This is a genomic window from Vibrio sp. 10N.286.52.F8, assembly GCF_041468745.1.
Classification (GTDB): Bacteria; Pseudomonadota; Gammaproteobacteria; order Enterobacterales; family Vibrionaceae; genus Vibrio; species Vibrio crassostreae_C.
Genome location: NZ_JBFRJF010000024.1, coordinates 1 through 57,671, shown reverse-complemented (window position 1 = coordinate 57,671; position 57,671 = coordinate 1). Strand labels below are relative to the sequence as shown.

Annotated in this window: 54 protein-coding genes, 1 tRNA gene and 1 pseudogene (1 of these 56 running past the window's edge); 10 read left to right on the top strand and 46 right to left on the bottom strand. The window is 45.0% G+C overall.

The features are described 5' to 3' along the window. From ureC to trmJ, 30 genes are all read right to left on the bottom strand, one after another. Positions 1-1,230, bottom strand: partial view of an urease subunit alpha gene (gene ureC, locus AB4133_RS12955; protein ID WP_372050938.1) — the 5' portion only. It extends 474 nt beyond the left edge of the window; 1,230 of the gene's 1,704 nt are visible here — the first part of the coding sequence; its start codon is at positions 1,228-1,230; its stop codon lies off the left edge, out of view. Between the two features lie 40 nt (positions 1,231-1,270). Next, on the bottom strand, positions 1,271-1,606 hold the full coding sequence (locus AB4133_RS12950) for an urease subunit beta (protein ID WP_372050939.1): 336 nt from the start codon (positions 1,604-1,606) through the stop codon (positions 1,271-1,273). Between the two features lie 11 nt (positions 1,607-1,617). Continuing rightward, on the bottom strand, positions 1,618-1,920 hold the full coding sequence (gene ureA, locus AB4133_RS12945) for an urease subunit gamma (protein WP_004735119.1): 303 nt from the start codon (positions 1,918-1,920) through the stop codon (positions 1,618-1,620). A gap of 133 nt (positions 1,921-2,053) precedes the next feature. Continuing rightward, a complete protein-coding gene (locus AB4133_RS12940; protein WP_372100234.1) occupies positions 2,054-3,001 on the bottom strand; it encodes an urease accessory protein UreD in 948 nt (315 codons plus the stop codon). Then, a complete protein-coding gene (gene urtE / locus AB4133_RS12935; RefSeq protein ID WP_017062505.1) occupies positions 2,998-3,693 on the bottom strand; it encodes an urea ABC transporter ATP-binding subunit UrtE in 696 nt (231 codons plus the stop codon). The genes AB4133_RS12940 and urtE overlap by 4 nt, the downstream gene beginning before the upstream one ends. Position 3,694: 1 nt before the next feature. After that, positions 3,695-4,537, bottom strand: a complete 843-nt coding sequence (gene urtD / locus AB4133_RS12930; RefSeq protein WP_017062506.1) for an urea ABC transporter ATP-binding protein UrtD — start codon at positions 4,535-4,537, stop codon at positions 3,695-3,697. After that, on the bottom strand, positions 4,534-5,706 hold the full coding sequence (urtC, locus tag AB4133_RS12925) for an urea ABC transporter permease subunit UrtC (protein ID WP_017062507.1): 1,173 nt from the start codon (positions 5,704-5,706) through the stop codon (positions 4,534-4,536). Before urtC ends, urtD begins: the two co-directional genes overlap by 4 nt. A gap of 10 nt (positions 5,707-5,716) precedes the next feature. Further along, positions 5,717-7,345, bottom strand: a complete 1,629-nt coding sequence (urtB, locus tag AB4133_RS12920; RefSeq protein WP_372224688.1) for an urea ABC transporter permease subunit UrtB — start codon at positions 7,343-7,345, stop codon at positions 5,717-5,719. 160 nt (positions 7,346-7,505) lie between these two features. Beyond that, the gene (gene urtA / locus AB4133_RS12915; RefSeq protein ID WP_372224686.1) at positions 7,506-8,792 is read right to left on the bottom strand and encodes an urea ABC transporter substrate-binding protein; all 1,287 of its coding nucleotides are present in this window, start codon (positions 8,790-8,792) and stop codon (positions 7,506-7,508) included. 294 nt (positions 8,793-9,086) lie between these two features. Continuing rightward, positions 9,087-9,314, bottom strand: a complete 228-nt coding sequence (locus AB4133_RS12910; RefSeq protein ID WP_017056199.1) for a zinc ribbon domain-containing protein — start codon at positions 9,312-9,314, stop codon at positions 9,087-9,089. A gap of 36 nt (positions 9,315-9,350) precedes the next feature. After that, a complete protein-coding gene (locus AB4133_RS12905; RefSeq protein WP_372224685.1) occupies positions 9,351-10,340 on the bottom strand; it encodes a sensor domain-containing diguanylate cyclase in 990 nt (329 codons plus the stop codon). Between the two features lie 288 nt (positions 10,341-10,628). Next, positions 10,629-11,531: a metal-dependent hydrolase gene (locus AB4133_RS12900; protein ID WP_017071840.1), complete on the bottom strand. Its 903-nt coding sequence runs from the start codon at positions 11,529-11,531 to the stop codon at positions 10,629-10,631. A 131-nt stretch (positions 11,532-11,662) separates the two neighbouring features. Further along, positions 11,663-13,144, bottom strand: a complete 1,482-nt coding sequence (der, locus tag AB4133_RS12895) for a ribosome biogenesis GTPase Der (protein WP_017062511.1) — start codon at positions 13,142-13,144, stop codon at positions 11,663-11,665. Positions 13,145-13,302: 158 nt separating this feature from the next. After that, the gene (gene bamB, locus AB4133_RS12890; RefSeq protein ID WP_017062512.1) at positions 13,303-14,463 is read right to left on the bottom strand and encodes an outer membrane protein assembly factor BamB; all 1,161 of its coding nucleotides are present in this window, start codon (positions 14,461-14,463) and stop codon (positions 13,303-13,305) included. Between the two features lie 10 nt (positions 14,464-14,473). After that, entirely contained in the window at positions 14,474-15,088 is a 615-nt protein-coding gene (locus tag AB4133_RS12885) for a YfgM family protein (RefSeq protein WP_017062513.1), read from the bottom strand. Positions 15,089-15,167: 79 nt separating this feature from the next. After that, the gene (gene hisS / locus AB4133_RS12880) at positions 15,168-16,436 is read right to left on the bottom strand and encodes a histidine--tRNA ligase (protein ID WP_017062514.1); all 1,269 of its coding nucleotides are present in this window, start codon (positions 16,434-16,436) and stop codon (positions 15,168-15,170) included. A gap of 70 nt (positions 16,437-16,506) precedes the next feature. Next, positions 16,507-17,628 (bottom strand): flavodoxin-dependent (E)-4-hydroxy-3-methylbut-2-enyl-diphosphate synthase, encoded by a 1,122-nt coding sequence (ispG, locus tag AB4133_RS12875; RefSeq protein ID WP_009848294.1) that lies wholly within the window; start codon positions 17,626-17,628, stop codon positions 16,507-16,509. A gap of 7 nt (positions 17,629-17,635) precedes the next feature. Continuing rightward, positions 17,636-18,592 carry a cytoskeleton protein RodZ gene (rodZ, locus tag AB4133_RS12870; RefSeq protein ID WP_372104882.1) on the bottom strand — a complete coding sequence of 319 codons (957 nt, stop codon included), beginning with the start codon at positions 18,590-18,592 and terminating at the stop codon, positions 17,636-17,638. A gap of 440 nt (positions 18,593-19,032) precedes the next feature. Further along, positions 19,033-20,175, bottom strand: coding sequence for a bifunctional tRNA (adenosine(37)-C2)-methyltransferase TrmG/ribosomal RNA large subunit methyltransferase RlmN (locus AB4133_RS12865; RefSeq protein WP_019822113.1), 1,143 nt, complete (start codon positions 20,173-20,175; stop codon positions 19,033-19,035). Between the two features lie 441 nt (positions 20,176-20,616). Then, complete coding sequence (gene ndk, locus AB4133_RS12860; protein WP_016797173.1) at positions 20,617-21,051, bottom strand: nucleoside-diphosphate kinase; 435 nt, start codon at positions 21,049-21,051, stop codon at positions 20,617-20,619. Positions 21,052-21,157: 106 nt separating this feature from the next. After that, positions 21,158-22,453, bottom strand: coding sequence for an aminopeptidase PepB (pepB, locus tag AB4133_RS12855; protein ID WP_017062517.1), 1,296 nt, complete (start codon positions 22,451-22,453; stop codon positions 21,158-21,160). A gap of 206 nt (positions 22,454-22,659) precedes the next feature. Next, positions 22,660-22,860: a Fe-S cluster assembly protein IscX gene (iscX, locus tag AB4133_RS12850; RefSeq protein WP_102333716.1), complete on the bottom strand. Its 201-nt coding sequence runs from the start codon at positions 22,858-22,860 to the stop codon at positions 22,660-22,662. A 134-nt stretch (positions 22,861-22,994) separates the two neighbouring features. Further along, positions 22,995-23,333: an ISC system 2Fe-2S type ferredoxin gene (fdx, locus tag AB4133_RS12845; RefSeq protein ID WP_010440525.1), complete on the bottom strand. Its 339-nt coding sequence runs from the start codon at positions 23,331-23,333 to the stop codon at positions 22,995-22,997. A 20-nt stretch (positions 23,334-23,353) separates the two neighbouring features. After that, on the bottom strand, positions 23,354-25,204 hold the full coding sequence (hscA, locus tag AB4133_RS12840; protein ID WP_017062518.1) for a Fe-S protein assembly chaperone HscA: 1,851 nt from the start codon (positions 25,202-25,204) through the stop codon (positions 23,354-23,356). A gap of 22 nt (positions 25,205-25,226) precedes the next feature. Beyond that, a complete protein-coding gene (gene hscB / locus AB4133_RS12835) occupies positions 25,227-25,742 on the bottom strand; it encodes a co-chaperone HscB (RefSeq protein ID WP_010440522.1) in 516 nt (171 codons plus the stop codon). A gap of 84 nt (positions 25,743-25,826) precedes the next feature. Then, entirely contained in the window at positions 25,827-26,150 is a 324-nt protein-coding gene (gene iscA, locus AB4133_RS12830; RefSeq protein ID WP_010440519.1) for an iron-sulfur cluster assembly protein IscA, read from the bottom strand. Positions 26,151-26,248: 98 nt separating this feature from the next. Beyond that, a complete protein-coding gene (gene iscU, locus AB4133_RS12825) occupies positions 26,249-26,626 on the bottom strand; it encodes a Fe-S cluster assembly scaffold IscU (RefSeq protein WP_004735094.1) in 378 nt (125 codons plus the stop codon). 33 nt (positions 26,627-26,659) lie between these two features. After that, positions 26,660-27,874: an IscS subfamily cysteine desulfurase gene (locus tag AB4133_RS12820; RefSeq protein ID WP_010440514.1), complete on the bottom strand. Its 1,215-nt coding sequence runs from the start codon at positions 27,872-27,874 to the stop codon at positions 26,660-26,662. 27 nt (positions 27,875-27,901) lie between these two features. Beyond that, entirely contained in the window at positions 27,902-28,423 is a 522-nt protein-coding gene (gene iscR / locus AB4133_RS12815; RefSeq protein WP_010440512.1) for a Fe-S cluster assembly transcriptional regulator IscR, read from the bottom strand. 116 nt (positions 28,424-28,539) lie between these two features. After that, the gene (gene trmJ / locus AB4133_RS12810; protein ID WP_372224682.1) at positions 28,540-29,268 is read right to left on the bottom strand and encodes a tRNA (cytosine(32)/uridine(32)-2'-O)-methyltransferase TrmJ; all 729 of its coding nucleotides are present in this window, start codon (positions 29,266-29,268) and stop codon (positions 28,540-28,542) included. Positions 29,269-29,449: 181 nt separating this feature from the next. Between trmJ and suhB the strand changes: the two genes are divergently transcribed. Then, a complete protein-coding gene (suhB, locus tag AB4133_RS12805; protein WP_017062836.1) occupies positions 29,450-30,253 on the top strand; it encodes an inositol-1-monophosphatase in 804 nt (267 codons plus the stop codon). Positions 30,254-30,546: 293 nt separating this feature from the next. Here suhB and secF read toward each other — a convergent pair whose 3' ends face one another. From secF to queA, 5 genes are all read right to left on the bottom strand, one after another. Then, positions 30,547-31,494, bottom strand: a complete 948-nt coding sequence (gene secF / locus AB4133_RS12800) for a protein translocase subunit SecF (RefSeq protein ID WP_017062837.1) — start codon at positions 31,492-31,494, stop codon at positions 30,547-30,549. Between the two features lie 14 nt (positions 31,495-31,508). Continuing rightward, positions 31,509-33,365 carry a protein translocase subunit SecD gene (gene secD / locus AB4133_RS12795; RefSeq protein WP_081325187.1) on the bottom strand — a complete coding sequence of 619 codons (1,857 nt, stop codon included), beginning with the start codon at positions 33,363-33,365 and terminating at the stop codon, positions 31,509-31,511. A gap of 20 nt (positions 33,366-33,385) precedes the next feature. Next, positions 33,386-33,715 (bottom strand): preprotein translocase subunit YajC, encoded by a 330-nt coding sequence (gene yajC / locus AB4133_RS12790; RefSeq protein WP_010440492.1) that lies wholly within the window; start codon positions 33,713-33,715, stop codon positions 33,386-33,388. Between the two features lie 111 nt (positions 33,716-33,826). Further along, positions 33,827-34,963 (bottom strand): tRNA guanosine(34) transglycosylase Tgt, encoded by a 1,137-nt coding sequence (gene tgt, locus AB4133_RS12785; protein WP_017056177.1) that lies wholly within the window; start codon positions 34,961-34,963, stop codon positions 33,827-33,829. Between the two features lie 190 nt (positions 34,964-35,153). Then, complete coding sequence (gene queA / locus AB4133_RS12780) at positions 35,154-36,206, bottom strand: tRNA preQ1(34) S-adenosylmethionine ribosyltransferase-isomerase QueA (RefSeq protein WP_372224680.1); 1,053 nt, start codon at positions 36,204-36,206, stop codon at positions 35,154-35,156. Positions 36,207-36,540: 334 nt separating this feature from the next. Here queA and AB4133_RS12775 point away from each other — a divergent pair, with 334 nt between their 5' ends. Beyond that, positions 36,541-36,987, top strand: a complete 447-nt coding sequence (locus AB4133_RS12775; protein ID WP_017062524.1) for a CBS domain-containing protein — start codon at positions 36,541-36,543, stop codon at positions 36,985-36,987. A gap of 69 nt (positions 36,988-37,056) precedes the next feature. Here AB4133_RS12775 and AB4133_RS12770 read toward each other — a convergent pair whose 3' ends face one another. Further along, positions 37,057-37,962: a hydrogen peroxide-inducible genes activator gene (locus AB4133_RS12770; protein WP_017062525.1), complete on the bottom strand. Its 906-nt coding sequence runs from the start codon at positions 37,960-37,962 to the stop codon at positions 37,057-37,059. Positions 37,963-38,172: 210 nt separating this feature from the next. On the opposite strand from AB4133_RS12770, the gene AB4133_RS12765 reads away from it, so the two are divergent. From AB4133_RS12765 to AB4133_RS12755, 3 genes and pseudogenes are all read left to right on the top strand, one after another. Continuing rightward, positions 38,173-38,781 carry a peroxiredoxin C gene (locus tag AB4133_RS12765; RefSeq protein WP_017062526.1) on the top strand — a complete coding sequence of 203 codons (609 nt, stop codon included), beginning with the start codon at positions 38,173-38,175 and terminating at the stop codon, positions 38,779-38,781. 312 nt (positions 38,782-39,093) lie between these two features. Further along, a complete protein-coding gene (locus AB4133_RS12760) occupies positions 39,094-39,837 on the top strand; it encodes a copper homeostasis protein CutC (RefSeq protein WP_017062527.1) in 744 nt (247 codons plus the stop codon). A 146-nt stretch (positions 39,838-39,983) separates the two neighbouring features. Further along, positions 39,984-40,247 (top strand): annotated as a pseudogene (locus AB4133_RS12755) (hypothetical protein); the annotation flags it as partial. A gap of 9 nt (positions 40,248-40,256) precedes the next feature. On the opposite strand, the gene phoU reads toward AB4133_RS12755, so the two are convergent. The 4 genes from phoU to AB4133_RS12735 form a co-directional block, all read right to left on the bottom strand. After that, positions 40,257-40,955, bottom strand: coding sequence for a phosphate signaling complex protein PhoU (gene phoU, locus AB4133_RS12750; protein ID WP_009848270.1), 699 nt, complete (start codon positions 40,953-40,955; stop codon positions 40,257-40,259). Positions 40,956-41,029: 74 nt separating this feature from the next. After that, positions 41,030-41,848 carry a phosphate ABC transporter ATP-binding protein PstB gene (gene pstB, locus AB4133_RS12745; protein ID WP_009848269.1) on the bottom strand — a complete coding sequence of 273 codons (819 nt, stop codon included), beginning with the start codon at positions 41,846-41,848 and terminating at the stop codon, positions 41,030-41,032. Further along, entirely contained in the window at positions 41,849-43,558 is a 1,710-nt protein-coding gene (pstA, locus tag AB4133_RS12740; protein WP_372224715.1) for a phosphate ABC transporter permease PstA, read from the bottom strand. Between the two features lie 111 nt (positions 43,559-43,669). Then, positions 43,670-45,886 (bottom strand): ABC transporter permease subunit, encoded by a 2,217-nt coding sequence (locus AB4133_RS12735; RefSeq protein ID WP_372224678.1) that lies wholly within the window; start codon positions 45,884-45,886, stop codon positions 43,670-43,672. A gap of 200 nt (positions 45,887-46,086) precedes the next feature. Between AB4133_RS12735 and ppk1 the strand changes: the two genes are divergently transcribed. Both ppk1 and ppx read left to right on the top strand, forming a co-directional pair. Then, complete coding sequence (gene ppk1, locus AB4133_RS12730; protein ID WP_017066137.1) at positions 46,087-48,183, top strand: polyphosphate kinase 1; 2,097 nt, start codon at positions 46,087-46,089, stop codon at positions 48,181-48,183. After that, positions 48,174-49,685 carry an exopolyphosphatase gene (gene ppx / locus AB4133_RS12725; protein WP_372224676.1) on the top strand — a complete coding sequence of 504 codons (1,512 nt, stop codon included), beginning with the start codon at positions 48,174-48,176 and terminating at the stop codon, positions 49,683-49,685. The genes ppk1 and ppx overlap by 10 nt, the downstream gene beginning before the upstream one ends. A 77-nt stretch (positions 49,686-49,762) precedes the next feature. On the opposite strand, the gene AB4133_RS12720 is transcribed toward ppx, so the two are convergent. Genes AB4133_RS12720 through phoB form a run of 3 tightly spaced genes read right to left on the bottom strand, consistent with a single transcriptional unit; the run spans position 49,763 to position 52,758 of the window. Beyond that, positions 49,763-50,740 (bottom strand): PstS family phosphate ABC transporter substrate-binding protein, encoded by a 978-nt coding sequence (locus AB4133_RS12720; protein WP_372224674.1) that lies wholly within the window; start codon positions 50,738-50,740, stop codon positions 49,763-49,765. Further along, positions 50,737-52,035, bottom strand: a complete 1,299-nt coding sequence (gene phoR / locus AB4133_RS12715; protein WP_004740365.1) for a phosphate regulon sensor histidine kinase PhoR — start codon at positions 52,033-52,035, stop codon at positions 50,737-50,739. Before phoR ends, AB4133_RS12720 begins: the two co-directional genes overlap by 4 nt. Positions 52,036-52,068: 33 nt before the next feature. After that, positions 52,069-52,758, bottom strand: coding sequence for a phosphate regulon transcriptional regulator PhoB (gene phoB, locus AB4133_RS12710; RefSeq protein ID WP_004735064.1), 690 nt, complete (start codon positions 52,756-52,758; stop codon positions 52,069-52,071). 194 nt (positions 52,759-52,952) lie between these two features. Between phoB and rdgC the strand changes: the two genes are divergently transcribed. The 3 genes from rdgC to AB4133_RS12695 all read left to right on the top strand — a co-directional run bounded on the left by rdgC (position 52,953) and on the right by AB4133_RS12695 (position 55,781). Next, positions 52,953-53,867, top strand: coding sequence for a recombination-associated protein RdgC (rdgC, locus tag AB4133_RS12705; protein ID WP_017062534.1), 915 nt, complete (start codon positions 52,953-52,955; stop codon positions 53,865-53,867). Positions 53,868-54,073: 206 nt separating this feature from the next. Beyond that, positions 54,074-55,492 carry a tRNA 5-hydroxyuridine modification protein YegQ gene (gene yegQ / locus AB4133_RS12700; protein ID WP_017062848.1) on the top strand — a complete coding sequence of 473 codons (1,419 nt, stop codon included), beginning with the start codon at positions 54,074-54,076 and terminating at the stop codon, positions 55,490-55,492. 34 nt (positions 55,493-55,526) lie between these two features. Then, positions 55,527-55,781 (top strand): YfhL family 4Fe-4S dicluster ferredoxin, encoded by a 255-nt coding sequence (locus tag AB4133_RS12695; protein ID WP_372224672.1) that lies wholly within the window; start codon positions 55,527-55,529, stop codon positions 55,779-55,781. A 42-nt stretch (positions 55,782-55,823) separates the two neighbouring features. On the opposite strand, the gene AB4133_RS12690 is transcribed toward AB4133_RS12695, so the two are convergent. The 3 genes from AB4133_RS12690 to AB4133_RS12680 form a co-directional block, all read right to left on the bottom strand. After that, complete coding sequence (locus AB4133_RS12690) at positions 55,824-56,132, bottom strand: hypothetical protein (RefSeq protein ID WP_017062536.1); 309 nt, start codon at positions 56,130-56,132, stop codon at positions 55,824-55,826. A gap of 273 nt (positions 56,133-56,405) precedes the next feature. Continuing rightward, positions 56,406-57,245, bottom strand: a complete 840-nt coding sequence (gene mepA, locus AB4133_RS12685; protein ID WP_372224671.1) for a penicillin-insensitive murein endopeptidase — start codon at positions 57,243-57,245, stop codon at positions 56,406-56,408. Positions 57,246-57,547: 302 nt separating this feature from the next. Further along, positions 57,548-57,624: transfer RNA gene (locus AB4133_RS12680), tRNA-Trp, on the bottom strand. Positions 57,625-57,671 lie beyond the last annotated feature (47 nt).

The following is a 57,671-nucleotide window of genomic DNA, read 5'->3' as shown; positions in this document are numbered from 1 at the left end:
GTTGATGGTGTACTTAGCGACATAACGTCTTAAACGGAAGTTATCGCTGTAGTCTGAATCTTCTTTTAAGCTACCGCGCTGAACTTTCATCTTGTGCGCGGTTTGCCAAGTACGTGTTACTACCTCGCCTACTCGTCCCATAGCTTGAGAATCCGAGGCGATCATCGAGAACGCACCTAAATCATGAAGAATGTCTTCTGCGGCAATGGTTTCACGGCGGATACGAGATTCAGCAAACGCGACATCTTCTGCAATTGATGGTGAAAGGTGATGACACACCATCAACATGTCTAAATGCTCATCGACCGTATTGACCGTGTAAGGTCGTGTTGGGTTAGTCGAAGAAGGCAGAACGTTGGGTTCACCTGCCGCACGGATAATGTCGGGAGCATGACCACCGCCCGCACCTTCGGTGTGATAGGTATGAATCACGCGGTCGCCGATTGCGCCAAGTGTCGATTCAACAAAACCAGATTCATTCAGAGTGTCGGTATGAATCGCAACTTGTACGTCCATCTCGTCAGCCACACTCAAACAGGTATCGATTGAAGCGGGAGTGGTTCCCCAGTCTTCGTGTAACTTCAAACCCACCGCGCCTGCCGCTACTTGCTCACGCAGTGCTTCAGGCTGACTGGCATTGCCTTTGCCTAACAAACCAAAGTTCATCGGGAATTGATCGAGTGACTCTAGCATGCGGTGCATGTTCCAAGGCCCCGGTGTGCATGTGGTCGCGTTAGTACCTGTGTTTGGTCCAGTGCCACCGCCGATCATGGTTGTGACACCCGACGCCAGTGCTTCTTCAATCTGTTGTGGGCAAATAAAGTGGATGTGTGAATCAATGCCACCAGCAGTCAGGATTGAACCTTCACCTGCTAAAATTTCCGTGCCCGGACCAATCACAATATCAACGCCCGGCTGAACATCTGGGTTGCCCGCTTTACCCAATGCCTGAACTCGACCATCTTTGATGGCGACATCGGCTTTTACGATGCCCCAGTAGTCCAACACAATCGCGTTGGTGATCACCAAATCCGGCGTTTCGGCACTTGGACGTTGGCTTTGCCCTTGTCCATCACGGATAACTTTACCGCCGCCGAATTTCACTTCGTCGCCGTATACGGTGTAATCCTTTTCAACTTCTAGCCATAAATCGGTGTCAGCAAGACGCACTCGGTCACCGACTGTTGGCCCAAACATTTCGGCATAAGCCTGTTTGGATATCGTCGCCATGTTCAATCCTTTGTTATTTTAATTCTTTCTATGGGAGCGCTTAGAGCTTGCCCATCACCTTTCCTTGGAAGCCATAAATCTCTAACTTACCGGCATAACGCACTAACTCGACGCTACGCGACTGACCCGGTTCAAAACGGGTGGCAGTACCTGCAGGGATATTGAGTCGAAACCCTTTAGTGGCTTCTCGCTCAAAGATCAAAGAAGGGTTTGCTTCATAGAAATGGTAATGAGAGCCAATTTGAACAGGACGATCGCCAATGTTTTGTACCTTAACGGACGTTGTGTCTCGGCCTTCATTGAGAGTGATGTCACCCGGTGCGGTTTCTACTTTTCCGGGAACGAATCCTGAGTATTGTTTTGTGGAACCAGCCATATTACTTCTCCCTACACGATAGGTTCATGAACGGTCACCAGCTTGGTGCCATCAGGAAAAGTGGCTTCGACTTGTACATCAGGGATCATGGAAGGGATCCCCTCCATAACGTCATCGACAGTAAGAAGTGTGCGTCCAAAATCCATCAGTTCCGAAACGGTTTTTCCCTCACGGGCACCTTCTAGAATGGCACTGCTGATCAGTGCAATAGATTCGGGATAGTTGAGTTTTAAGCCTTTTTGTTTGCGCTGCTGTGCCAGCATTCCTGCGCAGAAGATAAGTAGCTTATCTTTTTCTCTTGGTGTTAATTCCATTTAGCCGCCCGCTGTTAGTGTTGTTTTCTTATTGCTCAAAAACGCATGAGCAGTAAGTGGGATTCAATCACAGCAAGCTTGAAAAAATGCACCTAGGGTCGGAAGTCACCCTAGGTACAAAAAGGGCTAATCGCTAAGTCGCCCAAATCCTTGGTAAATCAGGAGTCGTACCACATAAATGAGAGCGAGTTGCTTGCCATATCTGACCAAAGGCCTGGAGGATATCTTCACTCCAATTACCCAAGGCTCGCACCACAATCAATCCTTCTATCTGAGTCGCGCCCAATATTAATGTGGGTTCACTCGACATTTTTGATGTAACTGATTGCTGTGAAGCTTGCTGTGTAATAGATAAGAGCAAGCTCTGTACCAACTCTAAATCTTGCTTCTCATTTGAAGTGATATAAAAGGTTCCCATCATTGAATAATCAAGTAACCCCATATTTATCATTAACTTATCGCCACCATGAAAATTAAAGCCTTCAGTCAGAAGCCTTTGATTATCAAGATAGATTTCTGTTTTCCCAACGAGATGACCATGCTCGAATCCCTCATTCTGTGCAGGGCGTCCAAAACAGTGCATCTCCCAACCCCAAAACTGTGCACCCTTTTCTAGGCGAATTTCAGTATCTAAACGAACGTGTGCATTCGGGAAAAAGATGTTCTCTTGCGGCATCCATTCCAAGCGTGCATCTTTCTTCACTCGTAGGGTCTGCTTCTGCTTGGCGTACTTGTTGTTTGAGCGATAAAACTTGGTCGCACCGGGTGTGGTGATCAACGCATGCGCACCGCTTTCGATGGTCGCTTCAATATTGAGAGTGTCACCACCTACCACTCCGCCGGGGGGATGGAGTAAGTAGGTGTGACACGTTTCCCCATCAGGATACAGGGGGCGTTGCACCGCAAGCGGACCAGACTGCTGACGATTCTTTAATACGGTTTTATCACCTCGATCGACAAAGGTGAGGTTTAAACTCGCTTGCCAACCATCACGAATATCTTGTTCGATGGTCTCATTCAAAGATAAAGCTTCTACTAAAGAAGCCTTGCTTACTTCATTCGGAGAAAAGAGAGAATTCATACGGTTAGGTACTCCTTTATCAAGGACTCATCGAGCCCTGTCATTTCACCTTCTGCCACTTGGCGTCCACGGTCGATAATGCAAAAACGGTCACCGACCTTTCTTGCAAACGGCAGCTTCTGTTCAACCAACAGAACCGTGAGCCCCATTTTCTCGTTGAGCATGCGAATGATGTCGCCAATCTCTTGCACAATATTGGGTTGAATACCCTCCGTCGGCTCATCCAAGATCAATAGCTTTGGATTAACCACCAGCGCACGCCCAATCGCTAGCTGTTGCTGCTGGCCACCCGATAAATCACCACCGCGACGATGTAGCATCTCTTTTAACACTGGGAAAATATCGAAGATGAATTCAGGGATCTTGCGGTCACCCTTTTTACGAATCGGTAAACCGACCTCTAGATTTTCTTGAACAGTGAGCATTGGGAAGATCTGGCGACCTTGCGGTACATAGCCGATCCCTTGGCGTGGACGGTCCTCGGCATCGGTTTTCAAAAGTGACTCACCCGATAAGGAGATGTCACCGCTTTCAACCTTCACCAACCCCATAATGCATTGCAGTAAGGTGGTTTTACCGACACCATTTCGCCCCATTAGCACCGTGCATTTACCTTCTGGGATCTGCATATCCAAATCCCACAGCGTGTGGCTCTCACCGTAATATTGATTAACTGATTTAACCTCTAGCATCCTATTCTCCGAGATAAACTTGTTTAACTTCAGGGTGAGCCTGCACTTGATCCATGGTGCCTTCAGCCAACACATGACCTTGATGAAGCACGGTGACATGGCTGGCGATAGAACGAACGAAATCCATATCGTGTTCAACGACCACAACCGAGTGCTTACCTGCCAGTGAGTTAAGTAACTCAGAGGTGCGATCCATTTCTTGGTGAGTCATACCTGCCACGGGTTCATCCACCAGCAACAGCTTAGGGTTTTGCATCAATAGCATGCCGATCTCTAACCACTGCTTTTGTCCGTGAGACAGGTTACCTGCCAAATTCGCCGCTTCGTCTTTTAAATGAATCAGCTCAAGTACCGAGGTCAATTTGTCTTTCTGTTCACCAGACATCACAGCGGTGAACGTCGCCCACACTGAGCGGTCACCGGCCATGGCTAATTCAAGGTTCTGCCACACAGTTAAACACTCAATCACGGTCGGTTTTTGGAATTTACGCCCAACGCCTGCATTGGCGATTTCGGCTTCGTTCATCTTCAATAAGTTGATGTTCGAACCCAACCACACCTCGCCGGTGTCTGGCTTAGTTTTACCTGTGATAATGTCCATCATGGTGGTTTTACCTGCGCCATTAGGACCTATGATACAGCGTAGCTCTCCCTCTTTGATGTAGAGGTTGAGGTCGTTTATCGCTTGGAAACCATCGAAGCTTTTGTTGACGCCTTCGACATACAACAGCACGTTATGTCGAGTATCGATGGCAGGATGAATATCGGGTTTGAGGTAATCAAAGACTTCGTCTCGACGAGTGAACGCCTGAACCGATTCCTTTACGCTATTAAATGTGGTCATGCGATCACCTCCTTGGCCTTGTGCTGATCATCCTTATCTTTATCTTGGTTTTTCCCATTTGATGCCTTGCGCAGCTGCTGCCACTTTTCACTGACAAAGCCAATCACACCTTGTGGGAAGTACATGGTTGAGAGTACGAATAGTCCACCCAGAGCAAACAGCCACACCTCCGGGAACTCAACCGTAAACCAACTCTTGGCGTAGTTGATGATCAATGCACCGACAATGGCACCAAACAGAGTGGCACGACCGCCTAAGGCTACCCAAACCACAATCTCAATCGAGTTAAGAGGAGCAAATTCTCCCGGATTGATAATACCCACTTGAGGGACATATAAAGCCCCGGCAATACCGGCGATAACCGCAGAAAGAACGAAGACCCACAGCTTGATGCCATCGACGTCATAGCCCATAAAGCGAGTGCGTGATTCCGTATCACGAATCGCTAATGCCACACGACCTAATCGACTGGTCACCACCATGCGACAAGCTATGTAGCTGAGAATAAGCGCAATACCAGTCGCGACAAACAGACCTATCTTGACCGCATCACTCTGCAAACTCAGACCGATGATGTCTTTGAAATCCGTCAGTCCGTTGTTGCCACCAAAGCCCATTTCGTTGCGGAAAAATGCCAGCATCAATGCGTAAGTTAATGCCTGAGTCATGATAGAAAGATACACCCCGGACACACGAGAGCGGAAAGCTAAATAACCGAACAAGTAAGCCAATGCGCCCGGCACTAGCACCACCATCAGGCAAGCAAACCAGAACTGGTCAAAGCCCTGCCAGAACCACGGCAACGCAGACCAATCAAGGAACACCATGAAATCTGGTAAGACTGGATCACCATAAACCCCACGGTCACCAATCTGACGCATCAAGTACATGCCCATCGCATAACCACCAAGCGCAAAGAAAGCACCGTGGCCAAGGCTCAAGATTCCGAGATAGCCCCACACCAGATCGAGCGCCAACGCCAACATTGCGTAGCTCAGATATTTGCCCATCAGCGAGATAGTAAAAGTCTCTACATGGAGCGGGTGCCCACTTGGTAACATGGTGTTAGCCAGTGGGATAAGAATAACGGCCGCTAGAATGGCAAGGATGGTCAGTTGGCCACCTTTGTCACCACGCATTGCCGAAAGTACAAATGATTTTGACTGCATGATGTTGTCCTTAACCTTCAGCCGCACGACCACGTTGCGGGAAGAGTCCGCGTGGGCGTTTTTGAATAAATAGAATGATGAAAACCAGTACCAGAATCTTGGCGAGAACCGCACCAGCCCATGGTTCTAAAATTTTATTGAACAGACCAAGGCTTAAGCCTGCGACTAGCGTGCCCCATAGGTTGCCAACACCGCCGAATACCACCACCATGAATGAGTCGATGATGTACGCCTGTCCCATATTAGGGCCAACGTTGGTCAGTTGAGACAGTGCCACGCCTGCAACACCCGCAACGCCAGAGCCTAAACCGAAGGTCATCGCATCAACTCGCTCTGAACGAATACCCATCGCACGAGCCATGCCACGGTTTTGAGAAACCGCACGAACCTGCAAACCTAGTGGTGTCTTTTTCAGAACCATTAATAAGCCCATAAATACCAAACCACAGAACAGGATGATATAAAGTCGGTTGTAAGTCAGGGACAACATTGGGTTCAATTGAAGTGCGCCAGACATCCATTCAGGCGTGCTCACTGAGCGGTTCAAAGGAGAGAAAATCGAGCGAACAGCCTGCTGCAAGATTAAGCTAATACCAAAGGTCGCGAGTAAGGTTTCCAATGGGCGACCATAAAGATGACGAATCACACTTCGCTCAATCGCAATGCCCACTAAGCCAGAAACAATGAATGCCGCTGGAATGGAAAGTATCAGCGCTAGGCCAATATGATTCGGCATCAACAACTGCAATACGTAGGTGGTGTAAGCGCCAATCATGATCAGCTCGCCATGAGCCATGTTGATAACGCCCATCACACCAAAGGTAATCGCTAAGCCAATGCCTGCCAGTACCAATACCGAGCCTAAACTCAAGCCAAAGAATACGGTTTCAACACCTGAGTACAGAGCTTGGCTTTGTTGATAATCGTCCATCGCACGCTCTGTTGCAGCCAAAATGCTTGGTTCTTGCTCACCGTTAAGTAGTTGGTTCAGTGTTTTTAGAACGACTGAATGCTTAAAGTCGCCCACTCGTTCAATCGATGTTACTCGAGCTTCAGTTGTTGCACTGTTATCAAGCGAGGTAAAAATAGCTAATGACAAATCCATTAGTTCAGCGACTTTACCATCGGTCTCATTTTCTCTAAGTTCGGATAAACGATCGATGATAGTGGCATCCTTAGTTCCCAGTAGATCGAGAACCGCTTGATAACGCACATCTGGGTTACTGCTATTTAATCCAATAGAGGCAATTTCACCCCGTAAGATCCCGCGAAGTTTGTTGTTTACGCGCACCTTTTTAAACAGCTTAGCATTGTCGATATTGAGAGTTGATTCATCCCATACAGACTGAGCTGAAGTGGCTGTTTTGGTGTTTTGAATGAGATAGAGCTGTTTATAATGTTCGTTTTTTTTATCATTGAAGTAATAGAGATTGCCGTTTAACCATCCATATAAAATAGCTTTCGACACATCTTCCGTTTGCGTCTCAATCACCCAATCGATAGCTAATTCTTTATCCGATGTTTTCTTACCAACTAGCGCCTTGGTAAAGCTAGCTTCATCCGTTATTCCAGCAAAAGCCAACTGAGCACTGACTGCCATGAGCAACAGCGCTTTAAATACGTTTAATACGTTTTTCATCCCTGCTTCCTTAACCAACCAAGTTAGATATTGTTATTTTTACTTGGAGGATGTGTGGATAGTGGTTGTTACCTGAAACGATGAGCCTTCCGTTCGCTTCGCCCGTTAAACAGACGCGTTCTTCCCAAACCGGAAGGCTCAATATTCCTGAATTGACGATCTAGTAACCGCCAGAACACTTCTTCGTTTCGACGTTAAACGCACCACATGAGAATGGCTTCGACCAGCTAGAGAACAGTTTTGCCGATTCAGGTAAGTAACTCGACCAAGCATCACCCGCCACTAGTCCAGTGGTTTCCCAAACGATATCGAATTGACCATCGTCTTGGATTTCACCGATCAGGACTGGTTTAGTAATGTGGTGGTTTGGCAGCATGGTTGAGTAGCCGCCCGAAAGGTTAGGTACAGACACGCCAATCAAGGCATCTTGCACAGATTCAGGATCGGTTGTGCCCGCATTAGTGACCGCTTGAGCCCACATATTGAAGCCAACATAGTGCGCTTCCATTGGGTCATTGGTGACACGCTTTTCACTCTTGATGAACGACTGCCACGTTTCAACGAACTCTTCATTAGCTTCAGTATCAACACTCATGAAGTAGTTCCATGCCGCTAGATGACCAACCAATGGTTCTGTGTCCATGCCTGACAGTTCTTCTTCACCAACAGAGAATGCAATAACTGGGATGTCTTCAGATGAAATGCCTTGAGCGCCTAGCTCTTTATAGAAAGGTACGTTCGCATCGCCGTTTACAGTAGAAACCACAGCGGTTTTCTTGCCAGCTTCACCGAACTTTTTGATGTCTGAAACGATAGATTGCCAATCAGAGTGACCAAATGGCGTGTAGTTGATCATGATGTCTTCTTCTGCGACACCTTTATCTTTTAGGTAGGCTTCTAAGATCTTATTGGTTGTACGTGGATAAACGTAATCGGTACCTGCAAGTACCCAGCGCTCGACTTCAAGCTCTTCCATCAAGTAATCCACTGCTGGGATCGCTTGTTGGTTTGGCGCGGCACCGGTGTAGAAAACGTTTTTAGAAGACTCTTCACCTTCATACTGTACTGGGTAGAAAAGGATGCTGTTGAGTTCTTCAAAGACAGGTAGCATGGATTTACGTGATACCGACGTCCAACCACCGAACACCACATCCACTTTCTCTTTTTCGATAAGCTCACGCGCTTTCTCAGCAAATAGCGGCCAGTTTGACGCAGGGTCAACCACGACAGGCTCTAGCTTCTTACCAAGCAAACCGCCCTTTTTGTTCTGCTCTTCGATGAGCATTAGCACGGTATCTTTTAGCGTTGTCTCACTGATCGCCATGGTGCCAGAGAGTGAGTGTAGAACACCGACCTTGATGGTCTCATCAGCAGCAAACACTGTTGCAGAAGAAAATGAAAGTGTTGTACACAGTGCAGCTAGCGATAAATTGAACACCTTGTTCATGATATTACTCCATAATTGTATTTTTGTTATTCAATTACAGAGTTACAAGAAGAGTGCCAAACTTATAAACCAATGAAATTATTTATAAGTAATTGTATTAATAGAATTTAAAAGAAACTCACACCAATAGAGTGCATAGCAATCATGTAACTATGTTTCATACTGGTGCAGTGACGGTGGGAATGAACCAAGATGACACATTCCTGTTCTTCAGATACAAAAAAGACCCAACACTTTAGTATTGAGTCTCTGGTATAACATCACCGATGGTCGTTCAAACCATGTAGTTTAAGGCTATTCCGCAGGTTGAAATTCGAATTTTACTCTCGACTTTGATTTCAACTCGTTGCAATCACCGTTGCAAAAATAGCTCGCCGCACCACAGGCTTGAAGCTTCTCAAGTTGGCTGCTGCACTCAGGGCAAAACCCAACTTTAGTAAAGTGAGCCTGACAACTTTCACAATGATACTTGCCATCCCAAGCTAGCTCAGACTGGCACTTAGGGCAGATATTTTCACTCATTAGCATTTCCTAATTCACTACTATTTTTACAATCTACTACCGCTGAGACTTCGCTTGCTTGATTTGGTACATGTTCTTATCAGCTTGTGCGATCAACTGGTCTAATCCTTGAGGATCTTTCTCACAAGACAACCCAACACTCACTGAGAACTGCACATCATTGATATAAAGCGCTTGTTGCAGTGCTTTCTCTAAGCTGTGGTAGAAGCTAACAACGCTTTCTTGATCATCAAAGCAAGAGAACACCACAAACTCATCGCCACCATAACGGCCTATCTTGGCACATGCTGTGGTTGCCTCATCAAGAACTTCGGCAACCGCCAACAGCACATCGTCACCGAAACTGTGGCCATAGGTATCATTTATCGATTTGAACTTATCGACATCAACAAACAAACACGCCATCACCTTTTCAGAAAAGCATCGCTTGGCCAACACTTTCTCCGCTTCATTAAACAATGCGCGACGATTCAAGCAATGGGTTAAAGAATCTCGATTAGCGAAAAAGTTTAGCTGGTTCTCCAGCTCAAACTTCTCTAGTGCTACCGAATACAGGGAAGCCAGTAGCTCTAAGATCTCGAGCTCAAATTCATGTGGTTCAGAGATGTACTGGCTATAAATAGCGAAGGTAACCAACACATTACCGCGCGACGAGATAATGGGGACCGACCAACAGGCATGCAAATTCGCTTGATTGGTTAAGACCAGAAAAGGTGCCCAGTTTGGGTGTGCATTTATGTTGGAGACCATCACTGCTTTCTTAAGCGCAGCTGCCTCGCCACAAGAGCCTATCCCCGCACCAATTCCTATCCCTTCAATCTGTTGATTGTAAAAATCAGGCAGGTTTGGGGCATACTCAAGGTGTAACGTTTTAGACTCTGAGTTGAGCAGTAAAATTGAAGCCATGCGCTGCTCGGTAAGCTGAATAATCTTGTGATTTAAATCTTTGCGATCCATCCCAAGCGCAAGCTTCCGCAGCAAACTATTGACGGCTCGATGACCTTCTAATAAAAATTGTTGTTCCATTCACTAAGGCTTTCAATTGTGTAATCGGGTACAGCTTGTTCTTATGCAAGCTTGTTATTGGTTAATAATAGCACACTAAATTAGTACGACACACAATCGAAGATCATAGGTTGATCTTTCGCTTTATCTATTTTGATCAGCGATCTACCCCAAAAAGAATATTTATATCACCACACACCGAAAGCATAAGTTACATGTGCTGCATTTCAATTTTAAACAGTCATTTATATTAAAAGTTACATGAAAAAACAAAAAAACAGCACAAGCCATTTCGATCTGTAGTCTAGATCATCGAATTACATGCGTCAGCATTTCAATATGCTGGTCATCTAACTGGGTTAACTTAACGGATAATGCCTTAAGTTCTGAGGTGTTCTCAATGTGAGTACCACCACACGGAATAGACACTAAAGTGTCGGCATCCAACTGCCATTCCCAATAGCGAGAGTCTGTTAATGCTTCGCCTTCCAGTCGCATTGCAACTGGCGTCGGCTCTGCAAACCAGCCCGCAATCATTTGGTTGATATCAGCTTCGATGTCATCAAGACTTGCTAGCATATCTGCAACGTTCAAACCACGCTTCTTCAGGGTTTTGCCTAATCGATACTTATCGGTACACAGCTCTGGAGTCACAAAGCTCGTCACTTGTGCGTAGCTATTGAAGTCGTAACTGCCAAGCGGATCTTTTCTGTCCGCATCTTTACGCCAGTAGCTTTCAGCCAATACTTTATTCAAGGCTAGGAAAGCGATGTGACCAGCACTGTGACCACGGCTCAAACTGGCTTGGTACTCTTTATCAACCGACAACACGACTTCGTCGTTAACCTTAATCATAGAAGCAGATGTAGGTAGCTGGTGGACAACAACAAACGCCCACCCTTCCGTATCACGCTTAACAGGGATATCTGCTGCGATATGAAGCTTGCCAGTAGATTGTTCTATAGCACCAACAAGGCAGTCTTCAACGGGAAATTGCACGTCACCAACATTCACAAAGCCTTGGTCTGCAGGGTGATCGGGCCAAATATGACTCACTGGGTGGAAAGGTGTTACGTCGGCAATCAGGTAAGTTTTGCTGTCGTCGCTTTCAACGTATAGCGCTTTAGCATTGAGCTGCCAAGCCTGATGACAAAATTGAATAATGGTTGGTGTGATTGCTGACGCTGGTGTAATCAAATCGCTAGTAGTCATATCGTTCTTCTTTTGGAATCTAGTCTGATTCGTTAAGCCATGATGATAAAAACATATTGTTATGGCTTAACGTGAATTTTGCTTAAAAAAATACCCGAGACAGGCTCGGGTATCAAATCTATTGGAAAGGTTTACTTACGACCTTTAACCATGCTCATCATACGCTTACGTTTACGTTCTTGAGAAATTGTCAGCTTGTTTGTCTTAGCTTCAAATGGGTTCTCGCTGTTCTGGAATTGAATGCGAATAGGTGTACCCATGATTTCTAGTGAACGACGGTAGTAGTTCATCAAGAATCGTTTGTATGAATCTGGCAAGTTACGAACTTGGTTGCCGTGGATAACGATAATCGGTGGGTTGTAGCCACCAGCGTGCGCGTATTTCAGTTTCACACGACGGCCACGAACCATAGGCGGTTGGTGATCATCAGTCGCCATCTTCATGATACGAGTTAGCACAGAAGTACCAACACGAGTAGTCGCTGATTTGTAAGCTTCTTGTACAGACTCAAACAAGTGACCAACACCTGTACCGTGAAGTGCAGAGATAAAGTGAATACGTGCGAAATCAACGAAGCCTAAGCGACGGTCTAGCTCTTTCTTAACGCGTTCTTTAACGTCGTTATCTAGGCCATCCCACTTGTTTACGGCAATAACAATTGAACGACCAGCGTTCAACGCAAAGCCTAGCAAGCTTAGATCTTGATCAGAGATGTTTTCGCGAGCATCGATAAGCAGCAATACAACGTTAGCATCTTCAATCGCTTTCAGTGTTTTAACCACTGAGAACTTCTCTACCGTTTCGTTGATGTTTTTACGACGACGAACACCCGCAGTATCGATTAGAACGTATTCACGCTCGTCACGCTGCATTGGGATGTAGATAGAGTCACGAGTCGTACCTGGCATATCGTAAACAACCACACGCTCTTCACCAAGAATACGGTTCGTTAGCGTTGATTTACCTACGTTAGGACGGCCAATGATCGCTAGTTTGATCGGTTGATCTTGAAGACGCTTGAATTCTGCTTCAGCTTCTTCTTCTGTAAATTCAACCTGCTCTTCTTCTTCGTCTTCAAACTCAGTTAAGTCGCTTACTTCGCCATTCTCAGCTTTTAGCGCTTCTGCGAATGGGTTAAGAGCAAGGTCAATAAGTGCAGTAACACCACGACCATGCGCCGCAGCGATTTGGTACATGTCTTCTACACCTAGTTGCCAGAAGTCAGCACTTGCAGCATCAGGGTCGATACCATCAACCTTGTTTACTACTAGCATTGAAGGCTTTTCTAGTTGACGTAGGTGCTTAGCAATCGCCACGTCTGAAGGTGTTAGACCCGCACGGCCATCTACCATAAATAGAACGACATCAGCTTCATCAATCGCCGCTAGCGACTGTTCAGCCATTTTAGTTTCAACACCTTCTTCAGTACCGTCGATACCGCCAGTGTCAATAACAATAAAGTCATGCTCGCTAAAATGAGCATGACCGTATTTACGGTCACGCGTTAAGCCAGGGAAATCCGCAACCAATGCATCACGAGTTCGAGTCAATCGGTTAAATAACGTAGATTTACCTACGTTCGGACGCCCTACTAGAGCAACAACAGGTACCATAACAACCTCTACAATTTCTTCTCTAAATGTAGTTATAGGTAAGCACTTGTTCGCAAGTTTAAACTCTTACCTATAACCACACGGTTTATTAATTTTTAACAACAAAACGGCTCCTGGCTGTTACCAACCAGGAGCCGACTGTGAATTATATCACGCTTTTATTGGCTAATCGTTAGTTTCTTTACATCGCCATTGCGAGTCGTCACTAAGTAGCCTTCAGGCAGTTCAATTGGTGCAACCGCAAAGCCGCTATCATCGACAAGCTGTTGAGCAACAAACTCACCCGATGAACGATCCAACCAGTGCAGATAACCTTCAGTATCACCCACGACTACATAACCATTAATAATAGCAGGTGCTGTCAGTAAGCGGTTTTCTAACAATGGAGTGCTCCACAGTTCAGTACCACTACGCGCATCAACCGCAACCACATGGTCTTTGTCGGTAACAACGAACAAACGGCTACCATCACTTGCTAAATCAATCGCTGATGAGTAGTTACGTTTCCAAATTGGCTTACCAGAACGAAGGTCGATAGCAATCAGCTGACCATTGATACCTACGGTATACAGGGTGCCACCAAGAACAATTGGAGATGCATCAACATCAACCAAACGATCAATTTCCGTTGCACCTTTTGGTGTGCCTACTGGCTGTTGCCAAATAAGCTGACCACGATCAACGATAGCCGCAGCTAGACGACCATTTGCTGTACCCCAGAATACACCACCAGAAACTGCAACAGGCGAGCTATCGCCACGCAGTGTTAGGCTTGGTACTTCCGTACTGATGGTCCATTTTTGTTCACCGCTTGCTTGATCTAACGCGATCAACATACCGCGACTGGTATGAACAATGACCATGTTGCTATCAGTTGCTGGGGATGCAAGCACCTCGCCATTGACTGATACACGCCACAGCTCTTCACCGGTCGATTCTTCCAGTGCGATCACTTCGCCATTTTCAGAACCAACAAAAACTTTACCGTAAGCCGCCGTTAAGCCACCCGATAAACGAGCCAATACGTCTTTCTCAAGATCGACTTTCCACAGCGCTTTACCTGTATCAGGATCAAGCGCTTTAACCATACCTTCACGGCTTGCAACAAACACTTTGTCGTAAGCCAATTCTGGCGTTAGTTTTGAAAAGTAGTGACCAACACCATCACCAACCGACGTAGACCATTCCTGACTAGGAGTGAACTCGCTGTTTACCGTTGGGACTGGAGCCATGATTACGGTGTCTTCTTCACCCGCACAGCCAGCTAGTAGGCCAAGAGCAATCGCACACAACGCCGCTTTTGGAAACATCTTCTTCATTCAAAGCGCCTTATTTAGCTAGGTCGTCAAGTTTGATTTGAAGCGTTTGGCTAGCGTCAACAGCTTGCTGTGCTTCTGTGTAAGCACTGTATGCTGCGTCTGTGTCGCCTTTACGAAGTGAGATATCACCACGCAGTTCAGCAACACGGCCTTTCCAAGATTCGTCTGTCATAGCAGCAAGATCAGTCAGTGCTGCGTCAAATTCACCTTGCTCAGCTTTAATACGTGCAACACGGTAAGTAAGTAGTGGCGCAAGTGCCGCGTCCTTAGTTGCCGATTTTGCCCACTCGAGCTGTTCAAGTGCCGCCGCTAGATCGCCTGCTTGTACTTGTACTTTTGCTAGTTGCATAGCAGCAAGTACTGAGTACTCAGCATCTTTGTTTGCGTCGATGAAAGCTTGAATATCAGATTGAGCATCAACACCCTTAACATCAAGAGCTGAAATTACAGAGGTGTAGCTTTCTGAAGCTGCTTCACGCGCTTCAACTACTGAATCTTGGTAATAGCGCCAGCCAAATAGACCACCTAAACCAATAACCGCACCAAAGATTACGGCTTTACCGTTCTCTTTCCACCAATCTTTAATGGCTTCAACTTGTTGCTCTTCGCTATCGTAAAGTTCCACTTCCTGTCCTCTTTAATTCTTTAAACGCCAGCATAGTGCTGACGTTAGTATTCATTATGAGCGTTTGCTCAATGGCTAATTAGATTAGCGCAGCAACTTTCTCTGCAACTTCCGTTTGAGACACGGTTTCTTGCTCGCCGCCAACCAGATCTTTTAGCACAACTGTATTGTCAGCAACTTCGTTCTCACCAAGTACCAGCGCCACAACAGCACCTACTTTGTCAGCACGTTTGAATTGCTTCTTGAAGTTACCACCACCGAAGTGGTTCATTACACGCACGCCTTCAACGGTGTCGCGTAATTGATTCGCTAACTGCATGCCCGCGATCATAGTACCTTCGCCAGCAGCAACTACGTATACATCAACGCTACGACGAACTTCTGTTAGCTCTAGCGTTTCCATCATCAGAACCAGACGCTCTAGACCCATTGCGAAGCCAACTGCATTGGTTGCTTTGCCGCCTAGTTGCTCAACAAGACCATCGTAACGACCGCCGCCACATACTGTACCTTGAGCACCAAGGCTGTCTGTGATCCACTCAAATACAGTGCGGTTGTAGTAATCTAGGCCACGTACTAGACGCTCATTAACTTGGTATTCGATACCAACAGCGTCAAGAAGTTCACACAAACCAGCAAAATGTTGCTTCGATTCTTCACCTAGATATTCAGATAGTCGAGGTGCGTCACCTAAGATAGCTTGAACATCAGGGTTCTTAGTATCAAGTACACGTAGAGGGTTAGTGTGCATGCGACGTTTGCAGTCTTCGTCAAGCACATCAATGTGTTGCTCAAGGAAAGCCACTAACGCAGTGCGGTAGCTAACGCGATCTTCTTGAGAACCGATTGAGTTCAGCTCTAGGCGAACGTGCTTGTCGATGCCTAGCTCACGCCATAGACGTGCTGTCATCATGATAAGTTCTGCGTCAACGTCTGGACCGTCTAGGCCAAACACTTCAACACCACATTGGTGGAATTGACGGTAACGACCTTTTTGAGGACGCTCGTGACGGAACATAGGGCCCATGTACCATAGGCGCTGTTCATCACGGTTGATAAGGCTGTTTTGAATACATGAACGAACACAACCTGCTGTGCCTTCTGGACGCAGCGTTAGGCTATCGCCATTGCGGTCGTCAAAGGTGTACATCTCTTTAGAAACAACGTCTGTCTCTTCACCAACTGCACGGCTAAATAGGTTTGTTTCTTCAACGATAGGCATACGTACTTCGTTGTAACCGTATGCACTCACCACGTTTTTAACTGCGCTTTCTACTTTCTGCCACAGTGGTGATTGAGTTGGAAGGCAGTCGTTCATGCCTCGAATTGCTTGAATATTTTTAGCCACAGTATTTATTCCGTAATTTCTCACGACCAGGTGTTAGTGCGAATAGACAATCACACCCCACCGCGTTGTATTAATCTTCTAAGTTTTCTACATCAATGCGATTTGCTTTATCAAGCACTGACGCTTTTGCACGAATCTTAGCTTCAAGTTTGTCGACAAGGTCATCGTTGTCGAAGCGCTCTTTCTGACGCTTACCATCTTCGTAGAAGGCACTCTTACGTGCACTACCAGCTAAACCTAAGTGAGACACTTCAGCTTCACCAGGGCCGTTAACCACACAACCGATGATAGATACGTCCATTGGAGTGATCACGTCTTCTAGGCGCTCTTCAAGGGCATTAACGGTGTTAATAACATCGAACTCTTGACGAGAACAGCTCGGACACGCAATGAAGTTGATGCCACGCGAACGAATGCGCAAAGATTTAAGAATATCAAAGCCAACTTTGATCTCTTCAACCGGATCAGCCGCTAGCGATATACGCAGCGTATCGCCGATACCTTCAGAAAGAAGCATACCTAAACCTACCGCTGACTTCACAGAGCCTGCACGCGCACCACCCGCTTCGGTAATACCAAGGTGGAGAGGTTGATCAATCTGCTTAGCCAGCAAACGGTAAGAACCGACAGCAAGGAATACATCAGAAGCCTTCACGCTGACTTTGAATTGATCAAAGTTCAGACGGTCTAGGATATCTACATGACGCATTGCTGATTCAACAAGCGCTTCTGCTGTAGGTTCTGTGTATTTCTCTTGGATCTCTTTCTCAAGAGAACCGCCGTTAACACCAATACGAATCGGAATATTCATATCACGTGCACAATCAACAACTGAGCGGATACGGCTTTCGTTACCGATGTTACCTGGGTTGATACGCAGACAGTCAACGCCGTATTCCGCCACTTTAAGTGCGATACGGTAGTCGAAGTGAATATCAGCAACCAAAGGAACAGAGACCTGCTGCTTGATTAGCTTAAAGGCTTCAGCTGCATCCATAGTCGGTACAGATACGCGAACGATATCAGCGCCAACTTTTTCCAGAGCTCTAATTTGAGCAACGGTCGCGGCTACATCTGTTGTTCTTGTGTTGGTCATGGATTGCACAGCAATTGGTGCACCATCACCGATCGGCACATCACCCACATAAATACGGGTTGATTTGCGACGAATAATAGGAGATTCGTGTTGCATATTAACTCTAAGGTAAGGTTATTCTAGCTACTTTGCCTGAAGTATACCCAGAAAGGTCGACAGGTTCACTTGCAAATGTCATTGATACGCCTTCTGGCGCACCTAGAATCACTTTATATGGCGCAGTTCCTGATAGATTTAACGACTGACCTGCTTTTTTGATGCCAGTCGACAAGGTTTTACCCGTTGCATCTTTTACTTGGATCCAGCAATCAGCGGTGAACTGCATCACTAGTTCGTTAGCCACAGCTTCAGGAGCCGTGCTAGCTTCAACCGTTTCTGCATTCGCAGCAGCTTCAGCAGTTGGTTCAGTCTCTGTTGTTTGTTGTGCAGAAGTTTCGTCAGCTGGAGTAACAGCATCTGAACTTTCTTCCGCATCGCTTATCGCAGCAAGGCCTTCAGCACCTTCAACAACAGAAGCACCCGCTTCGTTTTGTTCAGCTTCAATCACTTCTAAAGAGGTGAATTCAGGGGCAAGTGATTCTTCTACCGCTAGCTCTTCTGAGCTTTCAGTATTCGCTAAAGATTGAGATAGGGTGTCTTGTTGTTGGTTCTGCCACCACCAAAGTGAGGAGATACCCGCAATGACCGCAAAAATACTCCAAGTCAGGATCATAATACGGCTGTTGTGCTTCTCGGTTTTGGTCTTACGAGAAAAGCTCAACATTTCTTGCTCTTGATGCTGAGCATCACCGGCATGATGCAGCGCACTCAATACGACTTTTTCGTCAAGATTGACGTATTTCGCGTATGAACGAATATAGCCACGCATAAACGTCGCCACTTGATCTGACTCGAATTGGTTTTCTTCAATTTGTTGGATCAGCGTAACGCGAAGTTTCAAGCGATCAGAAATCTGCTTTTGCGTTAAACCAAGAGATTCTCGTTTGTTCTTAAGCAGCGTTCCCGCTTCCAAAGCTGGAGCTACGGTTTCTTGCGTTTGTGTATCTTGTTCTGTGTTCATAGAGAGTGAACTTCTAAAGTATTATCGCAGGTTGAGGAGAGCGTTTTCTTATTGTCGTTTAAGCTCAATCTAACAACCCACGTTATGTGGAATTTTTCCTGCTATCTAAATCATCAACCCTTAAAGGCGAACATCATTCATTTGTTATGGATGACCTTCTCAGGAAGCTAGTTTATCAAGTAGCCAACCTAAATAGACATATTGATGATCAGTAGCAAGCGAGCACTTAAATTAATTTAAGATTAGTTAATCATAAGCTAATGCCATTACAAGGCAAAAACACTTTAAACAAAATTTACCGTCAGCTCATGGTTTTGTCCAAAATTTGACGAAAAATGTAAGAAAGCGTGGGCAAGAAGTCCAAAAAATCAAAAACTGCACCCCAGAAAAGCAACAAGCCAGAAGTAAGACTTCTGGCTTGTTTAGGTTCTAATCGCGTTTTATACCGCTTTTACTTCAATCACACCACCGGCAATCAAGTTCGCTTCAGAGGCTGCTTTGATCATTTTGGTACGTTTGGTTCTATCAATCACATCACCGACTAACTGACCACACGCGGCATCAATATCATCACCACGAGTCTTACGAACGGTTACTGTGTAGTTGTATTCCATCAGCGTTTTTTGGAAGCGATCAATACGAGAGTTGCTTGGCTTCTTATAAGGCGACCCCGGGTAAGGGTTGAATGGAATCAAGTTGATCTTACAAGGCGTCTCTTTCATTAGCTCAGCAAGTTCACGTGCGTGGTCCATATCATCATTCACATGATCCAATAACACGTACTCAACCGTTACTTTACCGCGGTTAGCATTTGAAGATGCAATGTAACGACGAACAGATGCTAGGAAGTCTTGGATATCCCAACGGTCGTTGATCGGCATGATTTGGCTACGTAGTGCATCGTTTGGCGCATGTAGAGAAATAGCCAATGCGACATCGATGTTGTCTGTCATTTGGTCAAGGCCAGAAACAACACCAGAAGTTGATACGGTTACACGACGCTTAGACAGTGCGAAACCTAGATCATCAAGCATGATTTCTAATGATGGCATTAGGTTCTTCATGTTCAATAGAGGCTCGCCCATACCCATCATTACAACGTTAGTAATTGGACGACGACCGGTTTCTTTTTCTAGGCCGATTTCGCGAGATGCACGCCAGATTTGGCCAACAATCTCTGAAACTTTTAGGTTACGGTTGAAGCCTTGTTGAGCTGTAGAACAGAACTTACATTCAAGTGCACAACCAACCTGTGAAGATACACATAGCGTCGCACGGTCACCATCTGGGATGTATACCGTTTCAACGTCTTGGTCGCCAACGCTCATCGCCCATTTAATTGTGCCATCTGAAGAGTGTTGAGCTTCAGAAACAACAGGTGCAACAATCTCACAGCGACGTTGAAGTTTCTCACGTAACTTTTTGTTGATGTTATTCATTTGTTCGAAGTCATCGACACCGAAGTGATAAATCCACTTCATCACTTGCTCTGCTCGAAACGCTTTCTCATTCAGTTCTTCTGTGAAAAATTTACGAAGACCTTTACGATCAAAATCGAGTAGATTGACTTTAGCTGTGGTCATGATGCCTCTCAATGACGGAACAATAATTAAGGGCGCGAATTGTACAGGCTTTACGCAACTTCAACAAGCATTGTAAAACCCTGTGTTTATTAAGACATTCAAACTTAAGCGATTAAAATTTGAACGATTGTATTTATCGGCCTGAGATTACCCAATTTAAACAAAGATTCCCGATTACACTCCTTCGTCGCTTTCGGGAATGACGTAAATAATCACCAATTGCTCGATAATATTTACCACGAGATGGTTGCTCCAAAGTTCCCCGTCATTCCAGAACTGAGGAACGAAGTATCTGGAATCTCCAATAACAAAAACAGATTCCCGATTACGCTCCTTCGTCGCTTTCGAGAATGACGACTAAATTGATTATCGAGAGCGTAAAATCCACTTACAAAAAAGGCCTCACCGAGGTGAAGCCTTTAGAATAATTTGCAGTGCCGATTATTGAGCTGGGCGTGGGCAAATTTCAGATTCTGGGAAGAAGAATTCGATTTCGCGAGCTGCAGACTCAGGGCTGTCGCTGCCGTGAACTGAGTTGTAACGCATGCTGATTGCGTAGTCAGCACGGATAGTACCGCATGCCGCTTCTTCTGGGTTTGTTTTACCCATAAGCTCACGGTAACGAGCGATAGCGTTTTCGCCTTCAAGCACTTGAACCATGATAGGACCAGAAGTCATAAACTCTTTAAGAGCTGGGAAGAACTCTTTACCTTCATGTTCAGCGTAGAAGCCACTCGCTTGCTCTTCAGTAAGACGAACCATTTTAGCAGCAATAATTTCTAGGCCTGCTTTTTCGATACGGTGGTAGATTTCACCAACAAGGTTACGCTTAACTGCATCCGGCTTAACAATTGAGAACGTTCTTTCTAGAGCCATAGGGATTCCTTCACTTCATTTTTTTGTTATTAAATACTGAAATTACTGAGATCTTTCGATCTGAGCTTTATGAATGAGTGGCACAAAATACCGCTCACCCTTATTACTATTTTGCTTGGTCGATAAGAAGACGAGCCAGTGTGCGAACGCCCATACCCGTTGCGCCTGCCGCCCACTTGTCACTTGCTGACTTACGGTAAGTACCCGCGCAATCCATATGAATCCAACCTTTTTTGTAGTCATCTACAAAGTAAGAAAGGAATGCCGCTGCTGTACTTGCACCCGGTGTGTAATCGCCTGTGCTGATGTTTGAAAGATCAGCAAAGTTTGAAGGCAACATACCACGGTGGAAATCAGCAAGAGGCAGTGGCCATAAGCCTTCTTTCTCTTGGTTTGCCGCTGTTAGCGCTTGGTGAGACAACTCATCATCGAAGCTTAATAGTGCGTGGTAGTCGTTACCTAATGCGTTTTTAGCCGCGCCTGTTAGCGTTGCACAGTCGATGATCAGCTCAGGGCTTTGTGCACTTGCGTACATCAGGCCATCAGCTAGCACTAAGCGACCTTCCGCATCAGTGTTCATGATCTCAACTGTTTTACCGTTTTTGTAGGTAATGATATCGCCAAGCTTCAATGCGCGACCAGAGATCATGTTCTCTGCGCAACATAGAATAAGCTTGATGCGCTTGTTAAGACCGCGTTCAATCGCAAGACCTAAACCACCAGTAATCGTTGCTGCGCCACCCATGTCAGCTTTCATCGCTGTCATGAATTGGCCTGGCTTGATACTGTAACCGCCCGAATCGAACGTAATACCTTTACCGACTAAACAAGCAAATACAGGTGCGTTTTCATCGCCTGTTGGGTTGAAGTCCAGTTGCAGCATTGCTGATGTACGCTCAGAGCCACGGCCGACCGCGTAGATGCCTTCCCAACCTTCGGTTAGTAGATCCTTGTCTTTAACAATCTTCGCTTTAACAGTGCCCGCTGGTGCCACTGACTTGATGTATTCTGCAGCCATTGTCGCAAGTTGACGAGGTGCCACTTCTTCAGCGGTTTTATTGATAATGTCACGCGTCCAGTCAGTTGCGCGAATACGAGCTTCAAGCTCAGTTTGATCGGCTTCTGAAAGTGCATCCCATTCCAATGCATTCTTTTTCTTTGGTCCACGGTAGCCTTGGTAGAAAGCCCAAACGCTTTCTAGATCCCAACCTTCACCACGAAGTGAAACGAATGCGATACCTTGTCCGTCAAGCGTACGACCCGCACGTTGAACTGCGCCTAGATCGTGGCCTTCACCAATGTGAATTGTCGCTCCCGCTTCTGAGAACGATAAAATAGCTCTTGCTCCCCACTGAGGCTGGGCAGCTTCTTGACTTAAAAATACTGACATCTGTGTAGACATGATTTCTCCTTGTCATGAACCACTTCGAGAGTGTGATTCTGATTATTTTTTATTAGCGCACTGATGTTAGCATTATGTAGGAGGAAAATGTCATTTTGATAAAAAAACGGACCATAAGGTCCGCTTTTTTTAGTAAGAATTGTTAACTTGGCTGCGTTTTATATTGGACTGATGCCAACCCGCGACCAAATCATCAGATAAGAGGATTAATCCATCTCATCCATCCAGCACAAAATAATAGCCTCTAAGATTTTCTCATTCGAGTGGTTAGGCTCGTCGTCGAACTCTTCAAGGTCTAGCACCCATTGATGCAGATCGGTAAAACGTACCGTTTTAGGATCAGTATCAGGGTACAAATCACATAGCTCAATTGCGATATCTCGCGAATCAACCCACTTCAAGCTCATAACACTTCCTTATATTTATCAGCGACGCTCTGTCACCTTTATGATCTATATTCTAGGCCAGTTTTCTTAGTATGTTTGTCTAAGCAATAACTCTCTCAGTCATCGCTGTATTAGCCATGACTGAGAACAGGTTCTTAATGGTCTTCAGAAGCCAGGTTCAACGTGTACTTTGGAATCTCTACAACAAGATCCGTATCAGCCACTTTAGCTTGGCAACCCAAGCGAGATTCCATCTCTAAGCCCCATGCTTTATCTAGCATGTCGTCTTCTAGATCATCACTCTCTTCTAAAGAATCAAAACCTTCACGAATCACAACGTGACATGTCGTACATGCACACGATTTTTCACATGCGTGTTCAATACCAATACCGGCCTTCAATGCAACATCAAGAACCGTCTCACCAGTTTTTGCTTCTAAAACAGCGCCTTCTGGACATAGATCTTCGTGAGGTAAAACAATAATCTTTGGCATGTTTATCTATTCTCTAACTATTAAATATTATCGACTGACTGACCTGACAGTGCAGCACGAATTGATTTATCCATACGACGAGAAGCAAAGTCTTGGCTCGCTTTGTCGGTATTCTTAATTTCTAGTTCAATAGCATCAGCGTTGTCGCCATTACGCACTTCAATCAGTGCTTCAATCGCTTGAACAAGTTGTTGTTTGCCTTGCTCATCAAGTAGCTCGTCACCGTCGGCTTGCATTGCAGCGATAAGGCCTTCGATAACGCGATCCGCTTCTACGCGTTGCTCAGCAAGAGCACGCGCTTGCATGTCTTCTTTTGCAAACGTCATCGAATCTTTCAGCATGCTAGCCACTTCGTTGTCGCTTAGACCGTAAGAAGGCTTAACTTGGATTTCAGCTTGAACGCCAGTGCTCTTCTCCATTGCGGTAACCGATAGCAGGCCATCAGCATCCACTTGGTAAGTAACACGAATATGAGCAGCACCTGCAGTCATCGGCGGGATGCCTTTCAGAGCAAATCGAGCCAGTGAACGACAGTCATCAACCATCTCACGCTCGCCTTGCACGGTGTGTACTGTCATTGCAGTTTGACCGTCTTTGAACGTGGTAAACTCTTGTGCACGAGCAACTGGGATCGTGGTATTACGAGGGATGATCTTTTCGACTAAGCCACCCATGGTTTCGATACCCAGTGACAGAGGGATAACATCCAATAGCAGCATCTCAGAGTCAGGCTTGTTGCCAACTAAGATATCCGCTTGAATCGATGCGCCAATCGCAACCACTTCATCAGGGTTAATACTGGTTAATGGAGTACGACCAAAGAAGCCACCGACCATTTCACGAACAAGTAAGGTACGAGTTGAACCACCTACCATCACGACTTCTAGTACTTCATCCGCGTCAACTTCCGCATCTTTCAGTGCTCGGCGGCACGAAAGCAGCGTTTTCTTAACTAGTGGCTTGATGATCTCTTCGAACTCTTCACGAGTTAAAGAGCCAGACCAACCTAGTGCTTCAACATTAACGCTTTCAGCTTCAGATAAGCCAATCTTCGCTTCTGTTGCTGCGTCTAGAAGAATACGGTTCTGTTCTGCTGTCAGCTCTAACAAGCCCATTTGCTCTTGGAAATGATCCGCAATTAAATGGTCAAAGTCATCGCCGCCTAATGCAGAGTCACCACCGGTTGCTAAAACTTCGAAGACACCTTTAGACAGGCGTAGGATAGAGATATCAAACGTACCACCGCCTAAGTCATAAACAGCGATTACCCCTTCTTTACCTGAATCCAAGCCATAAGCAATCGCAGCTGCAGTGGGTTCATTAAGAAGACGTAACACATGAAGACCAGCAAGTTGCGCTGCGTCTTTGGTACCTGCACGTTGTGCATCATCAAAGTACGCAGGGACGGTAATCACGGCACCAGCCAATTCACCACCTAACGTCGACTCAGCACGTTGACCGAGTGCACGAAGAATATCTGCAGATACTTGAATTGGGTTCTTATTTCCTTGCGCTGTGTTAATCACAGGCAGGCCATTATCACTTTCTTCAAACTGATATGGCAGAGATGGGTATCGCTGTTGAATATCTGACAGTGAACGACCGATTAATCGCTTAACTGAGATAATGGTATTTTTAGGATCAGTTTGTGCATTTACACGCGCTTCATCACCAGTGGTGTACGACTCTGACTGATAGTGAACAACGGAAGGGAGAATACTGCGACCTTGTTGATCAACAAGCGTGCTTGCCTCACCACTGCGCACTGACGCAACCAATGAGTTTGTTGTACCTAAATCAATACCCACTGCAAGCTTGTGCTGGTGAGGAGCGGCGCTTTGCCCTGGTTCTGCAATCTGAAGTAGTGCCATGGATGTGTCCTTGTTATACGAACTAGCCGATCAAACGATCTTCAACTAACTCGATTTCATTCTTTAATTTTGCAATAAACTTAAGCTTTCTTACTCGGTCTGCAGCTTCTAACCAAGCTTCGCTGTCGAGTTCTTGTTGGATAGCGCTTAATTGTTGTTTATACATTTTGCTAACCTTTCCTTCAAATGCAAACAAAGCATCTTCAGGATCAGAACTGTCGGCGATATCTTCCAGCTCTTCACGCAATTCCATTTGCTCCATCAGGAACATAGGATCTTGCATAGTCTGCTGCTCACCACGAATATCCTCACCATGTTGAACTAACAGGTATTCAGCGCGGCTGACTGGATTTTTCAACACCTGGTACGCATCATTGATTTGCGCAGCTTTTTGCACAGCCAGCAAGCGATCTCGCTCAGAAGCCGTGGCAAATTTATCAGGGTGGAATTGGCGTTGCAGATCTCTAAACTGAGAAGAAAGAAGGCTACCATCCAGTTGAAACTGAAGTGGTAGCCCAAATAATTCGAAATGATTCATGTAACGGTGGTCCTAAGTTTAGGCTCTTTACTTAGAGCCTAATTTTATTCTTCGCTCATTATAAACGCTCAACGATTGAGGCGTTTATACATTGAAGCTCTCACCACAACCACATTCGCCTTTCGCGTTAGGGTTGTTGAATTCAAAACCTTCGTTTAGGCCTTCTTTTACGTAATCAAGCTCAGTACCGTCTAGGTAAACTAGGCTCTTTGGATCAATGATGACCTTAACACCTGAATGCTCGAACACTTCGTCTTCTTCGTTGAGCTCGTCAACGAATTCCAGTACATACGCCATACCCGAACAGCCAGTAGTTTTTACCGCTAAGCGCAACCCGATACCTTTACCTCGGTTATCTAGGAAAGCTTGAACTCGGCTTGCTGCCGTATCTGTCATGGTGATGGCCATACTACAACCTTGTGTTTTATATAAATTGAGAACTCAGGGGGAGCACAAAGGGTGCTCCCAAATATTACTTTTTTGAAGTGATTACGTTGTAGAAACGATTAGTGCTTCTTTTTGTAATCCGCAACCGCTGCTTTGATTGCATCTTCAGCAAGAATTGAACAGTGAACTTTCACTGGTGGCAACTCTAGCTCTTCTGCGATTTCAGAGTTTTTAATAGCAGCTGCTTCATCAATACTTTTACCTTTAACCCACTCAGTGACTAGTGAGCTAGAAGCGATTGCGCTACCGCAACCGTAAGTCTTGAATTTTGCGTCTTCAATAATACCTTCTGCAGATACTTTGATTTGCAGTTTCATTACGTCACCACAAGCTGGTGCGCCAACCATGCCGCTACCTACACTTGGATCTTCTTTATCAAACGAACCTACGTTACGTGGGTTTTCGTAGTGATCAATTACTTTTTCGCTATATGCCATGATAGTTACCTCGAATCCTCTATTTCCGTGAGATTAGTGATGAGCCCACTCAACAGTGTTCAAATCAATCCCTTCTTTATACATATCCCATAGAGGAGACATGTCGCGTAATTTATTTACTGCTACACGGATTTGTGCAATCGCGTAGTCGATTTCTTCTTCCGTAGTGAAACGGCCGAATGAAAAACGTACTGAGCTGTGTGCCAGTTCATCGTTTAAGCCAAGAGCGCGTAAAACGTATGAAGGCTCAAGACTCGCTGATGTACATGCAGAACCTGATGATACCGCTAAGTCTTTTAAAGACATAAGCAGAGATTCACCTTCAACGAAAGCAAAGCTCACGTTTAGGTTATGTGGTACACGTTGATCTAAGTCGCCATTTACCGTTACTGCTTCTAGATCTTGAACCCCTTTCAATAGACGCTCGCGAAGTGCTAGTGCGTGGTCATAATCTTTCTGCATGTCTTGTTTAGCGACAGCAAAAGCTTCACCCATACCCACGATTTGGTGAGTAGCAAGCGTACCAGAACGGAAACCACGTTCGTGACCTCCACCGTGCATCTGTGCTTCAAGACGAATACGTGGCTTACGACGAACGTACAAAGCACCAATGCCTTTAGGGCCGTATGCTTTGTGTGCAGAAAGAGATATAAGGTCAACTTTCATCTCTTTTACATCTAGTGGGATTTTACCCGCAGACTGAGCCGCATCAACGTGGAAGATGATCTTGCGTGAACGACATAATTCGCCGATTGCAGAGATATCTTGGATTACACCAATCTCGTTGTTTACGTGCATGATAGAAACAAGAACCGTATCTTCACGCATTGCTGCTTGTAGCTTGTCTAAATCAATGATGCCGTTTGCTTCAGGCTCAAGGTAAGTCACCTCAAAACCTTCACGCTCTAGTTGGCGACATGGATCAAGAACCGCTTTATGTTCTGTTTTACACGTGATTACGTGCTTACCTTTCTTCTCGTAAAAGTGCGCTGCACCTTTGATAGCAAGGTTGTCTGACTCTGTAGCACCTGACGTGAAAACAATCTCACGTGGGTCTGCATTTAGTAGATCGGCAATTTGCTCACGAGCATTATCTACTGATTCTTCTGCCTGCCAGCCGTAACGGTGTGAACGAGATGCAGGGTTACCGAAGTTACCGTCCATCGTCATGCACTGAACCATTTTTTCAGCAACACGTGGATCGACTGGGCATGTAGCTGAATAGTCAAAGTAAATAGGCAGTTTCATTTTCTACTCCAATGTAAAAACTGACCGCTAAGAGCGGGCATTAACACCGTGAGGTGCTGCACTAATCGTTGTAGTGCTCGTATTTTTATGTGCAAAACCATTATTAACCGCAAGATCGATATCTTGACGATCAGAAATCTCTAAAACTTCGTTATCTTTCATTAGCTCACCGAGCGTAATGTCATTTAAGAAGCTGCTGATTCGGGAGCTTAAATCACGCCAAAGAGTGTGAGTTAAACAACGACTACCACCTTGGCAATCTGCTCGACCGTGACACTTAGTTGCATCAACTGATTCGTCTACTGCAGCAATTACAGTTCCGACAGCGATGTCGCTCGCTTCAGCACCTAAACGGTAACCACCGCCAGGACCACGAACACTAGCAACTAAGCCAGCTTTACGTAACTTAGAAAATAGCTGTTCTAAGTAAGATAATGAGATGCCCTGTCGCTCTGAAATATCAGCCAGAGGAACTGGGCTTTTTTGCGAATGCAGTGCTACATCTAGCATAGCTGTTACCGCATATCTTCCTTTAGATGTAAGTTTCATATCACACCGAATCCACATTGTTTATGTGGTTGGAATCTTCCCATACCTGACTAAATTGGTCAAGTATTTAGTTGACTATTTTAGTCAAGTATTCACCCTTAGGGTTTGTGTGGTTTTTATTTGTCGTTTTTGCTCTTCTCAATTGAAGTCAAAATGCCGCGTAGAGTGTTGATCTCTTGCAACTCTGGACGAGCTCGACTGAACAGACGACGTAGTTTATTCATCACCTGACCTGGCTTATCCTTAGAGATAAATTGGGTATCAATGATCACTTTTTCAAGGTGCTCATAGAACATTTCTAGTTCTTCGTGACGAGGGTACTCATCTTGTTGCTGTGGCTGATATTGGCTAGCGACCATATCAAGGTGAGCTACACGCACTTCGTAGCTCAGAGTCTGCACTGCCATTGCTAGGTTTAGCGAGCTGTATTCAGGGTTAGCTGGGATACATACATGGAAGTGGCACTTCTGAAGCTCATCGTTAGTCAAGCCAGTACGTTCACGGCCGAACACTAATGCGACTGGGTGCTTTTGACCTTCAATCGCAAACTTTTGTCCACACTCACGAGGCTCAAGCATTGGCCATTCAAGCGTACGTGAACGTGCACTCGAACCAACCACCAAACCACAGTCTTTTACGGCTTCGTCTAATGTAGAAACGATGGTCGCGTTTTCTGCGATGTCACCTGCACCCGCAGCCAGTGCTAAGGTCTGCCCGTCAACTTCACATTGAGGGTCTACAAGAACTAATTGACTCAAACCCATCACTTTCATTGCGCGAGCTGCTGATCCGATATTTCCCGAATGAGACGTACCAACCAGAACGACTTTTACATTGTCTAACATGCTATATGACACCACTTTAAAAATAATCGCGAGATATTAACACATAGCAAAGTAAAATGGTCAGACCCTTCGCGTAATGTGAAACCAAGAGTTCAAAAAATAACCACTTCCCTTTTGGTAAAACTTTGGTATACTCGCCGCCGCTTTAAATTGTTCTTTAACATCTTGTGGGAAAAACCATATGCATCCAATGCTAAACATTGCGATACGCGCTGCGCGTAAAGCTGGCAACCATATTGCTAAATCTCTAGAAACAACTGATAAGATCGAATCGTCTCTAAAAGGTAACAACGATTACGTTACTAACATTGCTCAAGAAGCTGAGTACATGATCATTGAGACAATCAAAGCATCTTACCCAGAGCACAGCATTATTTCTGAAGAGAAAGGCCTGACTGAAGGTAAAGACTCTGATGTACAATGGATCGTTGACCCACTGGATGGCACCAACAACTTTGTAAAAGGTTTCCCTCACTTCTCTGTATCTATCGCTGTTCGCATGAACGGTCGTACAGAAGTTGCTTGTGTTTATGACCCAATGCTAAACGAGCTATTCACAGCTCAACGTGGCGCTGGCGCTCAACTTAACAACGCTCGTATGCGTGTTACTCAACTAAAAGACCTTCAAGGTACTGTTCTAGCGACTGGTTTCCCATTCAAGCAAAAACAACACTCTGAATCTTTCATGAAGATCATCTCTGGTCTATTCATCGACTGTGCTGATTTCCGTCGTACAGGTTCTCCTGCTCTTGACCTATGTTACCTAGCAGCTGGCCGTGTTGATGGTTACCTAGAACTAGGCCTTAAGCCATGGGATCTAGCAGCTGGCGATCTAATCGCTCGTGAAGCTGGTGCTATCATGACTGACTTTGCTGGCGGTACTGATTACATGACTTCTGGTAATGTTGTTGCTTCAAGCGCACGTGGTGTTAAGTCTATTCTTAAGCACGTTCGTGAGAACGCTAACGAAGGTATGCTGAAGTAATTCAGACCTTACGTTAACGCTCCCTATTTTAAGGGCGCATAAAAATTCCAAAGCCTCGCTATATAGCTATAGCGAGGCTTTTTTGTATCTGCGATACGAGATACGAGATACGAGATACGAGATACGAGATACGAGATACGAGATACGAGATACGATCAGGATGTCTCTTAGTGAAATGAAGTTCAACATACTTCAACGCTAAATTGTATTGAGCTTCCCTAGAATACAGACGTAAAAAAACCGCTAGTTGCCTAGCGGTTTTTTTGGTTTAGCGAAACTTATTAAGCCAAGGCCTAAGGCATCTCGTCAAACTCTTCACCTTCTTTGTCCACTTGTGGTGGCATTAGGTGTTCACGCGTAATACCTAACTTCATAGCCAGTGCAGATGCAACGTAGATAGAAGAGTAAGTACCAACCGTAATACCCAATAAAAGTGCAGTCGCGAAGCCGTGGATCATAGCGCCGCCCTGAACGAACAGTGCGATAACTACGAATAACGTGGTACCAGAAGTGATCAATGTACGGCTCAATGTTTGTGTGATTGAGCTGTTCAGTACTTCAGGCGCTTCACCCTTACGCATCTTACGGAAGTTCTCACGAATACGGTCGAATACAACAATGGTATCGTTGAGGGAGTAACCGACGACCGTTAGCAAGGCTGCTACGATGGTAAGGTCGACCTCAATTTGCATTAGAGAGAACACACCCAGAGTGATGATAACGTCGTGCGCCAGTGCTAATACTGCACCCGCAGCCAAACGCCATTCAAATCGCACTGATACGTAGATCAATATACAGATAAGAGAAACTAGGATAGCAAGGCCACCCGCTTCTGTTAATTCGTCACCCACGTTAGGACCAACGAACTCGATACGACGCATTTCAACTTGCTCACCAGTACCATTCTCAATAGCAGAAAGGATTTGGTTACCAAGCGTTTCGCCCGCTACGCCATCACGTGGACGTAAACGAACCATCACATCACGAGCTGAACCGAAGTTCTGTACCGTCGCATCACCAAAGCCTTCGGCTTCTAGTGCACTACGAATATCAGGAAGGTGTGCCGGTTGTTCAAAACCAACTTCAATCAGAGTACCGCCAGTAAAATCTAGACCCCAGTTCAACGATTTCGTTGTTAGGGTGAAGATAGCAGTACCAATCATCAAGATAGAAAAAACAAAGGCAACCTTTGACCAACGCATAAAGTCGATCATTTTGTCTGCTTTTAGAATCTGAAACATATTAATTCCTAGCCTTAGATCGACAGTTTTTTAACGCGTTTGCCGCCATACATCAGGTTCACGATACAACGTGTTCCGACAATAGCTGTAAACATTGAAGTCAAGATACCGATAGACAGCGTTACCGCGAAGCCTTTGATAGCACCCGTACCCACAGCAAATAGAATGATTGCTGTTAGTAGTGTGGTGATGTTGGCATCGGCGATTGTGCTGAATGCGTTCGCGTAACCTTGGTGAATAGCTTGTTGTGGACTGCGTCCATCTCGAAGCTCTTCACGTATACGCTCAAAGATCAGAACGTTCGCATCAACCGCCATACCGACCGTTAATACGATACCGGCAATACCCGGTAGGGTCATGGTAGCCCCCGGAATCATCGACATAACACCGATAATCAACACCAAGTTAGCCATTAGCGCAACGTTCGCAATCAGACCAAAGCTACGGTAGTAAAGCAGCGTAAACAGCATTACAGCAGCCATACCCCAAACCATCGCCATGATACCCATATCGATGTTTTGCTGACCCATAGATGGACCAATCGTACGTTCTTCTACAATCGAGATAGGCGCAATCAACGCACCAGCACGCAGTAGAAGTGCCAAGTTATGAGCTTCAGCCGTTGAGTCAATACCAGTAATACGGAAGTTACGGCCTAGCGCAGATTGAATCGTCGCTTGGTTAATCACTTCTTCGTGCTTACTTAAGATAACTCGACCTTCCGGTGTTTTACGACCGCTGTCTTTGTACTCTGCAAATACCGTTGCCATTAGCTTACCGATATTCTGACGAGAGAATGCAGACATCTTGCTACCACCTTCGCTGTCTAGCGAGATGTTAACTTGAGGACGACCATATTCATCAACACTTGAGCTTGCATCAGTAATACTTGAGCCGCCTAGAATAACGCGCTTCTTAAGTACCACAGGACGACCATCACGATCTTGCTTGATTTCGCTACCCGCAGGGGCACGACCAGAAGCGGCAGCGGCTAAGTCAGCACTGCTATCCACTTCACGGAACTCAAGCGTCGCGGTAGCACCAAGAATTTCTTTAGCGCGAGCCGTGTCTTGAACACCAGGCAATTCCACTACGATACGGCTAGAGCCTTGACGTTGAACCAAAGGTTCAGCAACACCAAGTTCGTTAACACGGTTACGTAGAATGGTAATGTTTTGCTCTACCGCATAGTTGCGGATTTCTTGAAGACGAGCCTCTGTGAAGCTAGCAACCAAAGAAAAACGACCATTAGATTCAGAATCTACAAACGTCATGTCTTGGTGCTTAGATTGCAGTAGCGATTTCGCTTCAGCAAGCTGCTCGGCGTTACGTAGAATCACTTCAACCGCATCTTTACCAGATGGGCGAATTGCACGGTAACGGATTTTTTCTTCACGAAGTTCGCTACGGAACGCTTCTTCTTGTTGGCCAACCAGCTTTTGCATCGCAGCGTCCATATCCACTTCCATCAAGAAGTGAACACCACCACGTAGGTCAAGACCAAGCTTCATTGGTGCAGCACCAATAGATTCAAGCCAATCAGGAGTTGAAGCCGCTAAGTTTAAAGCAACGATTACGTCTTCATCTAATGCTTCAGTGATGACATCACGAGCACTAATTTGAGAGTCTGTATCGTTAAAGCGAACAAGAATGGAACCGTTTTCTAGAGCAACGGATTTAGTAGAAAGGTTTTCAGCTTCAAGAGCATTGGTGACAGCATCCAGCGTAGACATATCTACAGAGGCGCCGCGCGCCCCTGTAACTTGAACTGCCGGATCTTCACCGTATATATTCGGAAGTGCGTACAACGCAGCGATGGCGATAGTAAACACCACCATCAGGTACTTCCATAACGGGTAACGGTTTAGCACAGCGAGGATCCTCTAGCTGTTTATAGAGATTTCAGAGTACCTTTTGGTAGCACTGCTGTAACGAAGTCTTTCTTGATAACTACTTCGTTGTTTGCATTCAGTTCGATAGCAACGTAGTCACTGTCTTCTGCAATCTTAGTGATCTTGCCGATTAGGCCGCCGCTTGTAAGAACTTCATCGCCTTTGCCCATAGAAGACATAAGGTTCTTGTGCTCTTTAACACGCTTAGCTTGTGGACGGTAGATCATGAAGTAGAAGATCACAGCGAACATACCTAGCATGATAAGCATTTCGAAACCGCCGCCTGCTGGTGCACCTTCTGCTGCTGCGTGAGCTTGAGAAATAAACATTTAAAACATCCTCTATTTATATTTTCGTAATTGTTTGTCTAATTGGGTTGCATCCCTTTATTTTCAAGCCCCATCACTCGGAAGAGAGATAGGGCTCGCAAAAAAGAAATACTAAGATTCTTTACCTAGTGGTGGCACTTCACGCCCCATTCTTGCGTAGAACTCTGCAACGAACTCTTCAAAGCGGTCTTCATCGATAGACTGACGAATGTCTGACATTACTCGTTGGTAGAAACGCAGGTTATGAATCGTGTTCAGTCGAGCACCTAGGATTTCGTTACAACGATCCAAATGGTGTAAGTACGACTTGCTGTAGTTCTTACAAGTGTAACAGTCACACTCTGAATCTAGTGGTGTTGTATCGGTTTTATGCTTCGCATTACGGATCTTGATCACACCTTCAGTCACAAACAGGTGGCCGTTACGTGCATTTCGCGTTGGCATTACACAGTCAAACATGTCGATACCGCGACGAACACCTTCAACCAAGTCTTCCGGTTTGCCTACGCCCATTAGGTAACGTGGCTTATCTTCTGGCAGTTGAGGACATGTGTGCTCAAGAATGCGGTGCATATCTTCTTTTGGTTCGCCTACTGCTAGGCCGCCTACTGCGTAACCGTCAAAACCAATTTCAGTTAAACCTTTAACGGATACATCACGAAGGTCTTCGTACACGCCACCTTGAACGATACCGAACAGTGAGTTCGGGTTTTCAAGTTTGTCGAAGTGGTTACGTGAACGCTCAGCCCAACGAAGAGACATCTCCATTGAGTCTTTTGCTTCTTTGTGTGTCGCAGGGTAAGGCGTACACTCATCGAAGATCATTACGATGTCTGAACCTAAATCTTTTTGGATTTCCATAGACTTCTCAGCGTCCATGAAGATCTTGTCACCGTTTACAGGGTTACGGAAATGAACACCCTCTTCAGTGATTTTACGCATTGCACCTAGGCTGAATACTTGGAAGCCGCCTGAATCAGTCAGGATAGGACCGTGCCAGTTCATGAAATCGTGCAGGTCACCGTGCATTTTCATGATTTCTTGACCAGGACGTAGCCATAGGTGGAATGTGTTACCTAATAGGATTTCAGCACCTGTGTCTTTTACTTCTTCAGGTGTCATACCTTTAACAGTACCGTAAGTACCTACAGGCATGAATGCTGGGGTTTCAACGGTACCGCGTTCAAACTGAAGTTGACCACGACGTGCGCCGCTATTAGTTTTTTTAAGTTCGTATTTTAATTTCACGAAGCCTCCAATATGCCAGAGAAACAATCTGACTGTTAATTCAGAACCTTAGGCCAAACAAAAGTTCAGTCTAGTGAGTTCTATGAGGAGCGGTCGCGTATTCCTTGCGAGAGATTAGACAGACACCCTGCCCGACTCCTAGCTTACTGCTAGCACCCGTAAATTTTTGTATCGCTTAAACCAGCTTAAATCAGCTCGTTTTCTTATTGATGAACATAGCATCGCCGTAGCTGAAGAAACGATATTCGCTCTTCACGGCGTGATCGTATGCGCCCATCACATTATCGTAACCAGCAAATGCACTCACCAACATAATCAACGTTGATTCTGGCAAGTGGAAGTTGGTAATCAAGCAATCCACCAACTGGTATTCATAGCCAGGGAAGATGAAGATTTCTGTATCACCAAAGAAAGGAACGAGCTCAGTGCCTTTCTTCAATGCATCTTGAGCTGCACTTTCTAGTGAGCGTACTGATGTTGTACCAACAGCAATAATACGGCCGCCACGGGCTTTTGCTGCAGCTACGGCGTCAACCACTTCTTGCGGCACTTCAACGTACTCAGCATGCATGTGGTGATCGTTAATATTATCAACTTTTACTGGCTGGAACGTACCAGCACCAACATGAAGCGTCACGTAAGCAAACTCAACACCTTTTTCTTTCATGTCAGCCATTAGCTTGTCATCAAAGTGAAGGCCTGCTGTTGGCGCTGCAACCGCACCCGGCTTTTCATTATAGACAGTCTGGTAGCGCTCTTTATCTGCATCTTCATCAGGACGACCGATGTAAGGAGGCAGTGGCATGTGACCAACACTGTTAAGAATCTCTAAAACGCTTTGATCAGATGTGAAATGGATTTCGAATAACGCATCGTGACGCGCCACCATTTCAGCTTCATATTCATCGTTCTCACCAAGGAACAACTTGGTACCCGGCTTCGGTGATTTAGAACAACGAACATGCGCAAGAATGCTTTTCTCATCAAGCATACGTTCAACCAGCACTTCAAGCTTACCGCCTGATGCCTTGCGACCAAATACACGAGCTGGAATCACTCGAGTGTTATTGAAAACAACAAGATCGCCTGGCTCAACCAAGTCTAAAACGTCTTTAAACGAACCATCAGCTAGGTTACCGCTGTTGCCATCTAATTTAAGCAGGCGGCTTGCTGTACGCTCCTCTTGAGGGTAGCGAGCAATGAGTTCATCTGGTAGGTCAAAGTGAAAATCTGAAACTTGCATGTGTCTAGTCTTGTCTTAGTTGATGAGATTTGTGCCGTTGACGAATCATAAATCGTAGTTGCTGGATAATCGTTACGGTAAGTCAATCGTTACCAGAAACACATCGCAAACACGACTAAAAATTTCGCAGTGGGCTAGTATAGGCACACGAGCCGCAATAGCAAGGTTTACAGCACTGGATTATTGTAAAGAGGCGTAAAATAATGCGACTGATTCACCTCCTCAAGCTAAAGAATTAGTTGCATAAAACTCACCCAAGAATGCGTCAGATCTCAGTTATTTTTTGGATAAAAAACTATAGTAATAGCAACAAATAAAAAAGAAGGAGGTTCGTATGATCAAGGTTGAAGATATGATGACTCGCAACCCTCATACCCTATTGCGCTCACACTCACTGGCCGATGCTAAGCACATGATGGAAGCACTTGATATCCGCCATATTCCGGTCGTCGATTCCGACAGGCAACTACTAGGTGTCGTCACACAACGAGACGTTCTCGCCGCTCAAGAATCCAGCCTACAAAACATCCCACAAGCTCAATCTTTTACTCTTGCTACTCCCCTCAACGACATCATGCACAAAAGTGTTATGTCGGTAGAGCCGCGTGCAGGATTAAAAGAATCGGCTATCTACATGCAGAAACATAAAGTGGGCTGTTTACCTGTCGTAGAAAACCACGAACTAGTAGGCATTATTACAGACAGCGATTTTGTCACGATAGCGATCAATTTACTGGAGCTGCAAGAAGAAGTAGAGCCAGAAGAAGCAGAAGTAGAGTAACGCTCGGAATTGATATAAAGAAGAACGGCCAATTCAGCCGCTCAGAGGGATTGTTGTCGCAGCGGATTATTATAGAAGCTCAGATACCACATCCGCTAATTGATGGAATGTCTCACGACGCGAAGAGCTTGGTCGCCAGACAAGGCCAATATCTCGGTAGGCCTGCTGACCAGGAGGATCGATCACAACGAGATTCTGGTTTTCCAATAAACCGTGGTCGATCGCCATTTGCGGAATAAAGGTGGTTCCTAAACCATTGGCCACCATTTGCACCAATGTGTGAAGGCTCGTCGCAGTGAACGGGTTGATCTTCTCTTTATCCGTTAACTTACAAGCCGACACAGCATGCTCGGTTAAGCAATGCTCGTTCTCCAACAAAAATACAGATTCGTCTGGCAGGTCATCGTATTTAATCGGAACGCGAATACCATCAGCTTGATTGCGACTGATCACCATCCGGAAAGGGTCTTGCCCAACAACTTGGCTTTCCATATTGTCGATATCGACAGGCAAAGCCAGAATCAGCACATCTAAGTCTCCATGACGCAGCGCAGCCAATAGGTTGGTCGTTGTGTCTTCACGTAACAGCAAATTTAATTGTGGAAAGCGCTGGTTGGCTTCCTGTACCAAATCGCACAAAAGGAACGGCGCTATAGTAGGAATACACCCGACTCGCAGCTGCCCTTGCATCGCATCCCCGTTACATAGATTTCCAAGCTCTACGAGATCTTGTCCTTTCGCTAGTAGCTCTCGACCGTGCTTGACCACCAGCTCACCTGCTTGCGTGAAAACTAGCGGGCTCTTTTTATCTTTCTTCTCATAAAGCGGGCAACCAATCAGCTCTTCTAGGTTTTGAATGCCTTTACTTAGCGTAGATTGACTGACGAAACAGCGATCTGCGGCATCACTGAAATGACGAGTTTCGTGAAGAGTAACAAGATAGTGAAGTTGCTTAAGACTTGGCCATTTATTCATGAAATTACTTTGTAATATGAGTAGGATAAGTTAGGTAAAGGTCATTCGACCTAAGGACAGGACAAAGAATAAGCTTATCGCTTTTTTCGATTAACTTAATCTATTTAATTCGCTTTTTTCTATAGTACCGATTGTACTATAGTTTGTCCCGTAGAAACGGAGCCCAAACAAAGATGTGTTGGGCCAACTAATTTTTTAGGAGATTCCAAAATGGTACTAGTAGGTCGTCAAGCCCCTGACTTTACTGCAGCAGCTGTTCTAGGTAACGGTGAGATCGTTGATAACTTCAACTTCGCAGAATTCACTAAAGGTAAGAAAGCTGTAGTTTTCTTCTACCCACTAGACTTCACTTTCGTTTGTCCTTCAGAGCTAATCGCTTTCGACAACCGTCTTGAAGATTTCCAAGCTAAAGGCGTTGAAGTAATCGGTGTTTCTATCGATTCTCAATTCTCTCACAACGCATGGCGTAACACTGCTATCGCTGATGGCGGTATTGGTCAAGTTAAATACCCTCTAATTGCTGACGTTAAGCACGAGATCTGCAAAGCATACGATGTTGAGCACCCAGAAGCAGGCGTTGCTTTCCGTGGTTCTTTCCTAATCGACGCTGACGGTCTTGTACGTCACCAAGTAGTTAACGATCTTCCACTAGGTCGTAACATCGACGAAATGCTACGCATGGTAGACGCACTAAACTTCCACGAGAAGAACGGTGAAGTTTGTCCTGCACAATGGGAAGAAGGTAAATCAGGTATGGACGCATCTCCAAAAGGTGTTGCAGCATTCCTATCTGAGCACGCTGACGACCTAAGCAAGTAATTACCTCTTAAGCCCGAACTCAACGCGGGTTAATGGTTGGAAGACTCTCTATTAAAGAGACATAAAGCATAAGCTAATAGCGCAAAGCGCACCGCCAATCAGTTAAGAAGTAAAGTCCTATTAAAAGCCCGAAGTTAACGCTTCGGGCTTTTTGTTTTCCCCCTCCTCGCTCCCCTAGACTGACTCTTGTAATAGATAATTGAGGTAGCGATAAACCTAAACTTTACCTCTATTTTCCCTTATCCCCATCTATTCAGAATCACACCTAGATTGCTATTATTTCATCAGTATCTTTTTGAACGGATAAACACGATGAACACCGAAATTGAAGTCTGTATCGATAACTTAGAATCTCTTCATACCGCACTATCTGGTGGCGCGAATCGAATTGAGCTTTGCTCTTCATTAGCACTTGGCGGATTAACTCCAAGCTTCGGAATGATGAAACAAGCGGCAATAGTTTCGTCGGTTCCGGTCTACGCTATGATACGCCCAAGACAAGGCGACTTCATTTTCGATAACGACGATATGCTCTGTATGCTTGAAGATATTGAAGCTTGCGCAAATGCAGGATTGGATGGGGTCGTACTTGGTGTGTTAGCGCCGAACGGAAGTATTGATATGCCAAAGATGCAACAACTGGCTGACAAAGCGCACTCGTTAAAGCTTGGGATTACCTTCCACAGAGCCATCGATCAAAGCTCTGATTTCCAAGCAGCATTAGAACAAATCATTACACTTGGATGCGAAAGAGTCCTGACATCAGGGCTTGCTGCTAATGCTGAGCAAGGTATCGATGTATTGGCTGCAATGGTCAAACAAGCCGATGGACGAATTGATATCATGGCGGGGGCTGGCGTTAACGCTGCGAATGCCAAAATGATTCAAAGCGCTACCCAAGTACCTGCTCTTCACCTTTCAGGTAAATCGACAAGGCCGAGTCTAATGGAAAACAACTCAAGTGCTCAAATGGGCAGTGATAATATTGATGATTATCAGATCCCAGTGACAGATGCGAGTAAGATATCTGATGTGAGAGCCGCCCTCACCGCTTAGGGCAATAGTCGCCAGCATAAATCCAGAGAACCTCGCTGACTAATCTAACTGACTGACGTATATTAGATTTAATAGCGCAGAAAATTTTCATGGATAGATATGGCTAAAGACTTATTCAGCTCTCTTGATTTAAACCTGTTACGAAGCAAAACATGTTTGGAAGAAACCAAATCCACGGCTTTCAGGCTGAAATTGGCGTGGCAAGTTATGACGGTACGAAAACGCGCTCAGGCGAAGTAGAAGAGAAAACAACACATGGTATAAGCCTAGGCGGGGCCTACGTTTACCAAGCGACACCAATGCTTGGATTACGTGCTGGTGTTGATATGAATATTTTTGATCACAACAAAACCTTTGTGCCTTACGACACAACGGTCAATTTCAATCTTGGTGCCATTATTAGCTTCTAAAGATAAGCTCTATTTTAGTGCGTCATCAAGGCTTTGATCACCGAGGTGACGTACATCTTTACCCTTCACAAAGTAAATAATGTATTCGCAGATATTTTGGCAGCGGTCTCCCACTCGCTCAATCGCACGAGCTGACCACATCACCTGCAAAATATTAGGGATGTTCTTAGGGTCTTCCATCATATAGGTCATTAACTGACGAATAACGGCTTCGTATTCCGCATCCAACTTATCATCAAGTTTGTGAACTTCAGCAGCCGCATCAACATCCATACGAGCAAAAGCATCTAACACTTGGTGAAGCATGGTGATTGCCTGACGGCAAAGAGGCTCTAACGAAACATGGAATTTTTGCTCTTTGGTTGAAGGGATCTCAATAGCACCTTGCGCAATTTTAGAAGCAACATCGCCAATACGTTCCAGATCGGTAATCGTTTTGATGATCGCCATAATCAAACGCAGATCCTTCGCTGTCGGCTGACGCTTTGCAATGATTCGAGTACAAGCCTCATCAATCGACACTTCCATCGCATTCACTTTGTGGTCATCACGAATCACTTTTTTGGCCAATTCAACATCGTCTTTATGAAGCGCCTGCATTGCAAACGAGAGTTGCTGCTCCACTAACCCGCCCATGGTCAATACATGAGTACGGATCGATTCTAACTCGACATTGAATTGCCCTGAAATGTGGCGACCGAAATGCATACTTGCTCCTTGAAAGAAATGAAGAAAGCCATTTTTGTAGAGTGACTTAGCTCTAGATGACACCTTTGGAGAGGTTAGCCATATCTACCAGTAATGTAGTCTTCCGTCTGGTTTTTCAATGGAGACGTAAAAATTGAGTCCGTATCTGAGTACTCGATCAATTTTCCCATATGAATAAAGGCAGTATGGTCACTTACACGCGCGGCTTGTTGCATGTTGTGGGTAACAATCACCACTGTGTATTGCGTTTTGAGATCGTTGATCAACTCTTCAATCGTTAAAGTAGAAATCGGATCGAGTGCCGATGTCGGCTCATCTAACAACAGCACTTCAGGCTCAATCGCAACCGCACGAGCGATAACCAAACGCTGCTGTTGACCGCCAGATAAACCAAAAGCATTCTCATGCAACCGATCTTTCACTTCATCCCATAACGCAGCAGCGCGCAGAGAGCGTTCAACCGCATCATCAAGGTCTCGGCTGTTGCTAACGCCTTGTAGCCTCAAGCCATAAACCACATTCTCATAGATAGATTTAGGAAAAGGGTTTGGACGCTGGAATACCATACCCACACGGCGTCGTAAGGTCGCAACATCCACCTTAGGGTGATAGACGTTCTTGCCATGAAGCTTCACTTTCCCGGAAACCTTACAGCCTTCAACAAGATCGTTCATGCGATTAATGCAGCGCAGCAGAGTCGACTTACCACACCCAGAAGGGCCGATAAACGCCGTCACCTGCCCCTTCGGGATCTGCATCGAGATATCATCAAGTGCTTGGCTCTCTTTATAGTAAAGATTTAGCCCTTCGATCGAGATAGCAATTTGCTCATCCTTCAGATTGTGAACATCAAGTGGTGCTTGGTAACCCAAGGTTTCATTAATCGAGAACATCTAATCTTGTCCTAAGGTTCGGTATTTTTCACGCAAGTTATTACGGATATTGATGGCTGTTAAGTTCAACCCAACAATCACCGTAACCAATAAAAATGAAGTCGCATACACTAAAGGTCGTGCCGCTTCGATATTAGAGGTTTGAAAACCAACATCATAGATATGAAAGCCTAAATGCATGAACTTTCTATCTAAGTGTAAATACGGAAACTGACCATCGACTGGCAAGCTAGATGCCAATTTAACAACACCCACCAGCATAAGTGGTGCAACTTCCCCCGCGGCTCTCGCGATTGCCAAAATTAAACCAGTGATAATCGCTGGGCTTGCCATCGGTAAAACAATGCGCCAAAGCGTCTCAAATTGAGTCGCACCAAGCGCTAATGAACCGTGCCTCACTGCACTAGGAATACGCGTTAAGCCCTCTTCCGTGGTTACGATAACGACTGGAAGCGTCAAGACCGCTAAGGTTAGTGCTGACCAAAGTAGACCCGGCGTACCAAATGTCGGTGCTGGCAATCGCTCTGCATAGAACAACGTATCAATCGAGCCACCAATGGTATAGACGAAAAAGCCTAAACCAAAAACGCCATACACAATCGACGGTACACCCGCCAAGTTAATCACGGCGATACGAATTAAACGTGTTAGTGCGTTGTTTTTTGCGTATTCATGAAGATATATCGAAGCGACTACCCCAAGAGGCATCACGACGATCGACATGAGAATAACCAACAGTACTGTGCCAAAAATAGCAGGAAACACACCGCCTTCAGAGTTTGAGTCTCGTGGGTTCTCTGATAAGAACTTCCAAACTTGTTTGCCCCAGTGCCCAACCTTTTCTAGGTAAGACATATTATTTGGGTACCAATAATCCAGAATGTGACTTAGCGAAATCTCGACCTGCTCGCCTGTCATATCCTCAACGAGTAAGCTTTCGACATTAAGTTGCGTTCTAAGGTGCTCAAGCTTAACTTCGGCTTCACCTAACTGGCGGTTTAATTCCAGTTTAGTTTGAGTATAGGTTTTAAGGTATTCATCGCTCACTGACTCATTGAGTTCAAGCTTACGCTTTTCTAAGCGCAGGTTTTCCAATTGCCAGCTGATATTGCGAATTTCTTGGTTCACGACACGCGACGTTTCTTTACGTAGCGCATCAGCGAACGCCAAGCCTTGTTCGAGCTTTTGGTCTATGTTCGAATCAAAGGTGCCAGAAGCGGTTTTAAAACCCACCGGCTTACCAAAGAAATAACCACCTCGACTTCGTTCAATCACAACCCAATCAAGCGGGGTAGTGGGTTCACGTAAGTTAACATCCAGAATAGAAACAAAGTCCGCAGGGTACAGTTCTCTGTTAGCAACTTTGATGCTTAAGCGCTGTATCAGCCCAGTCGACAAATTTTGAGGAGACAAAAGGTCATGGACTTGTGGAACTTGCTCTATCGGGATGTATTTTCGTTCATATAACTGACCAACCAATACATCTTGTTTTGATACGGTTTCGTCAAGATCGACCACTAGCGATAAGTCTTTGGAGTCAACTTGCCATTGATACAAAGGTGCGGGCCAAAAATAGGTTAAGCCCTTCCAACCAATCAGCAGCATTAGGCCAAGAACAGAAAGCATACTGATGCTCACCGCCCCGCCCGTAAGCCAGATCCACGGAGAGCCCGATTTAACCCAAGATAATAATGACTTCAGTTTATTCATCATGATCGACCTTGCTCTTGGCGTGCTGAAATCAAGGAGCTGCAAAGATCAAGAGACACGCTAGTCAAGCCACTAAAAGCCATTGATACACATTGAGGCAAACCTTTAAAACTACAGCGCACGATATTTATCTCTCAGTCTTTGTCTAACCCACTCAGCAACTGAGTTCACCGCGAATGTAAAGATAAACAGCAAGAGTGCAGCCAAGAACAGCAAGCGGAAATGAGAACCACCCACTTCTGATTCTGGCAGCTCAACAGCAATCGTTGCCGATAAAGTTCTCATCCCTTCCAAAACATTCCAGTCAAGAATTGGGGTGTTACCTGTCGCCATCAAGACGATCATGGTTTCACCAACTGCTCGCCCTAGGCCCATCATAACCGCAGAAAAGATACCTGGACTCGCCGTCAATAGCACCACATAAATAAGCGTCTGCCACGCCGTCGCACCCAACGCTAATGACCCATCAGACAAATGTTTAGGTACAGAGAAAATAGCATCTTCAGCAATAGTGAAAATCGTTGGGATGACCGCAAAGCCCATAGCAAAACCAACCACTAGCGCATTGCGTTGGTCAAAGTCGATACCATAGCTAGCCAAGAAGGTACGAATATCACCACCAAATAACAAGGCTTCAATGTTGTTTCCACCAGCAAACACCGCAACCACAGTAATCACCAATACCGGAATCAATATCAGAGCATGCCAACCATTAGAGAAGCGACCCGTTACCCTCTTCGGTAAACAGAACCAAACAAGTCCAGTCAGCAGTGTGCTCAGTGGTAATAGCATCATTAATGAGAAGACAGCCGTTAAATGTGTTTCAACGATTGGAGCAAACCAAAGCCCAGCCAAAAATCCGATGATCACGGTTGGAAGAGCTTCCATCAGCTCTATCGAAGGCTTCACCACTCTTCGCATGCGTGGAGACATAAAATAAGCGGTGTAAATAGCTCCGAGCACAGCAACCGGCACGGCAAACATCATCGCAAACAGAGCGGCTTTGATAGTACCGAATGTGATAGGTACTAAACTGAATTTCTCTTCAAAGTCATCATTCGCCGATGTTGATTGCCAAACGTATTGCGGCTCAGGGTAACTTTCATACCAGACCTTTTGCCACAGTGATGAGAATGAGATTTGTGGGTATTCATTGTCGACTTTAGCCACACTGATTGTGCCATCAATCAAGGTCGCCAGATGCAGTTCATTAGCAGACATAGCGGCTAATTGTGGTGACTTATCAAATGCGCGCTCGAATAGCGACAGCTTTTCACTGGTCGTATAATGGCTTTGTAATGTGCCGTTCTTATAGAAGCTGTAAAAACCCTTCCTATAAGTATCGGGCAAAATAAATTGCACTTGTTCAGCCAGCTGGAAATCTCGAATATGGGTCAGACTACGCTTTTCATCTTTAAGTACATCGAACCACTGAGAAACCTGTCCGTCCTCATGCGTGACCAACAACGAGTATGCCCCAGACAGTAAATCGATGCTTTTTACGGAATGCTTCGCATCATTTAAGCTAAGGTCAATCACTTCACGAACATCAAAGCCGTTATCTGATAGTTTCAAAACAACCAAATCCGATTGTGCTCGGAGATATAAAGTTTGCCCATCAGGAGTAACGAGCAGTTGCTGCTGTAATCCCAATTTATCCGATAGCCATTGGCTCTTCTGAAAAACATACTGACCAGCAAGGTCACTCTGATACCACTTAACCAAGACTCGCTGGTCACTCAACTGAGCTGCCACCGTAATACCACGCCCATTTTTAGAGAACGCGAATTTGTCGATCGTCGCCCCATTAGAGGATTCATCATTTAAAAATGGCTCAGGGAGAGTGATTTGCTCGATTTTAGGTTCGGCTTCGCTGCCCTTTTTCAGTACAGGCGCACTATACTCAGGATAGAAAAAAGTAAGATTGCTTGCGCTGTCGGCAAAGGCAAACCAGCTTTCAGATGGGGTATTTCGAGAAAAGGCGATCGGGTTAGCTAAAACATTACGCTCAAAGTAAGAATGTGTATTTTGAGACTCTAAATCCCAAAACTGAACCAAACCGGATTTTTCGATAGTAAACGCATGCTGACCGTATTCATCTACGGATAAGGCGATAGGCTTTTCTACGGCAACGGTCTTCACGGCTTGGTTAGTCTCTAAACCAGTATCAGAAAATACCGGTAAAATGACCATCGCCAAGTAAACAAAGATCAATACTAGAGCGGCTAGAACACTGACTGCACCACATGTCACCGAAAAACGGACGAGACGATCTTTCAACCATCTTTTTTTGTCGCGCTCTTTCAATGAAAATTGGGCTGAAGCCATCTGTTTATCTACCTTTTTTTAGCTACTGACATAATATGTACGTTAGATGACAATTATATTACAAGTTACGTTAAACAACTGAAACTAATAACAAGTTTGTTGACCATATTTCTTAAAGTAAGATCCTAGATTTTGTGAATTTTGTCATTCTAAATTAAAGTAATCAGCTCTATAGCCAGCACTCAAGGATTCTCATCTCGATGGAAAAAGACTATGTCACAAAAGAACTTAGCTGGTTATCCTTCAACGAAAGAGTGCTCCAAGAAGCGGCAGATAAGTCAGTCCCCTTAATCGAAAGAGTTCGTTTTTTAGGTATTTACTCGAAAAACCTCGATGAGTTTTACAAAGTCCGATTTGCTGATGTGAAGCGAAAGATCTTACTTCAAGATCCACAGCTAACCTCCAACTCGCCGAAAAGCCTACTGACTAAAATGCAGAGCAAAGCAAGCAAGCTCGATGCTCAATTCCATGAACTGTATAACGACTTGCTATTGGAATTGGTACGCAATCGTATTTTTCTGGTCAACGAACAACAAATCAGCGAAGAACAAAGTGGCTGGATAAAAAAGTACTTTAAGAAAAAAGTGCTGCCACACTTAACTCCGATTCTCTTGAACGAAGATAGCCAGTTACTTAATATTCTCAAAGATGAACAAAGTTACTTAGCCATCGACATCGAGCGTGATGCATCATCTCAATATGTCTTACTCGAAATCCCATCAGAAGCACTCCCTCGATTTGTTAAGTTACCGGAAACTTCGGGTTCGCAGCGTACAACTTTGATCTTGTTAGATAATATAGTTCGATTTTGTTTGGATGACTTACTTAAAGGATTCTTTGAGTATGACTCATTGCGTTGTTTTGCGATAAAAATGACACGTGATGCCGATTATGATCTGCAAGAGGACAATGAAAATAACCTATTAGAATCGATGTCTTTAGGTTTAGAACAGCGCTTAACGGCACTGCCGATACGTCTGATCTATGAATCTGAAATGCCAACTGAAATGCTCAACTTCTTACAAGTCAGACTTAAACTGTCTGACTATGACAGTGTCATCGCAGGTGGTCGCTATCATAACTTCAAACATTTCTCTGAGTTCCCAAGCCTTAACCGACGTGATTTAGTTAATCGTCCTCTACCCGCGATTAAGTGCGCGCATTTCAGCCATTACCCAAACTATTTCGAAGCGATCAAAGCTCGCGACATCTTACTGCATTATCCTTATCACACCTTTAGTCACATCACTGAACTGGTTAGGCAGGCTTCCTTTGACCCGAAGGTAACCTCCATCAAAATAAACGTTTACCGTGTTGCGGAAGGCTCAAAACTCCTCAGCTCGATCATCGATGCGGCGCACAATGGCAAAAAGGTCACTGTGGTTGTCGAGCTGCAAGCACGCTTTGATGAGCAAGCCAACATTCAATGGACCAAGAAACTTCAAGAAGCGGGTGTAAAAGTCATCCATGGCATCCCAAGTTTGAAGATCCATTCCAAGTTGCTGCTCATCAAACGAAAAGAAGGCAAGCATACCGAGCATTATGCCCATATTGGCACTGGCAACTTCCATGAAGTTACAGCGCGCGTGTATACCGATTTTTCTCTGCTCACTGCGAATGAAGATTTGACTCAAGAGGTGAGACAAGTCTTTAAGTATATTGAAAACCCTTATCAAAAGTCCCAGTTCAAGCAACTGATTGTGTCACCAAAGAATACTAGAAAACGTCTGTACCAATTGATAGATAATGAAATACAAAACGCGATAGAAGGTAAACCTGCAAGCATCACTCTAAAACTCAACAACTTGGTCGATCGAGAGATCATTGAAAAGCTCTATCAGGCTAGCCAAGCCAATGTAAAAGTGAGAATGGTCATTCGCGGCATGTGCTCTCTTGTCCCTGGCATACCCAACATCAGTGATCATATTGAGATAGTCAGTGTGGTCGATCGTTTCCTCGAACATCCGAGAGTGATGATATTTGGTAACGCTGGAAAGCCGAAGGTCTATATATCTTCCGCTGACTGGATGACACGAAATTTTGATCACCGCATCGAAGTTGCAGCTCCAATTTTAGATCCAAAGATCAAGCAAACCATTATCGATATCACCGAGTTTCATTTCGATGACAGCAACAAAGCTCGAGTGCTAGACCAAGCGATGAGCAACTCTTACACACAACCACCAGCAAACCTACTTGATTACCCGACGTCACAACTCTCCACTTACCACTATATTAAACGTATGGAGAAACTTGCTCGCAAGAAGTACAAACAAGAGAAGAAATCATGCCGCTAATTGATAACAAACATTCTCGATGTATTGCCGCTATCGACTTGGGTTCGAACAGCTTTCACATGGTGGTTGCCCGAGTATTCGATCAACACCTGCAATTAGTCAGCAGACACAAACAGAAAGTGAGATTAGGTGATGGATTGGATGAACGTAACGTCCTATCTGAAAGCGCTATCGAGCGAGGCCTAGAATGCCTCAAGGTGTTCGCAGAACGACTGGCGGATTTTGAGCTTGATGATGTCAGAGTTGTTGCGACTCATACCCTAAGAAAAGCCAAAAACGCTAAAGACTTCTTAGAGCAAGCCAAGCCACTGTTTCCTTTTCCAATAGAGATCATTTCCGGTCAAGAAGAAGCTCGAATAATCTATAACGGAGCAGAACACACTCAAACCGCTTCTGAATCTAAGTTGGTTATTGATATCGGTGGAGGGAGTACGGAACTCGTCGCCGGACAAGGCTTTACTCCTCTAATTATGCGCAGTTTACCGATGGGATGCGTCAACTTCACTCAACGTTTCTTTGCTGACGAAGGGCTAACTTCGCGACACTTCTCAGATGCTTATACCGCAGCTACTCGTCTATTGATGCCATTGATTGAAGAATACACAAAAGCCCCTTGGGAAATCGCTTTTGGCTCATCTGGTAGCACGAAATCAATAAAAGAAGTACTCATTGGCTTAGGGTTCACCGATGGTCTCATTACGCCCCAACGCCTGTCCTATTTAAAGAATCACTTATGTGAGTTTTCATCATCCAACACCGTAAATCTTTCAGGCTTAAGTGATGAGAGAAAGCCTGTGTTTGCTGCAGGCGTCACCATTCTTTCAGCAGCAATGGATACGCTAGACATCAAGGAGTTACATTTTTCTGATGGTGCCCTGAGAGAAGGCGTTCTTTATGACATGGAGGATAGGTTTAAAGATATTGATATTCGAACAAGAACTGCCGAAACGCTCGTCTCTCGATACCATGTAGACGTAACTCATGGCGAGAAAGTGAAAGTGCTCGCTCTTTCATTGCTGAAACAAGTACAGCCTCAAGTGACAACTGCGGTCACTAATGAGCTGTATGATCTGCTTGGTTGGGCTGCAGTACTTCATGAGGTAGGACAAAGCATTGCATTCCAAGGCTATCACCGCCATTCGGCTTATCTGCTTAAGCATACGACAATGCCAGGCTTTAATACTGAGCAACAACGCCTTATATCAGCATTGGTTCGCTATCAAAGAAAAGCGCTCAAACTACAAGATTTGCCGGAACTTTCTCTGTTTACTCAGCAACAAGTCACCCTGCTGATTCGTATATTGAGACTCGCTATCTTACTCAACCGTCAGCGAAATCAAGCACTGGCCCCAGACGTGACTCTAACGATTGAACAACAGGATAACTGGGAATTGAAAGGAACTAACAGCGATTGGTTGGCCCAAAACCAACTGCTTGATTATGAGCTCAGAGAAGAGCAACAACGTTGGCAAAATGCAGGATGGTCGTTAAAGCTAAAATAACGAACAGTCAAAATTAAAACAGCCTGCGACGCGCAAGCTGTTCATACGTTTCTTATCTAAGTTTATCGCAGCCTGAATTAGAGCCCGACTTTTGCCAACTCTTGCTCTGCGAACTCAGACGGTATTGCTAAATAGCCATCTTTCTCTACAAGCTCTTGTCCCTGCTTTGAGAATACAAAAGTAAGGAACTCTCTCTCAACCGGAGAAAGTGGTTTATCCGGATGCTTATTCACATACACATAGAGAAAACGAGATAGAGGGTAATCACCACTCAAGATATTCTCACGCGTAGGCTCAACATAATTAGAGCCGAGCTCTGCAATAGGAATCAGCTTAACACCTGCTACGCGGTAGCCAATGCCCGAGTAGCCAATCCCACTGATGGATGAAGCGACCGACTGAACGACTGAAGCCGAACCAGGTTGCTCATTCACACGATTTTTAAAGTCACCGCCGCACAGTGCATTCTGTTTGAAGTATCCATAAGTCCCCGATACAGAATTGCGACCGAACAATTGGAATCGATGTTTCGCCCATGGCTGATCGATTCCGAGATCTTGCCAGTTATTGAGGGGCCTTGTTGCTCCGCAGCGTAATGTCTCAGAAAAAATGCCATCAATCTGACGAAAGTTAAGCCCCTCAATAGGGTTATCACGATGCACAAAAAGCCCAATCGCATCGATAGCAACTCGCAGTGCTGTTGGCTTATATCCATGCTCCCTTTCAAATGCTTCAATTTCTCGCAGGCGCATCGGACGACTCATTGGCCCTAGATGTGCAGTCCCTTCGGTTAAGGCTGGAGGAGCAGTAGAAGAACCCGATGCTTGGACTTGAGCGTTAACATTTGGGTAGTAGGACTTGAACTCTTCCACCCATAACGTCGTCATACCCGCTAAGGTATCCGAACCGACCGATAATAAGCTCCCAGAAATTCCCGGAACCTTAGAATAATCAGGAAGAGAATCGACACCCTGTTCGGCATGCACAGGGTTAACTAAAGCAAACGCTAATAATGAGCTGACTGGAAAATGCATCCTGCGTATCGAACAACTCATGATACGGTCAGTCGATTTGGTAAAGTAAAATGGAAACGACTGCCGACGCCCACTTCACTTTGAATTTCGAGATGTGAATCGTGGTGGCTAAGCGCATGCTTTACAATCGCTAATCCAAGACCACTACCACCGGTATCACGAGAGCGGGCTTTATCTACACGATAGAAGCGCTCTGTGAGTCGATGTAAGTGTTGAGGCTCAATACCATCACCAGTATCTGACACATCTAAGCACGCGCCTTGGCTGGTTTGATACCAACGCACTTTGACCGTTGCACCTGCGGGTGTGTATTTAACCGCGTTATAAACCAAATTCGATATCGCACTTCTCAATTGGTCTTCATCGGCAAGAACTCGTAGGCTCTTATCGATATCAAACTCAAGCTTATGTTCGCGCTCACCGCTAAGGCTCGCCGCTTCTTTCTCAAGAACCTCAAGCATCGCCGGAACGTTGACCACTTCATCCAACTCATGCATTGGCGCCGCTTCAATTTTCGAAAGCGTGAGTAGTTGATTAACCAAACTGTTCATTCGATTGAGCTGCTCAGTCATTACGCCATGCGCCTTGGTCCACATTGGGCCAACGATCATGTCTGGATCTTCGGTCATTTCAAGGTAACCTTGAAGGACGGTCATCGGCGTACGCAATTCATGAGAAACGTTAGCGAAGAAGTTACGGCGCATGCCTTCTAACTGCTTAAGCTGGGTCACATCACGTACCACCATCAGGTGTTCACCCTCGGTATACGGCACAATACGCAGCTCGAGCATACGCTCCACATTCAATGGAGAAGGCATCTCTAATGGCTCAGAGAAATCTTGCTTATTAAGGTACTTAATAAAATCTGGAGTACGAATCAAATTCGAGATCGGTTGACCTGAATCATCTGGCCAACGAAAGCCCAGCAAATACTGAGCTAGCTTGTTACACCAAACGATATTGCCTTCACCGCGAAATACCACAACGGCATCGGGAAGCGATTCTGCACCGTTACGGAAACGGCGGATAAGGTTAGTCAGTTCTTTGCGTTTGCGACGCTGTCTCTGCTGCATACGATAAATACCGTTAAACAGAGATTCCCAGTTCCCAGAGCCTGAAGGTGGAGTTAGACGCTTCTCATCCCACAGCCATGCGGACAAACGCATTTGGTTGTGTAGATGCCAGCCGAGCTGCAATACCGTAGCAGCCAGCAGCAACCAAGGTAGGTAACCGAATATCCATCCGACTAAAACCCATGGTGCGTAAAAAAAAGCCAGCTCCCAAGCCAGCTTTTTCCAGGTTAACTTTTCAACCATTCAGGACTCCGTAAACTGGGCAGCGAAGCCACATTAAGCCTTTGTAGAAAAACGGTAGCCAGCGCCACGAACCGTTTGGATTAGCTTATCGTGACCTGCAGACTCAAGCGCTTTACGCAGGCGTCGAATATGTACATCAACCGTTCGGTCTTCAACGTAAACATTGGTACCCCAAACGTTGTTAAGCAGCTGCTCTCGGCTGTACACACGCTCTTGGTGAGTCATAAAGAAATGCAGCATTTTGAACTCTGTTGGTCCCATATCAACTGGACCTTCGCTTGCGGTAACACGATGAGATACTGGGTCTAGCTTAAGACCTTGTACATCAATCACATCTTCTAGTGCAGTAGGCGTTACACGGCGGATAACCGCTTTCAGGCGAGCAACGAGCTCTTTGGGTGAAAATGGCTTGGTGATGTAATCATCAGCACCCACTTCTAAACCACGCACCTTATCTTCTTCTTCTCCACGAGCCGTTAGCATCACCACTGGGATGTTGCGAGTTAACTCTTCACGCTTCATGTGCTTGATAAAGTTTATCCCGCTACCACCAGGTAGCATCCAATCTAGTAATACTAGATCTGGGAAAGGTTCACATAGCTTGTTTACCGCTGTATCGTAATCTTCAGCCTCTACTGCTTGGTAGCCTTTTTGTTCAAGCACGAAGCACAGCATCTCACGAATAGGTGCTTCATCTTCAACGACCAGAATCCTTCTCGACATAATTGAATAGCCTTTGTATTTAATCAACGCATTGCATTATCTGAGTTAATTATGACACTTTTGTGACCTTTGAAAACAAATTTTCATATAACTGTCTCAAACATTTCACTTTATAACTTTTGATACAGAGCTAGGGACAAATCGAATTAGATCTCATATCATGAAGCACTTCTAAAAAGGTATGAGAAAAATTTATGTGGTTTAAAAATTGCCTAGTCTATCGCTTCAACCGTGATATTGATTTCAACGCAGATCAGCTAGAGAAACAACTTGAAGAATTCCGCTTTACTCCTTGTGGTAGCCAAGACAAACAGAAGTTTGGTTGGGTACACGCAATGGGTAGACATGGCGATATGATGACGCACGTATCAGAAAACCGCATTCTTATCTGTGCAAAGAAAGAAGAGAAAATGCTACCCGCTTCTGTGATCAAAGAATCATTGAACGCAAAAGTAGAAACGCTTGAGGCAGAGTCTGGTACCCCTCTGAAAAAGAAAGAGAAAGACAGCCTAAAAGAAGACATCATCATTGATCTACTTCCTCGAGCATTCAGCCGCAGTAACTTCACTTACGCGCTGATCATGCCAAAAGAAGGTTTCATTGTGGTTGATGCGAGCAGCTACAAAAAAGCAGAAGATGTATTAGCATTGCTACGTAAGACAATGGGTAGCCTGCCAGTAGTGCCAGCTATCCCAGAGCAAGCGATCGAAACGACTCTTACAGAATGGGTGAAATCAGGTGATACGCCACAAGGCATCACTATGCTTGATGAAGCAGAACTAAAATCTATTCAAGAAGACGGCGGTATTGTTCGAGTTAAGAAACAAGAACTAGAAGCTGATGAGATTAAAAACCACATCGAAGCCAATAAGATGGTGACGAAACTTCTTATCAACTGGCAAGACCGTATTGAATTCATTCTTGCAGAAGATGGCAGCATCAAACGCCTAAAATTCAGTGATGAGCTCAAAGACGAAAACGACGATATTCCTCGTGAAGATCAAGCTGCGCGTTTTGATGCGGACTTCTCTCTACTTTGTGGTGAGTTCAGTGTTTTCCTTCCAAACCTATTTGAATCATTAGGCGGGTTAACTCAACCTAACGCTTAATCAGTCAAACTATAGGCTCAGGTGCTAACGGTATCTGAGCTTATTTCTCACTAAGTTCTCACTTATATCTGCCTCTAGACCCTCTTGTTAATGTCATTGCTATCTTTAGGGCTATCAACCAAACTCATTTTAGCGTAAAATTTGCGCCCCTTTGATATCACTTGGTGGTATCAACCTGACTTGAGATCAGATTAGAGAACGAAGCAATGACTACACAAAAACCATTTGTACCTGAACTATTATCACCGGCAGGAAGCCTCAAAAACATGCGTTACGCATTCGCCTACGGCGCAGATGCAGTATACGCAGGCCAGCCACGTTACAGCCTTCGTGTTCGTAACAACGAGTTCAATCACGAAAACCTACAAATCGGTATCGATGAAGCTCATGCTCAAGGCAAAAAGTTATATGTTGTATGTAACATTCAGCCGCACAACTCTAAATTAAAAACATTCATTCGCGACCTCAAACCAGTTGTAGACATGGGCCCTGACGCGCTTATCATGTCAGATCCTGGTCTTATCATGATGGTTCGTGAAGCATTCCCTGAAATGCCAATCCATCTTTCTGTTCAAGCAAACGCAGTAAACTGGGCGACCGTTAAGTTCTGGTCAACTCAAGGCGTTGAGCGTGTGATCTTATCTCGTGAGCTATCGCTTGAAGAGATCGAAGAGATTCGCGAACACTGCCCAGAAACAGAGCTAGAGATCTTTGTTCACGGAGCTCTTTGCATGGCTTACTCAGGCCGTTGTCTGCTTTCTGGTTACATGAACAAGCGCGATCCAAACCAAGGTACTTGCACCAACGCTTGCCGCTGGGAATACAAAACAGAAGCAGCGAAAGAAGACGAAAACGGTCAGATCGTTGAAGCAAACCCTACTGGTGTTGCTATTCAAGAAGTAGAAACGCAAGACATTGAAGTTCAAGATGAGCGTCCAGACAACACACTAGGCCTTGGTAAACCAACAGACGAAGTGGTTCTGCTTTCTGAATCACACAAGCCAGAAGAGAAAATGGCAGCGTTTGAAGATGAGCATGGTACTTACATCATGAACTCAAAAGACCTTCGTGCAATCCAACACGTTGAGCGCCTAACGAAGATGGGTGTTCACTCTCTGAAGATTGAAGGTCGTACTAAGTCTTTCTACTACTGTGCACGTACTGCTCAGGTTTACCGTAAAGCTATTGACGATGCAGTGGCAGGCAAACCATTCGATGAAAGCCTAATGGGTACACTAGAGAGCCTAGCTCACCGTGGTTACACTGAAGGCTTCTTACGTCGCCATACACACGATACATACCAAAACTACGAGTACGGTTACTCTATCTCTGACACTCAACAGTTTGTTGGTGAGTTCACAGGTAAGCGCCGTGGTGACCTAGCGGAAGTAGAAGTGAAGAACAAGTTCCTAGTAGGCGACAGCTTAGAAATGATGACACCGAAAGGTAACGTTGTTTTCAAACTAGAAGTTATGGAAAACCGCAAATCTGAAGCGGTCGACGATGCGAAAGGTAACGGTCACTTTGTATTTATTCCTGTACCAGCAGATCTAGATCTAGAGTACGGCTTGCTGATGCGTAACTTGAGCGAAGGCCAAGATACACGTAACGCATCAGGCAAATAATTTTTACTTAAGCGACTTACTTGAGAAGAAAATAATGGCTCTGTTAATTACTGACAAGTGCATAAACTGCGATATGTGTGATCCTGAATGCCCAAATGGTGCAATCACTATGGGCGACAGCATCTTCGAGATCGATCCTGATTTATGTACAGAGTGTAAAGGTCACTATGAAAAGCCAACATGCCAGTCAGTGTGTCCGATTACAAAATGCATCATCACTGACCCAAACCATATTGAAACTGATGAAGAGCTACTTGAGAAGTTTGTTATCATTCAAGGCTTGACCTAAAAGAAGAAAGGTTCAACTTAACCATAAGTTGAACCTTTTTTTTCATCCTGATTTTCCGATTGGATAAATATTGCAGAAGAGCTCTTTTTCAAATTGATATTCGAGTCGTTCTCGCCAGTTTATTGATTGAGCTATAGGAACAAGATAAAAGTTTTCCCTGCTGGTATCGGTCACAAATGCCATTCCATACTGCATCAATTCATAGTGAACATCATTTACGAAACTAGGGTCTAAACGTTGTCTGCCTGTTAGCTGATTGATGTCATCTCTTGAAATTGAAATACCCGAGCTTTCAGCGTTGAACCTATGTCTTAACCATTCTGAAAATTCCTTCGCACAAATCATAGTCATAGTCTTATCCTTGAATTATCTATCGACGGGTATCAGACTCTGATTTCGCATACTGCATATAAGCCGCATCTTTCACCCCAAAACACTCAATCCCTGACCAAACCTTGTCAAATTCGCCATCGCCCTTGCTGATACCGTTATTGCTTTTATTAATATCAAACGATGTTCTTAATCTCGTGTTTATAAACTCTAGACAAAAGTGTGATATTTCTCCAGTTTTAGAGTCTAAAAAACCAGTGGCAGTACCACTGTAAAAAGCCTCGATGAACAGGATTACTTATTCGATATCAAGGCCAAACACTGACTTGGCATCACTTTAACTTTTTTCTTTTTCTTAGTTTTCGCTACTTTTTTAGGAGGTGGAACTGGAACAGTCTTTGGAGCCCAACTTGCAAGTTCATCTCCACAACCGTCACCTTTAGGAGGGCTCGCTTGAGCTATGCAGTTTGAACTGCCTTCAGGACACTTTAAACGAACGTGGAAGTGGGAGTGGTGTCCCCACCAAGGTCTTATTTTGCCTAACCAAGCTCTATCATTAGCGTCAGAGTTTTCTTGTTCACAAAGGGTTTGCTTGATCACTGGATGAACAAAAATACGCACCACTTTTTCATCTTTCGCCGCATAACGAATAACTTGAAAATGATCATCGGTCCAATTCGATTCACGCAATTTGTAGTTGGTAAGATCCACAACGCTCACAGGTTTAGGCACAGCTAATTCGTTCTCTGACAACCTCTTACTGGTTAACCTTAGCCATATATCAATATCTAACCCTGTTTGATGACTTGAATGACCTGAAGAAAAGCGCCCTCCTCTGGGAAGAGAAATATCACCGATCAATAAATTAGTATTGAGCTTCTCGCTGGTCGTGACTCCTAACCTCTCAATAAACTTTATAGCTTCTGTATGGCCATAGTAGCGCTCTCTTTGAGGCCGAATGATCTGATAGCCAACACCATTAATCGGTAAAGCCTGTGCACCGTCCAAGCAGCCGTTAGCGTAACTGCCGATCGATGAGGTCGAGTTTGTCGTCGGGCTTTTCTCTTTCTCCCAAGGGGTTGCTAAAGAAGAAAATGAGTAAAACAGGACAACTAAAACAAAAGATAACCTCATAACCGTTCCATGTAAGTGATGCATATTATTTATACTAGTCGGCATTTGAGAACAGTTTACGATTATTGGCAACTTTTTGGGAGCAGAGAGAAATTTGAGATAGAAGAAGCTGAAAAGGGGTTATGAAGTATTTCAACTTAAGAAAGCAAAAAGGCTCTAGTCTTTCGACTAGAGCCTTAAATATAGCAGGGATGGGCCGACACTCCGGAGATTCGACCGGGCTGGCGCTCCAGCTCCCAACATTGCTTTGCAGAAGCAACAGACGTAAAAAAGCCCCAGCATTTCTGCTGAGGCTTCGTATATGGCAGGGGTGGAGAGATTCGAACTCCCAACACGCGGATTTGGAATCCGCTGCTCTGCCAATTGGAGCTACACCCCTATTTTCAGTTTTAAAGAGCTGAAACTCTGAATAAGTGGCGGAGTGGA

Coding starts and splice junctions, on each gene's coding strand:
- AB4133_RS12950 (WP_372050939.1), bottom strand. CDS start 1,606: ATGGCTGGTTCCACAAAACAATACTCAGGATTCGTTCCCGGAAAAGTA.
- ureA (WP_004735119.1), bottom strand. CDS start 1,920: ATGGAATTAACACCAAGAGAAAAAGATAAGCTACTTATCTTCTGCGCA.
- AB4133_RS12940 (WP_372100234.1), bottom strand. CDS start 3,001: ATGAATTCTCTCTTTTCTCCGAATGAAGTAAGCAAGGCTTCTTTAGTA.
- urtE (WP_017062505.1), bottom strand. CDS start 3,693: ATGCTAGAGGTTAAATCAGTTAATCAATATTACGGTGAGAGCCACACG.
- urtD (WP_017062506.1), bottom strand. CDS start 4,537: ATGACCACATTTAATAGCGTAAAGGAATCGGTTCAGGCGTTCACTCGT.
- urtC (WP_017062507.1), bottom strand. CDS start 5,706: ATGCAGTCAAAATCATTTGTACTTTCGGCAATGCGTGGTGACAAAGGT.
- urtB (WP_372224688.1), bottom strand. CDS start 7,345: ATGAAAAACGTATTAAACGTATTTAAAGCGCTGTTGCTCATGGCAGTC.
- urtA (WP_372224686.1), bottom strand. CDS start 8,792: ATGAACAAGGTGTTCAATTTATCGCTAGCTGCACTGTGTACAACACTT.
- AB4133_RS12910 (WP_017056199.1), bottom strand. CDS start 9,314: ATGAGTGAAAATATCTGCCCTAAGTGCCAGTCTGAGCTAGCTTGGGAT.
- AB4133_RS12905 (WP_372224685.1), bottom strand. CDS start 10,340: ATGGAACAACAATTTTTATTAGAAGGTCATCGAGCCGTCAATAGTTTG.
- AB4133_RS12900 (WP_017071840.1), bottom strand. CDS start 11,531: ATGACTACTAGCGATTTGATTACACCAGCGTCAGCAATCACACCAACC.
- der (WP_017062511.1), bottom strand. CDS start 13,144: ATGGTACCTGTTGTTGCTCTAGTAGGGCGTCCGAACGTAGGTAAATCT.
- bamB (WP_017062512.1), bottom strand. CDS start 14,463: ATGAAGAAGATGTTTCCAAAAGCGGCGTTGTGTGCGATTGCTCTTGGC.
- ispG (WP_009848294.1), bottom strand. CDS start 17,628: ATGCAACACGAATCTCCTATTATTCGTCGCAAATCAACCCGTATTTAT.
- rodZ (WP_372104882.1), bottom strand. CDS start 18,592: ATGAACACAGAACAAGATACACAAACGCAAGAAACCGTAGCTCCAGCT.
- AB4133_RS12865 (WP_019822113.1), bottom strand. CDS start 20,175: ATGACCACAGCTAAAGTCAATCTACTCGATTTTGATCGTAAAGGTCTT.
- ndk (WP_016797173.1), bottom strand. CDS start 21,051: ATGGCTCTAGAAAGAACGTTCTCAATTGTTAAGCCGGATGCAGTTAAG.
- pepB (WP_017062517.1), bottom strand. CDS start 22,453: ATGTCTACACAGATGTCAGTATTTTTAAGTCAAGAAGCTGCCCAGCCT.
- iscX (WP_102333716.1), bottom strand. CDS start 22,860: ATGAGCTTGAAGTGGGTTGATTCGCGAGATATCGCAATTGAGCTATGT.
- fdx (WP_010440525.1), bottom strand. CDS start 23,333: ATGCCAAAGATTATTGTTTTACCTCACGAAGATCTATGTCCAGAAGGC.
- hscA (WP_017062518.1), bottom strand. CDS start 25,204: ATGGCACTACTTCAGATTGCAGAACCAGGGCAAAGCGCCGCTCCTCAC.
- hscB (WP_010440522.1), bottom strand. CDS start 25,742: ATGAATCATTTCGAATTATTTGGGCTACCACTTCAGTTTCAACTGGAT.
- iscA (WP_010440519.1), bottom strand. CDS start 26,150: ATGGCCATCACCATGACAGATACGGCAGCAAGCCGAGTTCAAGCTTTC.
- iscU (WP_004735094.1), bottom strand. CDS start 26,626: ATGGCATATAGCGAAAAAGTAATTGATCACTACGAAAACCCACGTAAC.
- AB4133_RS12820 (WP_010440514.1), bottom strand. CDS start 27,874: ATGAAACTGCCTATTTACTTTGACTATTCAGCTACATGCCCAGTCGAT.
- iscR (WP_010440512.1), bottom strand. CDS start 28,423: ATGAAACTTACATCTAAAGGAAGATATGCGGTAACAGCTATGCTAGAT.
- trmJ (WP_372224682.1), bottom strand. CDS start 29,268: ATGTTAGACAATGTAAAAGTCGTTCTGGTTGGTACGTCTCATTCGGGA.
- suhB (WP_017062836.1), top strand. CDS start 29,450: ATGCATCCAATGCTAAACATTGCGATACGCGCTGCGCGTAAAGCTGGC.
- secF (WP_017062837.1), bottom strand. CDS start 31,494: ATGTTTCAGATTCTAAAAGCAGACAAAATGATCGACTTTATGCGTTGG.
- yajC (WP_010440492.1), bottom strand. CDS start 33,715: ATGTTTATTTCTCAAGCTCACGCAGCAGCAGAAGGTGCACCAGCAGGC.
- queA (WP_372224680.1), bottom strand. CDS start 36,206: ATGCAAGTTTCAGATTTTCACTTTGACCTACCAGATGAACTCATTGCT.
- AB4133_RS12775 (WP_017062524.1), top strand. CDS start 36,541: ATGATCAAGGTTGAAGATATGATGACTCGCAACCCTCATACCCTATTG.
- AB4133_RS12770 (WP_017062525.1), bottom strand. CDS start 37,962: ATGAATAAATGGCCAAGTCTTAAGCAACTTCACTATCTTGTTACTCTT.
- AB4133_RS12765 (WP_017062526.1), top strand. CDS start 38,173: ATGGTACTAGTAGGTCGTCAAGCCCCTGACTTTACTGCAGCAGCTGTT.
- AB4133_RS12760 (WP_017062527.1), top strand. CDS start 39,094: ATGAACACCGAAATTGAAGTCTGTATCGATAACTTAGAATCTCTTCAT.
- phoU (WP_009848270.1), bottom strand. CDS start 40,955: ATGCATTTCGGTCGCCACATTTCAGGGCAATTCAATGTCGAGTTAGAA.
- pstB (WP_009848269.1), bottom strand. CDS start 41,848: ATGTTCTCGATTAATGAAACCTTGGGTTACCAAGCACCACTTGATGTT.
- pstA (WP_372224715.1), bottom strand. CDS start 43,558: ATGAATAAACTGAAGTCATTATTATCTTGGGTTAAATCGGGCTCTCCG.
- AB4133_RS12735 (WP_372224678.1), bottom strand. CDS start 45,886: ATGGCTTCAGCCCAATTTTCATTGAAAGAGCGCGACAAAAAAAGATGG.
- ppk1 (WP_017066137.1), top strand. CDS start 46,087: ATGGAAAAAGACTATGTCACAAAAGAACTTAGCTGGTTATCCTTCAAC.
- ppx (WP_372224676.1), top strand. CDS start 48,174: ATGCCGCTAATTGATAACAAACATTCTCGATGTATTGCCGCTATCGAC.
- AB4133_RS12720 (WP_372224674.1), bottom strand. CDS start 50,740: ATGAGTTGTTCGATACGCAGGATGCATTTTCCAGTCAGCTCATTATTA.
- phoR (WP_004740365.1), bottom strand. CDS start 52,035: ATGGTTGAAAAGTTAACCTGGAAAAAGCTGGCTTGGGAGCTGGCTTTT.
- phoB (WP_004735064.1), bottom strand. CDS start 52,758: ATGTCGAGAAGGATTCTGGTCGTTGAAGATGAAGCACCTATTCGTGAG.
- rdgC (WP_017062534.1), top strand. CDS start 52,953: ATGTGGTTTAAAAATTGCCTAGTCTATCGCTTCAACCGTGATATTGAT.
- yegQ (WP_017062848.1), top strand. CDS start 54,074: ATGACTACACAAAAACCATTTGTACCTGAACTATTATCACCGGCAGGA.
- AB4133_RS12695 (WP_372224672.1), top strand. CDS start 55,527: ATGGCTCTGTTAATTACTGACAAGTGCATAAACTGCGATATGTGTGAT.
- AB4133_RS12690 (WP_017062536.1), bottom strand. CDS start 56,132: ATGACTATGATTTGTGCGAAGGAATTTTCAGAATGGTTAAGACATAGG.
- mepA (WP_372224671.1), bottom strand. CDS start 57,245: ATGAGGTTATCTTTTGTTTTAGTTGTCCTGTTTTACTCATTTTCTTCT.